The organism is Nocardia sp. NPDC005746 (assembly GCF_040630785.1).
Classification (GTDB): domain Bacteria; phylum Actinomycetota; class Actinomycetes; order Mycobacteriales; family Mycobacteriaceae; genus Nocardia.
The window spans coordinates 1-57,671 of the sequence record NZ_JBEXYE010000028.1; the positions used below are offsets into that span (position 1 = coordinate 1).

General features: G+C 68.8%; 49 protein-coding genes (1 of these 49 running past the window's edge). 31 read left to right on the forward strand and 18 right to left on the reverse strand.

The features are described 5' to 3' along the window. From ABZ412_RS32995 to ABZ412_RS33005, 3 genes are all read right to left on the reverse strand, one after another. A partial coding sequence (locus ABZ412_RS32995) for an amino acid adenylation domain-containing protein (protein ID WP_357288272.1) occupies nt 1-8,616 on the reverse strand: 8,616 nt, incomplete at its 3' end. Between the two features lie 39 nt (nt 8,617-8,655). Beyond that, nucleotides 8,656-9,525: an SDR family NAD(P)-dependent oxidoreductase gene (locus tag ABZ412_RS33000; protein ID WP_357288275.1), complete on the reverse strand. Its 870-nt coding sequence runs from the start codon at nt 9,523-9,525 to the stop codon at nt 8,656-8,658. A 22-nt stretch (nt 9,526-9,547) separates the two neighbouring features. After that, entirely contained in the window at nt 9,548-11,170 is a 1,623-nt protein-coding gene (locus ABZ412_RS33005) for a GMC oxidoreductase (RefSeq protein ID WP_357288432.1), read from the reverse strand. A gap of 185 nt (nt 11,171-11,355) precedes the next feature. Between ABZ412_RS33005 and ABZ412_RS33010 the strand changes: the two genes are divergently transcribed. After that, on the forward strand, nt 11,356-12,564 hold the full coding sequence (locus ABZ412_RS33010; protein ID WP_357288278.1) for a cytochrome P450: 1,209 nt from the start codon (nt 11,356-11,358) through the stop codon (nt 12,562-12,564). Here the strand turns inward: ABZ412_RS33010 and ABZ412_RS33015 are convergent. After that, nucleotides 12,533-13,420, reverse strand: coding sequence for an oxygenase MpaB family protein (locus tag ABZ412_RS33015; protein WP_357288281.1), 888 nt, complete (start codon nt 13,418-13,420; stop codon nt 12,533-12,535). The genes ABZ412_RS33010 and ABZ412_RS33015 overlap by 32 nt on opposite strands. Nucleotides 13,421-13,551: 131 nt before the next feature. On the opposite strand from ABZ412_RS33015, the gene ABZ412_RS33020 reads away from it, so the two are divergent. Then, a complete protein-coding gene (locus ABZ412_RS33020) occupies nt 13,552-14,175 on the forward strand; it encodes a TetR family transcriptional regulator (protein ID WP_357288283.1) in 624 nt (207 codons plus the stop codon). A gap of 7 nt (nt 14,176-14,182) precedes the next feature. Here the strand turns inward: ABZ412_RS33020 and ABZ412_RS33025 are convergent, their stop codons facing one another. The 3 genes from ABZ412_RS33025 to ABZ412_RS33035 form a co-directional block, all read right to left on the reverse strand. Further along, nucleotides 14,183-14,818 (reverse strand): hypothetical protein, encoded by a 636-nt coding sequence (locus tag ABZ412_RS33025; RefSeq protein WP_357288286.1) that lies wholly within the window; start codon nt 14,816-14,818, stop codon nt 14,183-14,185. Nucleotides 14,819-14,953: 135 nt separating this feature from the next. Then, the gene (locus ABZ412_RS33030) at nt 14,954-16,753 is read right to left on the reverse strand and encodes an alkyl sulfatase dimerization domain-containing protein (RefSeq protein ID WP_357288288.1); all 1,800 of its coding nucleotides are present in this window, start codon (nt 16,751-16,753) and stop codon (nt 14,954-14,956) included. Between the two features lie 8 nt (nt 16,754-16,761). Beyond that, nucleotides 16,762-18,450 (reverse strand): SulP family inorganic anion transporter, encoded by a 1,689-nt coding sequence (locus ABZ412_RS33035; protein WP_357288290.1) that lies wholly within the window; start codon nt 18,448-18,450, stop codon nt 16,762-16,764. A gap of 208 nt (nt 18,451-18,658) precedes the next feature. On the opposite strand from ABZ412_RS33035, the gene ABZ412_RS33040 reads away from it, so the two are divergent. From ABZ412_RS33040 to ABZ412_RS33065, 6 genes are all read left to right on the forward strand, one after another. Further along, a complete protein-coding gene (locus ABZ412_RS33040; RefSeq protein WP_357288292.1) occupies nt 18,659-19,201 on the forward strand; it encodes a helix-turn-helix domain-containing protein in 543 nt (180 codons plus the stop codon). Between the two features lie 103 nt (nt 19,202-19,304). Beyond that, nucleotides 19,305-20,162 carry a metal-dependent hydrolase gene (locus tag ABZ412_RS33045; protein WP_357288294.1) on the forward strand — a complete coding sequence of 286 codons (858 nt, stop codon included), beginning with the start codon at nt 19,305-19,307 and terminating at the stop codon, nt 20,160-20,162. A 31-nt stretch (nt 20,163-20,193) separates the two neighbouring features. After that, nucleotides 20,194-21,075, forward strand: a complete 882-nt coding sequence (locus ABZ412_RS33050) for a metal-dependent hydrolase (RefSeq protein WP_357288296.1) — start codon at nt 20,194-20,196, stop codon at nt 21,073-21,075. A gap of 16 nt (nt 21,076-21,091) precedes the next feature. Beyond that, nucleotides 21,092-22,663: an NAD(P)/FAD-dependent oxidoreductase gene (locus tag ABZ412_RS33055; RefSeq protein ID WP_357288298.1), complete on the forward strand. Its 1,572-nt coding sequence runs from the start codon at nt 21,092-21,094 to the stop codon at nt 22,661-22,663. Further along, nucleotides 22,660-23,550, forward strand: a complete 891-nt coding sequence (locus tag ABZ412_RS33060) for an SDR family NAD(P)-dependent oxidoreductase (RefSeq protein WP_357288300.1) — start codon at nt 22,660-22,662, stop codon at nt 23,548-23,550. The genes ABZ412_RS33055 and ABZ412_RS33060 overlap by 4 nt, the downstream gene beginning before the upstream one ends. Continuing rightward, on the forward strand, nt 23,547-24,587 hold the full coding sequence (locus ABZ412_RS33065; RefSeq protein ID WP_357288301.1) for a ferredoxin--NADP reductase: 1,041 nt from the start codon (nt 23,547-23,549) through the stop codon (nt 24,585-24,587). The genes ABZ412_RS33060 and ABZ412_RS33065 overlap by 4 nt, the downstream gene beginning before the upstream one ends. A 59-nt stretch (nt 24,588-24,646) precedes the next feature. On the opposite strand, the gene ABZ412_RS33070 is transcribed toward ABZ412_RS33065, so the two are convergent. Genes ABZ412_RS33070 through ABZ412_RS33080 form a run of 3 tightly spaced genes read right to left on the reverse strand, consistent with a single transcriptional unit; the run spans nt 24,647 to nt 27,278 of the window. Further along, a complete protein-coding gene (locus ABZ412_RS33070) occupies nt 24,647-24,841 on the reverse strand; it encodes a hypothetical protein (protein WP_357288302.1) in 195 nt (64 codons plus the stop codon). Further along, a complete protein-coding gene (locus ABZ412_RS33075) occupies nt 24,841-26,043 on the reverse strand; it encodes an amidohydrolase (protein ID WP_357288305.1) in 1,203 nt (400 codons plus the stop codon). The genes ABZ412_RS33070 and ABZ412_RS33075 overlap by 1 nt, the downstream gene beginning before the upstream one ends. Continuing rightward, on the reverse strand, nt 26,040-27,278 hold the full coding sequence (locus tag ABZ412_RS33080; protein WP_357288308.1) for an MFS transporter: 1,239 nt from the start codon (nt 27,276-27,278) through the stop codon (nt 26,040-26,042). Before ABZ412_RS33080 ends, ABZ412_RS33075 begins: the two co-directional genes overlap by 4 nt. Before the next feature lie 172 nt (nt 27,279-27,450). Here ABZ412_RS33080 and ABZ412_RS33085 point away from each other — a divergent pair, with 172 nt between their 5' ends. The 6 genes from ABZ412_RS33085 to ABZ412_RS33110 all read left to right on the forward strand — a co-directional run bounded on the left by ABZ412_RS33085 (nt 27,451) and on the right by ABZ412_RS33110 (nt 33,816). Beyond that, a complete protein-coding gene (locus tag ABZ412_RS33085) occupies nt 27,451-28,671 on the forward strand; it encodes a serine hydrolase domain-containing protein (protein ID WP_357288311.1) in 1,221 nt (406 codons plus the stop codon). Nucleotides 28,672-28,905: 234 nt separating this feature from the next. After that, on the forward strand, nt 28,906-30,618 hold the full coding sequence (locus tag ABZ412_RS33090; protein ID WP_357288314.1) for a thiamine pyrophosphate-binding protein: 1,713 nt from the start codon (nt 28,906-28,908) through the stop codon (nt 30,616-30,618). Continuing rightward, on the forward strand, nt 30,615-31,274 hold the full coding sequence (locus tag ABZ412_RS33095; protein WP_357288316.1) for an SRPBCC family protein: 660 nt from the start codon (nt 30,615-30,617) through the stop codon (nt 31,272-31,274). The genes ABZ412_RS33090 and ABZ412_RS33095 overlap by 4 nt, the downstream gene beginning before the upstream one ends. A gap of 2 nt (nt 31,275-31,276) precedes the next feature. Continuing rightward, on the forward strand, nt 31,277-32,293 hold the full coding sequence (locus ABZ412_RS33100) for a 3-oxoacyl-[acyl-carrier-protein] synthase III C-terminal domain-containing protein (protein WP_357288319.1): 1,017 nt from the start codon (nt 31,277-31,279) through the stop codon (nt 32,291-32,293). A 12-nt stretch (nt 32,294-32,305) separates the two neighbouring features. Beyond that, on the forward strand, nt 32,306-33,310 hold the full coding sequence (locus ABZ412_RS33105) for an aminotransferase class I/II-fold pyridoxal phosphate-dependent enzyme (RefSeq protein ID WP_357288322.1): 1,005 nt from the start codon (nt 32,306-32,308) through the stop codon (nt 33,308-33,310). Next, nucleotides 33,310-33,816: a MarR family transcriptional regulator gene (locus tag ABZ412_RS33110; RefSeq protein ID WP_357288325.1), complete on the forward strand. Its 507-nt coding sequence runs from the start codon at nt 33,310-33,312 to the stop codon at nt 33,814-33,816. The genes ABZ412_RS33105 and ABZ412_RS33110 overlap by 1 nt, the downstream gene beginning before the upstream one ends. A 13-nt stretch (nt 33,817-33,829) precedes the next feature. On the opposite strand, the gene ABZ412_RS33115 is transcribed toward ABZ412_RS33110, so the two are convergent. Beyond that, nucleotides 33,830-34,540 carry a Mut7-C RNAse domain-containing protein gene (locus tag ABZ412_RS33115; RefSeq protein WP_357288328.1) on the reverse strand — a complete coding sequence of 237 codons (711 nt, stop codon included), beginning with the start codon at nt 34,538-34,540 and terminating at the stop codon, nt 33,830-33,832. Nucleotides 34,541-34,872: 332 nt separating this feature from the next. Here ABZ412_RS33115 and ABZ412_RS33120 point away from each other — a divergent pair, with 332 nt between their 5' ends. The 9 genes from ABZ412_RS33120 (at nt 34,873) to ABZ412_RS33160 (ending at nt 44,499) form a co-directional block, all read left to right on the forward strand. Next, complete coding sequence (locus ABZ412_RS33120) at nt 34,873-35,271, forward strand: hypothetical protein (RefSeq protein WP_357288331.1); 399 nt, start codon at nt 34,873-34,875, stop codon at nt 35,269-35,271. Nucleotides 35,272-35,465: 194 nt separating this feature from the next. Further along, nucleotides 35,466-36,656 carry a condensation domain-containing protein gene (locus tag ABZ412_RS33125; protein ID WP_357288334.1) on the forward strand — a complete coding sequence of 397 codons (1,191 nt, stop codon included), beginning with the start codon at nt 35,466-35,468 and terminating at the stop codon, nt 36,654-36,656. A 200-nt stretch (nt 36,657-36,856) separates the two neighbouring features. After that, on the forward strand, nt 36,857-37,033 hold the full coding sequence (locus tag ABZ412_RS33130) for a hypothetical protein (protein WP_357288337.1): 177 nt from the start codon (nt 36,857-36,859) through the stop codon (nt 37,031-37,033). A gap of 136 nt (nt 37,034-37,169) precedes the next feature. Further along, complete coding sequence (locus ABZ412_RS33135; RefSeq protein WP_357288340.1) at nt 37,170-38,639, forward strand: nucleotide disphospho-sugar-binding domain-containing protein; 1,470 nt, start codon at nt 37,170-37,172, stop codon at nt 38,637-38,639. Further along, complete coding sequence (locus tag ABZ412_RS33140; protein WP_357288342.1) at nt 38,636-39,607, forward strand: ATP-binding cassette domain-containing protein; 972 nt, start codon at nt 38,636-38,638, stop codon at nt 39,605-39,607. Before ABZ412_RS33135 ends, ABZ412_RS33140 begins: the two co-directional genes overlap by 4 nt. Further along, nucleotides 39,604-40,437: an ABC transporter permease gene (locus ABZ412_RS33145; RefSeq protein WP_357288345.1), complete on the forward strand. Its 834-nt coding sequence runs from the start codon at nt 39,604-39,606 to the stop codon at nt 40,435-40,437. The genes ABZ412_RS33140 and ABZ412_RS33145 overlap by 4 nt, the downstream gene beginning before the upstream one ends. 13 nt (nt 40,438-40,450) lie before the next feature. Then, entirely contained in the window at nt 40,451-41,803 is a 1,353-nt protein-coding gene (locus ABZ412_RS33150) for a hypothetical protein (RefSeq protein ID WP_357288348.1), read from the forward strand. Between the two features lie 93 nt (nt 41,804-41,896). Beyond that, nucleotides 41,897-42,904 carry a diiron oxygenase gene (locus ABZ412_RS33155; protein ID WP_357288351.1) on the forward strand — a complete coding sequence of 336 codons (1,008 nt, stop codon included), beginning with the start codon at nt 41,897-41,899 and terminating at the stop codon, nt 42,902-42,904. A gap of 92 nt (nt 42,905-42,996) precedes the next feature. Further along, nucleotides 42,997-44,499 carry an NAD(P)/FAD-dependent oxidoreductase gene (locus ABZ412_RS33160; protein ID WP_357288354.1) on the forward strand — a complete coding sequence of 501 codons (1,503 nt, stop codon included), beginning with the start codon at nt 42,997-42,999 and terminating at the stop codon, nt 44,497-44,499. 75 nt (nt 44,500-44,574) lie between these two features. Here the strand turns inward: ABZ412_RS33160 and ABZ412_RS33165 are convergent, their stop codons facing one another. Then, nucleotides 44,575-45,282, reverse strand: coding sequence for a hypothetical protein (locus ABZ412_RS33165; protein WP_357288357.1), 708 nt, complete (start codon nt 45,280-45,282; stop codon nt 44,575-44,577). A gap of 61 nt (nt 45,283-45,343) precedes the next feature. Continuing rightward, on the reverse strand, nt 45,344-46,903 hold the full coding sequence (locus tag ABZ412_RS33170) for a carboxylesterase family protein (RefSeq protein WP_357288360.1): 1,560 nt from the start codon (nt 46,901-46,903) through the stop codon (nt 45,344-45,346). Nucleotides 46,904-46,970: 67 nt separating this feature from the next. Here ABZ412_RS33170 and ABZ412_RS33175 point away from each other — a divergent pair, with 67 nt between their 5' ends. The 4 genes from ABZ412_RS33175 to ABZ412_RS33190 are packed head-to-tail and all read left to right on the forward strand — an operon-like array spanning nt 46,971 to nt 50,538. Then, a complete protein-coding gene (locus ABZ412_RS33175; RefSeq protein ID WP_357288363.1) occupies nt 46,971-48,269 on the forward strand; it encodes an ROK family transcriptional regulator in 1,299 nt (432 codons plus the stop codon). A 30-nt stretch (nt 48,270-48,299) separates the two neighbouring features. Further along, nucleotides 48,300-49,649: a M20/M25/M40 family metallo-hydrolase gene (locus ABZ412_RS33180; protein ID WP_357288366.1), complete on the forward strand. Its 1,350-nt coding sequence runs from the start codon at nt 48,300-48,302 to the stop codon at nt 49,647-49,649. Beyond that, complete coding sequence (locus tag ABZ412_RS33185; RefSeq protein WP_357288369.1) at nt 49,646-50,356, forward strand: hypothetical protein; 711 nt, start codon at nt 49,646-49,648, stop codon at nt 50,354-50,356. Before ABZ412_RS33180 ends, ABZ412_RS33185 begins: the two co-directional genes overlap by 4 nt. After that, the gene (locus tag ABZ412_RS33190; RefSeq protein ID WP_357288371.1) at nt 50,308-50,538 is read left to right on the forward strand and encodes a hypothetical protein; all 231 of its coding nucleotides are present in this window, start codon (nt 50,308-50,310) and stop codon (nt 50,536-50,538) included. Before ABZ412_RS33185 ends, ABZ412_RS33190 begins: the two co-directional genes overlap by 49 nt. On the opposite strand, the gene ABZ412_RS33195 is transcribed toward ABZ412_RS33190, so the two are convergent. After that, complete coding sequence (locus ABZ412_RS33195) at nt 50,535-51,116, reverse strand: helix-turn-helix domain-containing protein (protein ID WP_357288374.1); 582 nt, start codon at nt 51,114-51,116, stop codon at nt 50,535-50,537. The two genes, ABZ412_RS33190 and ABZ412_RS33195, sit on opposite strands and share 4 nt — an antisense overlap. Before the next feature lie 67 nt (nt 51,117-51,183). Here ABZ412_RS33195 and ABZ412_RS33200 point away from each other — a divergent pair, with 67 nt between their 5' ends. Then, complete coding sequence (locus tag ABZ412_RS33200; protein WP_357288435.1) at nt 51,184-52,497, forward strand: family 1 glycosylhydrolase; 1,314 nt, start codon at nt 51,184-51,186, stop codon at nt 52,495-52,497. Between the two features lie 92 nt (nt 52,498-52,589). On the opposite strand, the gene ABZ412_RS33205 is transcribed toward ABZ412_RS33200, so the two are convergent. Then, nucleotides 52,590-53,582, reverse strand: a complete 993-nt coding sequence (locus ABZ412_RS33205) for an LLM class F420-dependent oxidoreductase (protein WP_357288377.1) — start codon at nt 53,580-53,582, stop codon at nt 52,590-52,592. 104 nt (nt 53,583-53,686) lie between these two features. Beyond that, the gene (locus tag ABZ412_RS33210) at nt 53,687-54,151 is read right to left on the reverse strand and encodes a MarR family transcriptional regulator (RefSeq protein WP_357288380.1); all 465 of its coding nucleotides are present in this window, start codon (nt 54,149-54,151) and stop codon (nt 53,687-53,689) included. A gap of 82 nt (nt 54,152-54,233) precedes the next feature. Between ABZ412_RS33210 and ABZ412_RS33215 the strand changes: the two genes are divergently transcribed. Further along, nucleotides 54,234-54,557 carry a rhodanese-like domain-containing protein gene (locus ABZ412_RS33215; protein ID WP_357288383.1) on the forward strand — a complete coding sequence of 108 codons (324 nt, stop codon included), beginning with the start codon at nt 54,234-54,236 and terminating at the stop codon, nt 54,555-54,557. A 15-nt stretch (nt 54,558-54,572) separates the two neighbouring features. Here the strand turns inward: ABZ412_RS33215 and ABZ412_RS33220 are convergent, their stop codons facing one another. Continuing rightward, complete coding sequence (locus ABZ412_RS33220; RefSeq protein WP_357288386.1) at nt 54,573-55,157, reverse strand: helix-turn-helix domain-containing protein; 585 nt, start codon at nt 55,155-55,157, stop codon at nt 54,573-54,575. 85 nt (nt 55,158-55,242) lie between these two features. On the opposite strand from ABZ412_RS33220, the gene ABZ412_RS33225 reads away from it, so the two are divergent. Both ABZ412_RS33225 and ABZ412_RS33230 read left to right on the forward strand, forming a co-directional pair. Continuing rightward, entirely contained in the window at nt 55,243-56,088 is an 846-nt protein-coding gene (locus ABZ412_RS33225; RefSeq protein ID WP_357288389.1) for a CoA transferase, read from the forward strand. Between the two features lie 5 nt (nt 56,089-56,093). Further along, a complete protein-coding gene (locus ABZ412_RS33230; protein WP_357288392.1) occupies nt 56,094-57,254 on the forward strand; it encodes an acyl-CoA dehydrogenase family protein in 1,161 nt (386 codons plus the stop codon). Nucleotides 57,255-57,304: 50 nt separating this feature from the next. Here ABZ412_RS33230 and ABZ412_RS33235 read toward each other — a convergent pair whose 3' ends face one another. Continuing rightward, a protein-coding gene (locus ABZ412_RS33235) for an MFS transporter (RefSeq protein ID WP_357288395.1) crosses the window boundary here: on the reverse strand, nt 57,305-57,671 show its 3' end. 860 nt of this gene lie beyond the right edge of the window; only the last 367 of its 1,227 coding nucleotides appear in the window; its start codon lies beyond the right edge, outside the window; its stop codon occupies nt 57,305-57,307.

Consider the following 57,671-nt stretch of genomic DNA (forward strand, 5'->3'; position numbering starts at 1 on the left):
CAGCCCCTGTTGGAGTGGGGCCAGCGGCCAGACGTCGCTCAACGCCGGATACCGGTGCTCGAGGCCCTCGATGTCGGATTGCCCGAGCTCGGCCGTCAGATCCGACGGCGTCCAGCCACCGCTCCCGGCGCGGCGGACATGCGTCGCCAACGCGGTCAGCGCCGAACGCCACTCCTCCGCGATCTCGCGCACCACTTCGCCGGTGAGCACTCCCGAGGGGTACGACCAGATCGCCTGTAGCCGCGATTCTTTCGCGTCGACCAGGACGGTGACTTCGATGTCGAGTGCCGCGGTAACCGGCATATCCGGGGGCCGGGTACCGGCGAGCTCCGCCTCGGCTGCCCCGGCCGCGACGCGGCCGCGGTAGCTGAACGCGATCTGCGGCGGCGCGATCGCTAGAACCGGTCCGGCGTCCTCGCCGAGATACCGCAGCAGGCCGTAGCCGATCCCCTGGTCGGGGACGGCGAGTAGCTGTTCCTTGACGGACTTGACCGCTGCCCCCGACGCGGGCCCACCCGTGCGGGCTTCGTCGAGATCGATGCCCGACAGATCCAGGCGCATCGGATAGCTCGTGGCGAACCAGCCGACCGTTCGCGCCGGATCCGACCCCGGCACAACGTTTTTCGCGCGCCCGTCTCCTTCGAGACGGATGGTGACGTCCGTGGCGGCCGCTGCCTCGTGCTCGCGCCGCCACTTCGTGATCGTGACCGCCAGAGCGGTCAGCAGCCCGTCGTTCACGCTGCCGTGGAAGGCCGCGGGCACGGTGGTCAGCAGGGCCTCGGTCACGTCGGGGTCCACGTCGATCCGGACGGTGCGGGTAGTCGCGACCACATCGATCGCGGGGTCGAGGGGCCGTGTTCCGATCGGGGGATCGTCCCCGGCGGTCATCGCTCGCCACAGTTCGAGCTCGGTGGTGCGTTCCGGTCGCCGGGCCGCCTCGGCCAGCCCGTGTGCCCAGTCGCGCATGGACGTTCCGGTCGGGACGGGTGGCTCGCCGGAGTCGAGCGGTGCCCATGCGGCGGCGAGATCCGCCGCCAGCACCTGCCAGGAGACGGGATCGATCGCCGAACGATGAACCACCAGCAGCACGGTGCCCGATTCGGCGGTGCTCGCCGGGTCGAACCAGACTACCTGCGTGACGATCCCGGCCTCCGGATCGAGCCGGTCCGCTGCGGCCTCCAGCTCGGCCGCCGCCAGCGCACGGAATTCGACGCGTCCCCCCGCTTCCATCGGCACCCGCGTGAGGAGGTCGTCGGCGCGAATCGTTCCGACGGGCAACACCTTCCACGTCCACTGCCCGTCGCCGCTCGGGTTCAGTTGGGTACGCAGCGTGTCGTGCCGATCGAGGACCTTCTGCACGGCGGCGGCCAGCCGCTGCCGGTCGATCCCCGCCGGTAGCGGCAGCGTCCTCGCCTGGGTGAGGCGGGCGCACGCGGACCCCGTCCGTTCGAGCAACTCCCGCATGATCGGTGTCAGCGGTAGCGGGCCCGCGTCGGGTAGTTCCGACGAAAGCTGTGTCGCGGTGTCACTCTCACCGGTCGCGACCAGGGCGAGCCCGGCGACGGTCTTGCGCTCGAACACATCGCGTGGGGAGAACACCACGCCCGCCGTTCTGGCCCGCGTCACCAGCTGGATCGACATGATGCTGTCGCCGCCGAGGGCGAAGAAGGAATCGTCCGCGCCGACCCCGTCGGAGCCCAGGATGTCCGCGAAGCAGCGGGCGATGATCTGCTCGGTCGGCGTCTCGGGCGCTCGGAAGGGCTTGTCCGGAGCGAACACCGGCTTCGGCAACGCCTGCCGATCCAGCTTCCCCATCGGCGTCAACGGCACCCGATCCAGCACCATGATCGACGCCGGAACCATGTAGGACGGCAACCGGTCGCCCAGATATTCGGTCAGTACCGATGGATCGATCGAACACCCCGGCACGGCAACGACATACGACACCAGCGACTGCGCCCCCGACTCGGCACGGCTGCCGACCGTCACCGCGTAACTCACCGTGACGTGCGCTGCCAGCGCCGCGTCGATCTCGCCCAGTTCGATGCGCAGACCACGGATCTTCACCTGGAAATCGGACCGACCCACATGCTCGAGCGTCCCCGCGGACGTCCACCGGGCCATGTCCCCGGTCCGGTACATCCGCTCGCCCGGCGCCCAGGGACACGCGATGAAACGCTCCGCCGTCGCGCCCGCTCGACCGTGATACCCGCGCGCCAGACCGCCACCCGCGACATACAATTCGCCTGCCACGCCGACCGGAACGGGCTCCAGCCGCTGGTCCAGAATCCACCCCGACACGCCACGAATCGGGCCACCGATCGTCACCGCGTCACCCGCCGTCAGCGGTGCGCTCAGTGTCGCGGCGATGGTCGTTTCGGTGGGCCCGTAGGTGTTGAGCAGGGTGTGGCCGACACCCCAGTGCTCGACCACGTCGGCGCCGTAGTCCTCGCCGCCCACCATGAGGTGGGTGAGATCCGGTAGCGGCCAGCGGGTGTGGTCGATGGTCGACAGCGTGGACGGTGTCACGAGGACATGGCTGACGTGTTCGCGGGCGATCAGGTCGGCGAGTTCGTCACCGCCGTACACATCGCCGGGCGCGATGACCATGGTGGCGCCGGAACCCAGCGACAGCAGCAGTTCCATGACCGACACGTCGAAGCTCGGCGAGGCCATGTGCAGAGTCCGAGAATCGGATTCGATGCCCATGGCATCGCGGTGCTCGATGGCGCAGTCGGACAGACCTCGATGCGTGACCGCGACGCCCTTGGGCAGTCCGGTCGATCCCGAGGTGTAGATGAGGTAGGCGAGATCGTCGACCCGCAGTGGCCGGGTCCGTTCGCTGTCGGTGATGGGCCGGTCGTCGGCCACGTCGTCGGTGTGGGCGAGGTCGTCCGGTGTCAGCCAATCGATCCCGTCGGGCAGCCGGGCGTGTACGGACGGCACGGTCACACCGATGAGCGCCCCCGACTCGGTCATCAGGTGCGTGATCCGTTCCCTCGGATGACCCGGATCGATCGGCAGGAACGCCGCTCCCGATTTCGCGATCGCCAATTCGGTCAGCACCGAGTCCAGGGACCGCGGCATCGCGATCGCGACGATGTCCTCGGGTCCGATGCCTCGCCGAATGAGCGTGCGCGCCAAACGATTCGAACGCTCATCCAACTCGCGATAGCTCATTCGCCGCCCCGCGAACACGATCGCCGTGGCGTCGGGATCTTGTGCGGCCGCGGCCAGCAGGTCCGGCAGCGTCATCGGGGCCGCGGCGAGGGCGCCGCGGTGGCTCAGCAGGTCGGCGCGCTCGGCGGGCTCGAGGACCTCGATCGACCCGACCGGAACCGTCGGATCGGCGACCACCGACTCCAGGATCCGGATCCACCGATGGACCAGGGAATCGACCGTCGCGGCATCGAACAGGTCCGTGGCGTAGGTGACTGCCACCGTCATGCCGCCGCTCGCCTGGTGCGGCGATAGGATGAACTGCAGGTCGAAGCGGGACGCGGTGGCCGGCAGGTCGACCACCGACAGTTCGAGACCGGGGAGTTCCAGCGTCACCGGTTCCAGGTTCTGGAATGCCAGCAGCACCTGGAACAACGGATGGCGAGCCTGGGACCGCTGGGTGACCAGCTGGTCCACCACCTGCTCGAACGGGATATCGGCGTGGTCGAACGCATCCAGATCCACCCGCCGGACCCGGCCGAGCAGATCGGCGAACGACCGCCCCGGATCGACCTCGGTCCGCAATACCAAGGTATTGACGAACATGCCGACCATATCGTCGAGCGCCGCCACGCCGCGCCCCGCGATCGGGGTGCCGACCGGTACATCGGTGCCGCCGCTCATCCGTGCCAGCAACACCGCCAACGTACCGTGCACCACCATGAACAACGTGGAATCGTGCTGCCGAGCGCAATCCTCCAACCCCCGGACCAGGTCGGCGCTCAACGAATAGCCCTCGGTAGCACCACGATTCGACATGACCACCGGCCGCGGCCGGTCGAACGGCAGCGGCAGTTCCTCGATCACTCCGTCCAGGGTCGCGGTCCAGTAGCGAAGTTGCCGGGCGCTCAGCGACTCCGGTTCGTCCGGCGAACCGAGCACGTCTCGTTGCCACAGTGCGTAGTCCGCGTACTGGACGGGCAGCGGTGTCCACGACGGTGTTTCACCGCGCAGCCGGGCGGCGAAGGCCGTCGCCACATCGCGCGCCAGCGGCGCCATCGAGAAGCCGTCCGCGGCGATGTGATGCACCACGACGGCCAGCAGGTATTCCGGTTCCTCGGCGTCGGCCACCCGGAACAGCCGGGCGCGCACCGGCGCCCGGGTGCTCACATCGAAGCCCTCGGTGACGAATTCGGTGACCGCCGGGATCAATTCGCCGAACGGCACCGTCGTCAGCGCGGGATCCGAGTCCAGGTGATCGACGGATTCGACCACTTGGATCAGCACGCCGTCATGGTCCGGGTACCGGGTGCGCAGCGACTCGTGTCGGGTCAGCACGTCGATCATGGCCTGTCGCAGGGCGTCGATGTTCAGTTCGCCACGTAGCCGCAGGGCGATCGGCATGTTGTAGGCCCCGGAGCCGGTGTCGTACTGGTTGAAGAACCACATGCGTTGTTGCGCCGGGGCCAACGGCACCAGGTCGGGGCGCGGACCGGCGATCAGCGGTGGGCGGGGCCGCCGACCCGGCGCGGTCTCCTGCTCGATGCGGGTGGCCAGTTCGGCGGTCGTGGCCGCCTCGAACAGCAGCCGCACCGGAATCTCGGCGTCCAGCGCGGCGCCCAGGCGCGCCGCGACTCGGGTCGCGACCAGACTGTCCGCGCCGAGCGCGAAGAAGGAGTCGTCGACGCCGATGGTGTCGATGTGGAGCACATCGGCGAAGGTCTCGGCGATGAGACGCTCGATCGGTGTTCGCGGTGCCCGGTAGGGCTTGTTGTCGGCGAACACCGGTTCGGGCAACGCTTTTCGATCGAGCTTGCCCGCCGGCGTCAACGGGATCCGGTCCAGCACGACGATCGCGGCCGGAACCATATAGGGCGGCAGGTGATCGGCGAGATGATCCGCCACGAGAGCGGTATCGATCGTATGGCCGGGCGCGGCGACGACATACGAGACGAGCTGCTGAGCTCCCGAATCGGCGTGATGGCCGATCGTGGCGGCATAACCGACGCTCGGGTGACCCGCGAGCACGGCGTCGATCTCGCCGAGCTCGATACGCAGACCACGGATCTTGACCTGGAAATCCGATCGCCCCAGGTGCTGGACCGCACCGTCGGCCGACCAGCGGACCACATCCCCGGTCCGATACATGCGCTCGCCCGGCAACCACGGACACGCCACGAACCGCTCCGCCGTCAACCCTGCCCGGTGGTGATATCCACGAGCCAGGAGACCACCGGCGACATACAACTCACCCGCCACACCGACTGGCACGGGCTGCAATCGCTGGTCGAGTATCCAGGCGGAGACGCCGCGGATCGGCCGGCCGATCGTGACGAGCTCACCCGCCGCCAACGCGGTCAGCGTGACCGCGATCGTGGTCTCGGTGGGCCCGTATTCGTTGAACAGCAGACGGGTTCCGCTCCACCGTTCGACCAACTCGGTGCCGTAGTTCTCGCCACCGACGACCAGATGCCCCAGATCCGGTAACCGCCAACGGGTGTGGTCGATGGTCGAGAGCATCGAAGGCGTCATACACGCGTGGCTGACGTGTTGGCGATCCAGGAGTTCGGCGAGCTCGTCGCCACCGAAGCTGTCGCCGGGTGCGACGACCAGCGTCGCGCCCGCACACAGCGCCAACAGCAGTTCCAGTACCGAGACATCGAAACTCGGTGAGGCCAGATGCAGTGTGCGGGAGGATGGTTCGATGCTCAGGGCATCCCGGTGTTCGACGGCGCAGGTGTGCAGTCCGCGATGGGTGACGGCGACGCCCTTGGGCAGCCCGGTCGATCCGGAGGTGTAGATGACGTACGCGATATCGTCGGCCCGCAGCGGGCGCACCCGATCACCGTCGGTGATCGGCCGATCGTCGCCATCGTCGAGGTACTCCGTTGTCAGCCAGTCGATGTCATCGGGTGACCGGGCGCGGGCGACTGCCATGGTCAGGCCGACCGCCGCCCTCGAGTCGGTCAGTATGTGGGCGACGCGTTCGACCGGATGGCCCGGATCGATCGGCAGGAAGGCGGCCCCCGTCTTGGCTACCGCCCACACCGCCAGCACCGATTCGGTGGAACGCGGCATGGCGATCGCGACGATGCCCTCCGGACCGATGCCCCGCTCGATCAGCTTCCGCGCCCACCGATTCGAGCGTTCGTCGATCTCCCGGTAGCTCGCTTCCCGCCCCCCGGCGACGATCGCCGTCGCCTCCGGATCCACCGCGACCGCGGCGGCCAGCAGTTCGGGCAGGGTGATCGGCGCGGCCGCGGGTGCGCCGCGGCGGGTCAGTAGATCGGCGCGTTCGGCGGATTCGAGCACGTCGATCGCCCCGACCGGAATCGTCGGTTCGGCGACCACCGACTCCAGAATCCGGATCCACCGACGGACAAGGGAATCGATCGTCATGGCATCGAACACGTCCGTGGCGAAGGTGACCGCACCGGCCGTGTCGCCGTCACCGTCGGGCGTAGACAGGTTGAATTGCAGGTCGAAGCCGGACATTTCGCTGACCTGGCCAACTGCCAGCAATACTTGGCACGCGGGATGTCGCGACAGCTGCTCCGCCACTTGTTCGAACGGAATATCGGCATGGTCGAAAGCGCTCGAATCCACCTGCCGCACCCGCCCGAGCAATTCGGCGAACGATTCCTGTGAATCGATTTCGGTCCGCAACACCACGGTATCGCCGATCGCATCGTCGACCGGTGTGCCGACCGAAATATCGGTGCCGCCGCTCATTCGCGCCAGCAGCACCGCCAACGCACCGTGCACCACCGTGAAGAACGAAGAATCATGCTGCCGTGCACAATTCTGCAATCCTCGAACCAATTCCGTGCCCAAGGAAAAGTCCGCGATCGCATGCTGATTCGACATCACCGCCGGACGCGGACGGTCGAATGGCAATGGAAGCTCTTCGGGAAGATCGGCGAGCGTCTCACGCCAGAACGCCAGATTCTCACGGCGGCGGCGGATCCCGGCGCCCTCGGCGGCGCTGCGGGGGTGGACCTGTCCGAGCTCGGCGTCCGATGCGGCGGCGAACTCGTCGAGGAACTCCGCGAATCCGGTGCCGTGCGCCGACAGTTCGCGGTCGGTGTAGAGGTTGGGATTGGCCAGGAACTGGAGGATCGTGCGCGGCGGATCCCCCGTCCGATACACATCGAGCAGCAGATCGTCGACCGGGCCGGAGCTGAGGATATGGAACTGTCCGGTCACCGAACCGAAGTGGAGCTTGTGGTCGAAGAGCATGACGTTCACGACCGGGCCCGCGAACCGCCGCTGGGCGCCCGGGATCCCCAGGGCGGCGCGAATGTCGGTGAGGCCGCACCGCTGGTGCCGCAACACACCCACCAGATCGGACTGCACCCGCAGCGCCAGCGTCGCGACGGTGTCGGCCGGCTCGAGGGCGATCGGCAGCGGCGCCACATTGACGAAAACCCCTGCGGATCGCCGCAGCACGGCGGTCGTTCGACCCGATACCGGAATGTTGACCAGGACCTCGTCACGGCCGGTCTTCCGGGCCAGGTAACAGCCGAACGCGGCGATCACCAGCGCGGCCGAGCTCGTTCCCACCGCATTCGCCGCACGGTCGATCCGCTCCATCGTCGCCGCCGGTAGGTCGGTGATCGAGACGGCGCTGTCCGCGCACGCGGGCGCCTGTCCGGCGGCCAGACTGCACTCCTCGCCGACGCCCGCGAGCCGGGTCATCCAATAGGCCTGGTCGTCGGCGAATCGCTTCGACTCCCGGTAGCTGCGATCGGCCTCGTACAAGGCGCGGATATCCGCGGGCTGATTGGGTTCGGCCGGTTCGCCCCGCACCGCCGCCGCGTACAGCGCGGCGATCCGGTTCACGTTCATCATCGCGCCGTAGCCGTCGAGCGCGACGTGATGACACCGGCTGTACAGCAGATAGCGCCGCTCTCCCACCTGCACGATCGCCGTCGCGACCAACTTGTCCCGGGTCATGTCCAAGGGCGCCGTGTATTCCCGGCGCATCCACTCCAAGCCCGCCGCGATCGGATCCGGTGCGTCCCGGACATCGATCAGCGTTGTCTCATAGCCGAGTGCCGGGTCGTACACCTGATACGGCGCACCGTCGGTCTCGACCAGTCTCAGATACCCCGATTGGAACTCGTGACCCGCTCGAATCGCTGCCATGCGCAGCGTTTCGATGTCGAGGTCGCCGTCGAACTCGATATATTGCGCCTCGGATATCGGCACATCGGGACTCAGTTTCTGGGCCAGCCACAATCCCTGCTGACCGGCGGACAGCGGTATCGGCTGCGGTCGCGGTGCAGTCATGGTTTCCCTCGAGCTTCGACCGCGCATTATTCGCGCATTACTTACTGCAAAACCCCGACCGCCGACAGTATATGCCCAGCGGTCATAGCTGTATACGAACCAGCGCCGCGGTTGGTTCTGGCTGGAAGGGCGTCGATTTGGTCGAGGGCAACGATTCGGCGACATTTGGTCTTCGATCGGACCACCGAATCAATTTCCGTTCATTCAGCGTTGGAGTCGATGCTCCATGAAGCGCTGGACCCGATCGCGGTGGACCGCGGACCAGGCCTGGACCCGCACCGCCCACCAGGGCGCCACCTCACCGGGTTTGACGGTGACGGCGTGCGCGATGAGGTCGGAGGCTTCCTCGACGGTCAGGGCGGGTATGCGACGGAAGTCGGTGGGGGCGCTCATCCTGGTGTGGACCAGTGGCATGTAGACCGAGGTGGTGCTGACGCCGTCGGCGGCGATCTCCGCGGCGACGCTGCGCAGCCAGACGTCGAAGGCCGCTTTCGAGGCGCCGTAGGCCGACCAGCGCGGACTCGGTGGCATGAGCACGCCCCAGGTGGAGACATTCACGATGTGCCCCCGCCCGCGTGCGCGCATGGTGGGCAGCAGGGTCAGCAGCAGTCGCACCGGGCCGAGGTAGTTGATGTCGATGGTGCGGGTGAAATCGTGGAAGCGGTCGTAGGACTCGGCGATCGGGCGGCGAATCGACTTGCCCGCGTTGCTGATTACGACATCGATGTGCCCGTGCTCGGCCAGCAGCGTCGCGCCGAGCCGGCCCACGGCATCCATGTCGGTCAGGTCGGTCGGGTACACGTGGGCGACTCCGCCCGCGGCCGTGATCTCGGTGGCCAGCCGTTCCAATTCGGGCCGCGAACGCGCTACCAGCAGCACCTTCGCCCCCGCCGCGGCCAGCTTGCGCGCACTGGCCTTGCCGATGCCGTGCGAGGCCCCGGTCACCAGCACCACCTTGCCGGCGACAGCCGTCCGCAATGACTCCTCGGCGGGCCGGAATGTCGGGTACAGCAGCCGGATCGCCAACCGCTCGGCGCGCGAACGCCGATGGTGTGGGACCGGAGTCTCGTCCACCAGTCGACTGTATCGCTCGGGGCTATCCCCCGGCACCGATGATCCTTTCGATATTGCGCTCCGCCAGCGCGGCGATCGTCAGTGAGGGATTGACCGTTCCGGTGCTGCCGGGCACCGCCGCGCCATCCATCACATAGAGGTTCCGGTATCCGCGCACCCGGCCGTATTCGTCCGTCGCGCGTCCGATTACCGCGCCGCCCAACGGGTGTGCGGTGAACGAGGCGTTCGCTTCCAGGTCGGGCCGAGCGATCGGCCCGCAGTGACAGGTCATGGAATCGTTGACCTCGCGGGCCCGGGCGAGATACCCGGCGGCGCCGTCGACCGGCCAGAGCAGGTCCACGCGCCCGTCGTCCGCGTAGACGAACCGGCCACGGGTGTCGTCGAGCACCAAGCCCAGCGATCCGAGCAGGCCGATATCGAGGGGCGTGGTGCCGGGGATGAACCAGCTCTCCAAGGACACGGGCGCGCCCCTCTCGTCCAGGATACGGCTCGCGGAGGGCGTGCCCTGGGTGCCCACTGCGAGCGTGGTGAGCGGCCGGGACAGGGCGACATCGCCGTTGCTGCCCCAGCCTTCGCCGACATGCTCGTTCAGGTTCGGCAGCGCGCCGGTCGCCCGGGCTCGCACCAGGAGTTCGGAGGTGCCGACCGAGCCGGCGGCCAGGAACAGCATGTCGCAGGTCAGCGTTCGGGTGCGGAGCGCTTCGCCGGTCGGGGCGAGGGTGGTCACCGTGACGGCGTAGCGGCTCGGCTCCGCGGCGATGGCGTCCACGCGCTGGCCCGGGTAGATCCGGGCGCGGCCGGTGTCCTCGGCCCAGCGCAGGTAGTTCTGGTTCAGATCGAACTTCGCGCCGTTGGAATTGCCGAGGTCGGAACAGCCCACCGTCGCCGACGGCAGCGATCGCCCCGCCAGCTCGTCGCGGATGATGTCCCACCGCCAGGTGCCGTCGAGGGGCTGCGGTGAGTATCCGGCCGCGCGGGCCTGTTCGTCCCAGGCGCGGGAGTGCGCGAACGCGGGGGAGCGGAAGATGTCGTCCGGTATCGGGCTGGGCCGCAACATCTCTCGAACCCTGGGGTAGTAGATGTCGTGCATCTCGCGGTAGCCGACCACGCCGCGGAACACGTGTTCGAAGAATCGCTGTTCCGGCTCGATCATCACCCCGGTGAACACGACCGAGCCGCCGCCGACACACGCGGCGCGCCATACGTCGATGCCCGGGTAGCTGCACATGTCGAGGACGCCGCCGAAGGAATCGACGGCCACCGGGATCCGGGTCGCCCCGGTGAAGCTGGTGCGATGCCAGAAGCCGCGGCCGTCGGGAATCGTGTCGACGGCGAAGATGTCGCGCCACGGATCGTTAGGCCAGCGTGATCCGCGCTCGAGCACCGCGACATCGATCCCGGCCTGCGCCAAGCGCAGTGCGGTGACCGCCGCCCCGAACCCTGATCCGACGACGATCGCGGGTACGTGATCGGGCGGATCGGGCAGCGGCGCGAAGATCTCCGGCACCAGCGCGCGGTAGATCGGCGTATTCGGGCTCTGACCAGCAATATCCGCGCGTGCGACGGACGTGGCCGAACCGGTGCTCGCAAGGCCCAGCAACGCCGCGGCCGAGCCGACGCCCGCGAGGAAACGGCGCCTGTCCATGGCGCGCCGGTCGCCCGATCCGACCGTCATCCCAGCACCTGTGGCAATCTCATAGCGAATCATTATCATAAAGAGCAGGTCGGGGGGTGAGGTGACAGATGTTGACTCGCACATGGACTCGGTGGTTGCTCACACACGGCTTTCTGCGGACCTACCTCCGGTGGTCGGCGCGCCGGGGTGAACCCTTGGGAAACCTGGCCTTCGGGTCGGACCGCCTGCTCGGCTCGTCGCCGTATCTCGAGGAGATCCGGCGGCGGGGTCCGATTCCCCGGATGTCGGGTGTGTACATCACCACCGATTACGCGGTGTGCCGAACCATCCTTCGCGACCGCAGCTTCGGCGTGGTCTCGCCGAATCATCCAGGTCTGCCGAAGCCGATCCGCTGGATGCTGGCCAAAACGGATCTGGGACTTCCGAACCTGGGGGAACCGCCCTCGATGCTGGTGACCGATCCGCCGGATCACACCCGATATCGACGCACCGTCGGGCAGGCTTTCGGCCCGAAGGCGATCGCGACCCTGGAGCAGCGCATCGCCGAGGTGGCCGATGACCTGATCGATCGCCTGGAATCGAAGCCTCGACCCGATCTGATCAGCGATTTCTCCGCGCAGATGCCCGTCACCATCATCGCCGAGATGCTCGGGCTGCCCGCCGACATGCATTCGACCCTGCTGAAGTGGGGCGACTCCGGCGCGCCGCTGCTCGAGCGAGGTCTGGACTGGAGCACCTACCGCGACGCCATCGAAGACCTGGTGGAGGTCAAAGAATACTTCGACCGGCACCTCGACGGGCTCGGCGACGAACCGGGCAATGACGTGCTCAGCATGCTGGTGACAGCGGGCGACATGACCCGCCGCGAGCAGGTGGCCAACGCCGCCCTGCTGCTGGACGCCGGATTCCTGACCACCATCAACATGCTCGGCAATGGAATCGCCCTGCTGGCAGGCAATCCGGACCAGCTGGAACAGCTGGCCGCGCAGCCGTGGCTGTGGCGCAACGCCGTCGAGGAGATCCTGCGCTATGACGGTCCCGTGCGGATGACCGGCCGGGTCGCGAACTGCGACGTCGACCTCGATCATCAGCGGATCCCATCGGGCTCCCTGGTCCTGCTGTCCTTGGCCGGCGCCAACCACGACCCCGCGGTCTTCCCCGATCCCCATCGATTCGATGTGACCAGAGACAATGCCGCGGAACATCTTTCGTTCGGCAGCGGAATCCACGGCTGCCTGGGATCCCGGCTGGCCCGGCTGGAAGGCTCCATCGCGCTGCCCGCCCTCTTCGATCGCTACCCGAATCTGTGCCTGGACGGACCGCCGATCCCGCACCCTCTGCGCAACCTGCACGCCTACCGTTCCATGCCCGTCAAGCTGGGCGCGCGAGCGACCCCTGGCTGAGGCCCTGCTCGGCGGCCCGGATCTTGCGGTAGACGCGCCGGTCGTAGCGCAGCGGCCGGGGGAGCAGCGGCCAGGCCCTCCGGACCGTGCCTGCGAAGACCCGGAAGCCGAACTCGTCGAGCCGATTCCAGTCGATGCCCAGGATCTCCCGGCCGCGTTCGGGCATCATCGCGGCGAGCAGCCAGACGTTGAATTCCATGAATGGCCGCCGGATCACCGTCCACGCCCAGGTCGGCACCCCCGGTACGGGGGGAATCGGGATGCCGGCCGCCCGAAGCGCGAAGTCGGTGGTCTCGTTGGCCTCCAGCTCGTCGGCGAGCATGTGCTCCCAATACGCCTGGAACTCTTCGTAAGTCCCGAACACCGGCTGCGCCGAGAGCCCGTAGCGCTCCCACCAGGTGACGCCCTCGGCCCAGAGCTGCTGCTTCTGATCGCCGGTCAGCGGGGTGCCGAAGTATTCGTTCATGGCCATGACGGCCTCGACGAACGTGACGTGTGTCCACCAGAAGATGTCGGGATTCAGTGCGTGATACCGCTGTCCGTGGTGGTCCACGCCCTTGATGTCGCGGTGGTAGTCGCGTACTCGTACGGACGCGGCGGACTCGGGCGGGTCGTAGATGGAGTCCTCGATCCGAGGCACCGAGCGCAGCAGCCGATCCCACGGGTCGTCGAAGAAGTTCGAATGCTGTTGCAGCGCCGCGGAAACGGCGGGGTGCATGTTCTGCAAGGTGCCGGAGCGCCCGAAGAACAGTTTGAGGCGATGGTCGCCGAAGTACTCCCACAGCAGTGAGCCGGGGCCCAGGGGCGCGCCCCGCGGAACGGTTGTCGGCTGTTCGATCTCTGCTGCGCTGCTCATGGCACGGCCTCCACGTCATTGGGAACTCCTGCCAAAGAGTGCAACACATTGTCTCTCTTTGTCGCAAGACTATGCGACAGATTGTGCCGCACTGTCGCAACCGATTAGACTCCGGTCAGGAGGTGCGCCCGGTGGAATCCCCCTTGTCGTTGCAGGCTCTGCTCACGGCCGTCGAACCCGACGACGCCGTGGACACCCGCATCAAAGAGGCCGCCCTGGAACAGTTCTCGCTGGTCGGCATCCGCCGGACCAGCGCCGACGACATCGCCAAGCGGGCCGGGGTCAACCGGGCCACCCTCTACCGGCGGATGGGCGGACGCGAGGAGATCACTCGGGCCGCGCTCGCCCACGAGGTGCGCCGGACCCTGGCCGAGATCGAGCGTGGGATCGGGGATATCGCCGATCCGCTGGAACGCCACACCCGTGGCTTCGTCGTCACCGTGACCACGCTGCGCGACCATCCGCTGCTGCGGCGGCTGCTCGCCGTCGATCGTGACGAGGTGCTCGGCTGGCTCACCCTCGAGGCCGGTGAGATTCTCGGTATAGCAACCGTGTTCGTGACCGAGCAGGTCGGCGCGGCCCGGGCGCAGCTCGGACTGTCGGGGGACGACCAGACGGAGTTCTACGCCACCACCATCGTGCGGCTGATCCATTCGCTGGTGCTGACCCCGGACGCCCCGCCGCTGCTGGACTCGGAGGAGCGGCTGCGCGACTATGCCGTCCGCTACCTCCAGCCCTTGTTGACCGCGCCCTGACTTCGATTCACTCGGCGGCGAGATGCCTTCGCCGCGAGACGATATGGATGCCGACCACCAGGGCCCACACGGGCAGGACCCAGGCGATGCGGATCTCCGTGGTCACCGCGATCAGCATGAAAAGCGCTGCGGCCATGGACAGCAGGCTCAGCCAGCGCGGGAACGCACCGGTGACGCGGCCGAGATTGGCCAGGGAGAGCATGAATACCGCGGAGATGCGCGGTGCGATGACGGTGATCAGGGTGATGCCCAGGCCGTGGCTGGCCGGGTAGGCGTCCGCGGCGATCGCCGGGCTCGCCTGCTGGGCGAGGGTGGCCGGCACCGCGAAGGCGGCCACCGAAGTGAGCAGCAGTGCGATGAGGAGCACTCCGCTGCCGAGGAAGACCGTGGCGAACAGCTGATCTTCGCCGGTGCCGAGGCGGCGGCGGAGGGTGCCGATGAACCACAGCAGCGCGATCGACGCCACCACCATGATCAGCACGACGGCGGTGAGCCGGGTGCGATGGCCGGACTGGGAGAGCCACTGCTCCACGGTCGCGTGATCGGCGCTCCAGCCGGGCATGCCGCGCAGCAGCTCCACCCCGACCAGCGTCAGGATCGCGAAAACGATTCCGGTGAAGCCCATGGCTTCGATCGAGGCCATGCGGCCGGTTCCCCGTGCGGTTGGCGCCGTCACCTTCATGTCCTCGCTTCTTGTCGGTTCGGGTGGATCCGGTGTGGGAGAAAACCCGTCCGGATCGCGTCGGAGCTGGTCGATGCGATCCGAACGGCCGCAGTATCAGGGGGTGACGATCGCGAAATCGGGATCGGATTTGTCGAGCAGTCCGGTGAGCCGCTTCCACACCGTCGTGTCGCCCTTGGCCTGTACGTTGTCGAACGAGCCGGTGCCGATCAGTTGCAGCAGGCCGAGCTTGGTGAGGGTCATGTCCAGATCCGAGGTGTGGTCCCGGGTCGTGGGGTAATGGATCAGCGCCCCGTGGCTCAGTTCCATGCGGTAGTTCTCACCGCTGTCGGTGAAATGCCAGCTGATGCTGAACTTTTCGGACCAGGCCCGCTCGCCCACGACATTCAGCGAGAGAGTGTCGAAGAGCTGGGTGATGCTCATCGCCTTCGCCATCTCGGGGCTGGGCGCGAGCAGGGTGTGGGGGATGGGGTTGCGCAGTTCGAACGCGCCGGTGAGGAAACAGTTGCGCCAGGTGGCATTTTCGGACCCGTAGGCCAGGCGTTCCAGGATCGAGGCGAGCGCCTTCTTCGCCTCGGCGTGGGACGGGTCGGCGAAGACCGCGTGACTGCCCAGTTCCGCCGCGAACCGCAGGTCGCCAGAACTCGCGAACTCCTTCACTTTGGCCACGGTCGCGTCCACACCGCCGAGCAGCCGCACGTACCGAGTGGCCTGTTCCTGTGGCGGATGCATCCACAGGTGTGCCGGGTTTGCGTCGTACCAGCCGAGGTAGCGCTGGTAGATGGCCTTCACGTCGTGGCTGATCGAGCCGTAGTAGCCCCGGTTGTTCCACTGCGCCGCCAGATCCGGCGCGAGCGGGAAGTCCTCGGCGATCTCGCTGCCGGTCTCGCCCTGGTTCATCCGGCGCACGGTCTGGTCGTGCAGGTAGGCATAGGTGTCGCGCTGCTGGGTCAGGAACTCGACGAGGTTCTCCCGGCCCCAGGTCGGCCAGTGATGCGAGGCGAAGACGACGTCGGCGCGCTCGGCGAACAATTCGATGGCCTCGGCGATGTAGCGCGACCACATGCGCGAGTCCCGAACCTGAGCGCCGCGCAGGGTCAGTATGTTGTGCAGGGTGTGGCAGGCGTTCTCGGCCATGCACAGCGCGTTGCGGTCCGGGAGCAGGAAGTTCATCTCGGCGGGGGCCTCGGTGCCCGGTGTCATCTGGAAGATGAACCGCACGCCGTCGATCTCCTCCTCCTGCCCGGTCGCGGTGATGTCGAGGGTCGGTGGCAGCAAACCGAATTCACCCGCCGACGCGATCGGGCCCAGGCCCATGCCGACCACGCCTTCGGGGTTACGTGGCAGGTTCGCGCCGGAGTAGTACATGCCGCGGCGCAACATGGCGGTGCCGGCGTACACGTTCTCGGAGATGGCGTGTTCCATGAAATGCTCGGGCGCGATGATCGGCACCGTGGTGTCCGGGTCGACCACGCCGAGCACGCCGCCGAAGTGGTCCGCGTGCGGGTGGGTGTAGATCACCGCCCGCACCTCGCGGTCGCCGCGATTCGCGCGGTAGAGCCCCAGCGCGGCGGCCGCGGTCTCCGTGCTGACCAGCGGGTCGACGACGATCACGCCGTTGTCGGACTCGATCAGGGTCATGTTCGAGATGTCCAGGCCGCGAACCTGATACACGCCCTCGCACACCTCGTACAGGCCGTGGATGGCCGTGAGCTGGGACTGCCGCCAGAGGCTGGGCGGGACGGTGTCCGCGCCCTTGCCTTTCAGGAAGTCGAAGGAGTCGGCGTCGTACGCCGTGCCGCCGTTCTTCGCCGGAATCACACCTGGTATCAGACGGGCGATGAATCCACGCTCGGCGTTCTCGAAATCGGTGCGGTCAACGGGTGCTGCTGTCATGTGTCACCTCACTGTTGGGTTTTCCGACTCTCGATCCAGTTGGTTCCGAGGTCGACGGCCTTGGCGACGGGCCCGAAGATCTCGGGTTCGGCCGCGACGATGCCGTCGACGCCGAGCTCGTCGGTGAGCCCGGTGTGCTGCAGGACCCGCGCCAGTTCGGGCTCGACGCCCGCGAGCACGAGTCGTCCGCCGGCGGTGTGCAATTCGCGGTTGTAGCGTTCGAGCAAACGCAGGATGGCGGAGGAGGGGATGTCGGGCATGGCGCGCAGGACCAGCACCAGCACCGCGTTCCGGGCCCCGGAGACATCGGGCAGAGCGGCTTCGAGCCGGGGCAGTTCGGCGAAGAAGCTGGTGCCGCGATAGTCGAGGACGGTGACCTCGCCGGACGGAAGCGCCTGCGGCACAGGCGCGGTGCACCATGCGCCGTCCGTATCGCGGGTCAGGCCGACCAGCTGGATCTGCCGCGCCGCCTGCACGCAGTACAGCAGCAGCGACAGCATCGCGCCGATCACGATGGCCTGCTGCAACGGCAGCTGGGTGGTGGCGGCGAAGGTGGCGATCATGGCCGCGGTGGACAGCATCGACGTGCGGGCCACCAGCTTGACGTCCTTGACCTTGCCCCAGATCAGTTCGCCGCCGACCACCAGGATGAGCCCGCCGATCACCGGCATCGGGATGCGCTCGGCCAGGCTGCCGCAGATGACCACCACCAGCGCCAGGAAGACGCCGGAAATGATGCCGGCCCAGCGGGTTCGGGCCCCGACGCCGGCCGCGACGCCGGTCCGGGACAGCGACCCGCCCGACGGCAGCGAGGAGAACAGGCCGCCGCCCAGATTGGCGATGCCCTGGGCGGTGAAGTCGGCATTGACGCTCGAGCGGCTGCCGTCCGGGTTCGGCATGGACGGTGCGACGCTGGCGGCCTGGGCCAGCGCGACCAGCGCCACCGACAGCGCACCGGCGGCCAAGTGCGGCATGGCGTCCCAGTTCGGTAGCGACAGCCCGGGCAACGCGCCGGGGATGCTCTCGATATCGGACACGAGTTCGACGTCGGTGCCCAGGATCGCGACCGCCACGCTGACCACCACCATGGCGACCAACAAGGCCAGGGCCTCGATCCTGGGTATCAGCCGGGCGACCGCCCAGACCAGGATGGTGCCGACGGCGACCCAGGTGGCCGAGGACTGCCAGTGCCCGATGCCGGTGAGCCAATTCCATACCTGCACAAGCTTGTTATGCCCGGGCGGCTTGTAGCCGGTGGCGTCCTTGAACACGCCGGTCATGATCTGCAGGGCGATGCCGGTGGAGAAGCCGACCATGACGGCGTTGGACACGAAGCTCATGACCACGCCCAGGCGCAGCACGCCCATGAGCACCATGACCACGCCGACCAGCAGGGTCAGCGCGGCCAGATTGCCCGCGTCGTGCGGATCGAGTCCGGCGGTGGCGATGGCGGATTGGCCGGTGAGGGCGATCGCGCTGGTCAGGGTGGTGACCATGAGGACGGTGGAGGCGGTGAGCGAGCCCAGGATGGGCGGCACCACGCCCGCGTAGAGTCCGGCCACCGGATTGAATCCGGCGATGGAGGCGTAGGCCATCCCCTCGGCGATGCTGAACAAGCCGGTCGCCATTCCGGCGGTGACGTCTTTGGCTGTTGGTTTGCCGATGCGTTGCCGAATGCTCATCGCGCTTGCGCCCACGCGTGTGTCTCCTCGCTGCCCGATCAGCCGTCGACAAGCTGGAACCCAGATCAAGTAGAACGCAGCGCACTGCGTCCCCGAACAGCCTTACATAGACCGGGCGAACTTCCGGCAAATTGAGACCGGTCTGTTGCTCAGAACTGGCCTCTGGACGAATCCGGACGTACGTCTCAGGATGAGACCTGATCTTCACCGGTGAGGAGTGGGCATGGTGGCCGAGCAGCGCGTGGATTGGCTGACGGGCGGGGTGCGGAGGTCGGCCGCCTCGGATCGGATCGTCGCGGTCGCCTCGGAACTGTTCCAGACCCGGGGCTTCGACCGGGTGGGCATGGACGACGTGGCGGCGGCGGTCGGCTGCTCGCGGGCAACTCTCTATCGGCATTTCCCGGGCAAGGCGGCGCTGTTCGACGCGGTCATGGCCAAGTCGGCGGTGGGGGTCGCCGAGCGAGTGGCCGCGACCGTGCGGCGCTACGAGGGCTCCCGGCGAATCATCGAGGCGATCCTGGCGTCGGTGGCCGCGGTGCGCTCGGATCCGGTGCTGGCCAAGGGATTCGCCGGCACCCGGGCGGGCGGCAGTGACGGCGCGTTCGCCAGCTCGCCGGAGCTCGGGCGGATCGCGACCCTGCTCACCGGCGTCGCGCCGGATGACGAAGCGGTGCAATGGATTGTGCGCATCGTGCTCTCGCTGCTGACCTGGCCGCTGGCTGACGCCGCGAGCGAGCGGCGGATGGTGGAGCGCTTCATCCGCTGAAACCGGCCGGGACGCGCCCTTGTCTACTGTCTGGGACAGTCCTACACTTGGTCTATCGAACACGCGGTACCGGGTACCTCGTGTCGCACCAAGGATGGTCCAGATGGCGAATACCCTTCCGGCGCAGACCTATCCCCGGGCCCGCCGTATCAAGTTCCGATTCGATCGCGCTTCCAGCGACAAGTACTTCGTCGAGAACGACATGGTCTACAGCCATTTCGTGGCCGGTATGTCCGGCGGCTTCCCGGCGGGGGAGGAGTCCTTCATCCGCTCGGTCCGCCGGGTGGCCGACCGGGTCACCGATCCGGTGCTGAAGAAGCGGGTGACCGGCTTCGTCGGACAGGAGGCCATGCACGGCCTCGAGCATCGCAAACTCAACGAAAAGCTGGTCGAGCTGGGCTATCCCATCGCCTGGCTGGACTCGCCGCGGGCCGTCGAGCGTATGCGGTGGATCGAGGAGCGGGTGTCGCCCGAGGTGCACCTGGCCATGACGGCGGCAGCCGAGCACTACACGGCGGTCCTGGCGCAGCGCATCCTGTCCAGCGATGAGATCCAGGCGATTCCCGGCGATCCGGAAGTCTGGAATCTGCTGAATTGGCATGCGCTGGAAGAACTCGAGCACAAGTCGGTCGCCTTCGACGTCTTCCGTGCGATCGGCGGCAGCGAGCGCACCCGCATCGCGGTCATGCTCGCCATGTACTCGCTCACGCTGCCGCTGACCTATGTGACGCTGGCGCTGGCCGTCGGGCGCGATCCGGTCGCGCGGCAGCAGCCGATCCGCGTTGCGCGCGAGGCGTATCGGCTGTTCACCGGTCCGGTCTTCCACCGGCTCATGCCGGAGCTGGGCAAGTATCTGCGCCCCGGCTTCCATCCCGACGACATCGACACCTCCGCCCTGCTGTCCCGGTGGCAGTCGGAGCTTTTCGGCGACGACGGCCAGCTCGTCGACCACCTGAAGTAGTCACAACTCCATTGCCAGAAAGGACCGGCCAATGACGATCGGTCGGCAGGACTCCGCGTCCCTCATGCCCTACCCGAAGGTGCGGCGCATGCGTTTCCGGTTCGGCGACCCCGAGCCGATGGCGCACCAATTCGTCCGGGGCGACATCCCTTTGACACATTTGATCGCCGTGCTCTCCGGCGCCTTTCCGCCGGGGGAGGAATCGTTCATCCGCTCGGTGCGCAAATTCTCCGGGCAGGTCACCGATCCCGTGCTCAAGAAGCGGGTGGCCGGATTCATCGGGCAGGAAGCCGTGCACGGGCAGCAGCATCGGCGGTTGAACGAGCAGCTCGTCGAGAACGGCTTCCCGATCGTGCGGCTGTTCACCTTCACGCCGGGCGCGCTGCGCGAACGCGGGGTGATGGCGATCGAGAACGCGGTGCCGCCGGAGGTGCATCTGGCGTTCACGGCCGCGGCCGAGCACTACACGGCCACGCTCGCCAAACGGATTCTGAGCAGCCAGGAGATCCAGGACATTCCGGGGGATCCGGAGGTGTGGCAGCTGCTGAACTGGCACGCCTTCGAGGAACTCGAGCACAAGTCCGTGGCGTTCGACGTCTTCCGGGCCGCCGGCGGGACCGAGGTCGTGCGGATCGGGGTGATGGCGGGGATGTACGTGTTCACGATCCCGGTGGTGTCGCTCGGCGTCCTCGCCTCGATCCTCAGCGATCCGCGCAGCTGGCGGCCGTGGCAGGTGGCGCGGCAGACGGTGCGGCTGGCGCGCGGGCCCATCGTGAAGGGACTGCTGAGGGAGATGCGGCCCTATATGCGGCCGGGCTTCCATCCCGACGACATCGACACCGACGGGCTGCTCGCGCAATGGCAGCGAGAACTTTTCGGCGCGGACGGCGAACTGTCCGACCGCATCGGCTGAGCCGGAGGAGACCGACATGGCAACACAGCGCGGTGGCACGGGTGCGCCGTCCGCCGTCCGGCCCGATCACGAGGTCATCGTGGTCGGCGCCGGATTCGGGGGCATCGGCACCGGGATCGCACTGCAACGGAGGGGAATCCACGACTTCGTGATCGTGGATAAGTGGGATCGGGTCGGCGGCACCTGGCACGCCAACACCTATCCCGGTGTGGCGGTGGATATTCCGTCGTTCATCTACAGCTTCTCCTACGAGCAGCGCGGGGACTGGTCGCGGGTCTTCGCGCCCGGCACCGAACTGCGGGACTACGCCGAGGGCATGGTCGACAAGTACGGGCTGCGGGAGAAACTGCGGCTGAACACCACCATCATGGCGGCCGACTTCGACGACCGGAACAGTCTGTGGCGCTTGCGCACCGATGGCGGCGAGCAGCTCACCGCGCGGTACATCGTGCTGGCGATCGGCGGGCTGGAACGGCCCAAGATGCCCGACATCCCGGGACTCGACGACTTCGGCGGGACGCTGGTGCACACGGCGCTGTGGGATCACGATGTCTCCCTGGCCGGGCAGCGGGTAGCGGTCATCGGCACCGGAGCCACAGCGCTGCAACTGATTCCGGCGATTGTGGACCAGACCGAGCACCTGACCGTGTTCCAGCGGACGCCCATCTGGGTGTTCCCGAAGAACGACGCCGAGGTCGGGCCGCTCGGGCGGATGGTGCTGGGCAATACCGGGATCCGCACCGCCCTGCGGCTGGCGGGCAATCTCGGCACCGAGGTCGCCATGAGCGGCATGGTGGCCGGACCGGCCTGGCTGACCTCGACCGTGCGCCGGGCCGCCGAGGCGCCGATCCGCCGCTGGATGCGGTCCCAGGTCCATGATGCGGAGCTGCGGGAAAAGCTCACGCCGCGTTACGGATTGGGCTGCAAACGGCCATCCATGTCCAATGACTACCTGCGGACCTTCAACCGGTCCGACGTCAGCCTGGTCACCGACTCCATCGCGCGGATCACCGAGCATGGGGTGGTCACCGTGGACGGGACCGAGCACGAGGTCGACGTGCTCGTCTGCGCCACCGGCTTCAAGCTGTGGGAGAAGGGCTCGATCCCGCCGTTCCCTGTCCGCGGGCGTGGCGGGCAGGATCTCGAGAAGTTCTGGGACGAGCACCGATATCAGTCCTACCAGGGTGTTTCGGTGCCCGGATACCCGAACTCGTTCACGATCACCGGGCCGTACGGGTTCGTGCTGGGTTCCTACATCTGGATGATCGAGGCGACCTCGGCGCATCTGGCGCGGGTCATCGCCGAGTCCAAGGCGCGCGGCACCACGGAGGTCGAGATCCGGCAGGAGGTGCACGACGAGTACTTCCGGCAGTGTCTGCGCAGGCAGCGGAAGAACTTCTTGTTCACGCCGGTGTGCGAGGGTTCCAATACCTACTACCTCGACAATCACGGTGATTCGCCGTTCCGGCCGTCCACGCACGGCGAGATGTACTGGCAGAACCGGCATTTCGATCTCGACGTCTACCGCTACACGGTGGGTGCGCCGGTCGCGGCCGAGACGGTCGCGCTCTCGGAGGAGGTGTCGTGAAACTCAATGCCATCGATCCGAAGCTGGTGGTGGTCACCGGCGCGGGCAGCGGGATCGGGCGGGCGACGGCACTGCGGTTCGCGCGTGGGGGATCCCAGGTGATCGTCTCCGATATCGACAAGGACGCGGCGCTCTCCACGGTGGCGCTCATCCAGGCCGAGGGGCGGCGGGCGATCGCCGCCCAGCTCGATGTGACCGATCCGCACGCCTGGGCTGCTTTCGCCCGGGACGTGCACGCCGATCACGGGGTGCCGGACGTGCTGGTCAACAATGCCGGAATTCTGGTCAGCGGGGCGTTCCTGGATCTCGAACCCGACGACTGGGAACTGCAGCTGGACGTGAACCTGCTCGGGGTGGTGCACGGCTGCCGGTCGTTCGGGCGGCTCATGATCGACGAGGGCAAGCGCGGGCACATCGTGAACATCGCCTCCGCGGCCGCGTTCACGCCGACGCCGGTCATGTCGGCGTACTCGGTGTCCAAGGCCGGGGTCAAGATGCTCACCGAATGCCTACGGCTGGAGTTCGCGCCGAAAGGCGTGGGGGTGAGCGCGATCTGCCCGGGCGTGATCAATACCGATATCGCCCGGCACGCCACCACGGTGGGGGTGGATCCACGGCTGGTGGAGCGTGGGCAGCAGCTCACCGCGCAGCTCCAGGCGCTGGCCGAACGCCTGCCGTTCTCGCCGATGAGCCCCGATCTGGTGGCGCGCGCCGTGGTCCGCTCGATCCGCTACGACCTGGCGGTGGTCCCGGTCCGCACCGAGGCATGGCTGGGGTACTTCATGCTGCGGCTGGCGCCGGGCGTGAATCGCCGCATGACCCAGGCCTTGTCGATGGACCGCATCCAGGCGGCCGGTGAGCTGGTCTTCGGCAGGAGAGCGCCGTGACCGCTCGCGCCCACCAGCTGAAGGTGCGTGAAGTCGTCAGCGAGACCGCCGACGCGGTCTCGCTGATCTTCGATATCCCCGACCTCACTCCGCGTTTCGCCTATTCCCCGGGCCAGTACCTGACCCTGCGCGTCCCCAGCGACCGCACGGGCTCCGTGGCCCGCTGCTACTCCTTGTCCAGCAGCCCCCACTGCGACGACCGCCCCACCGTCACCGTCAAACGCACACTCGGCGGCTATGCCTCGAACTGGCTGTGCGACAACGTCTCTCCCGGCGACATCCTCACCGTGCTCGAACCCGCCGGCGCCTTCGTCCCCCGCGCCTGGACCCACGATCTCCTGCTCTGCGCCGCCGGTAGCGGCATCACCCCCATCATCTCCATCCTGAAATCCGCCCTCACCCTGGGCCGCGGCAATATCGTCCTGCTGTACGCCAACCGCGACCGCGCCTCCGTCATCTTCGGCTCCCGGTTGCACGACCTGACCCGCCGCCACCCTCGCCGCCTCACGGTGACCCACTGGCTCGAATCCGACCGCGGCCTCCCCACTCCCCGCGACCTCGCGACGTGGGCCCGCCCCTACCGGCGCCATGACGTATATCTCTGCGGCCCAACCGGATTCGCCTCGACGGTCCGCCAGGGCCTGGGGCAACTCCGTATCCCCGACCGGGCCATCCACCGTGAGGACTACCGTTCACTGACCGACAACCCCTTCGAACACCACACCCCAGTCGCGGCCACCCCGCAACCGGTCGACCCCACCGCCGCCACCGTCCGAGTCGACATCGACGGCGAATCCCACACCCTGCCTTGGCCCCGCACCAAGAAGCTCCTCGACGTCCTCCTCGACCACGGCATAGACGCCCCCTACGTCTGCCGCGAATCCGCCTGCGCGACCTGCGTCTGCACCGTCGAACAAGGCCGCACCCGCATGCTCCGGAACGAGTCCCTCATCGAGGAGGAACTGGCCCAGGGCCAGACCCTCGCCTGCCAAACCCTCCCCGAATCCGACGACCTGCACATCTCCTTCGACCCGTAACCCACCCGAGGACACGGGTCCGGTAGAACTCATCTCCTCGTGACCTGCCCGGGCGGCTACTACGCCGACCAGGGCAATAGGACGGTCACCGTCGCGCCGCCCTGGACGCCGCCGACCACCACACCGCCGCCGAGAACCATCACGCCGCCGAAGTGCTCGTGGTGGCAGATCTGGTGCTGACCGTGTTCCGGTAGTCGATCGCGAGCCCGGTATCCACTCGGCCCGTGCGGCACGGGATACCGGGCTCGCGTCATTACGGGCGGGTGAGTTCGGAGCGGGCCGCCGTCAGCATGGTGGTGATGGCGGCGGGGAGGGCCTGGGCGGGGTCGGGGGCGAAGTGGGGGGAGTGGTTGGAGGGGTAGTGGGGTGGGAGGGCGGATTCGGTGAGCATGTAGTGGAGGTCGTCCTGGGTGAAGCGGGCGGGGTCCATGCCGCCGATGTGCCAGAAGACGGAGGGGACCCCGGCGGCGGTGCCGAAGGCGCCGAAATCCTCGCTGCCGGTGATGGGGTTCTCCATGGGCATGACGGGCAGGCTCGCGGCGGTGAGGGCGGCCAGGACGCGTTCGGTGTCGCCGGGGGTGTTCTCGGTGACCGGGAAGTGGTCGTAGAACTCGACCTTCGGTTCCTGGGGTGCGCCCGCGGCGGCGGCCTCGGCCTCGGCCAGGCGCTGGATGCCCTCGATCATGCGGGCGCGGGAGCCGTCGGTGAAGGTGCGCAGGCTGAGCAGGACCTCGGAGCTGTCGGCGATGATATTGGGGCGGGTGCCCGCGTGCAGTGCTCCGGCGGTGAGGACCGGCGTTGCGGCGGTGGCGGTCTGGCGGGCGGTCAGCGCCTGCATGCGCACCACGAAGGTCGCCGCCATGAGCAGCGGGTCGATGGCGGTGTGCGGCTGGGAGGCGTGGCCGCCCTTGCCGAGGAAGGTGATGCGCACCGAGTCGGAGGCGGCCATCAGGGTGCCGGGGCGGCTCAGGATCAGCCCTGCGGGCAGCGGGCCGACGTGCTGGCCGAGCACGATGCGCGGCGTCGGAAACCGGTCCAGCAGACCGTCGTTGAGCATGTCCTGCGCGCCCGAGCCGTTCTCCTCGGCGGGCTGGAACAGCGCGACCACCGTGCCGGGCAGCGGATTCGCGGACAGTTCCGCGCACGCGCCCAGCAGCGCGGTGACGTGCACGTCGTGGCCGCAGGCATGCATGACCCCGGGGACGGTCGAGGCGTAGTCGAGGCCGGTCTCCTCCTGCACCGGCAGGCCGTCCATGTCCGCGCGCAGCCACACCACCGGCCCGGGCCCGCTGTGCAGCACCCCGACGACGCCGGTGCCGCCGACGTTCTCGGTCACCTCCCAGCCGGGCAGCGCGCGCAGCTCGTCGGCCACCAGTCGCGCCGTGGCCCGCTCCTCACCCGACAGCTCGGGGTGGGCGTGCAGATGCCGGTAGACCTGCTGCCAGTGCTCGATCATGGGAGACGCTCCTTCGACGGGACGGCCGCCGCGGCGCGCCGGGACACCATCGTCCGGAACGCGTCGGCGGTTTGCGGAACCACCAGCGCCGCCAGCAGTGCCAGCAGCGGCCCGATGGCCATGGTTTCGAAAGCCGTTGTGTACGAAACATGATCGGTGATGAACCCGAAGGCGAGCGGGCTCACCACGCCCGCCAGCTGCCCGCCGAAGATGATCACGCCGGTGGCCGCGCCGATGTAGACGCTGGGCAGCGCCCGCAGCGGCACCGAGAACGCGGGCATGTAGGCCAGCCCCGCGACCAGGCTCATCACCACGCCCAGCACCACGAACAGCGGGAACGACTCCGCCCGCGGCAGTGCGAAGAGCATGGCGGCGGTGAACGCCATGGCGGGCACCACGATCACCCGTGGCCGGCCGCCGAGCCGATCCGAGAGCCGCGCCCCCAGCACCACCCCGGCCGCGGCGGCCAGCGTGGTCGGCACCGCCGCGAAAGCGATGCCCGCCATGGAGATTCCGCGCTGTTCGTGCAGGAAGGTCGGCGTCCACGCGGTCACGCCCCACACCAGCACGTCGTATCCGAAGAACATGACCGCGAAGCCGAGCAGCGCGGGGGAGAACAGCACCGAGCGGCGTTCGGCCGCGGGCCCGGCGGGCGCGACCGGAATCTCGTCCTGGGTCAGTGGTTCCGGCATCCACCGCCGCCAGGCCAGGATGACCGCCACCCCGAGCACCGAGATCACCGCGAACATGACCCGCCAGCCCACCGTGGGCAGCAGGACGCCCGCGATCACCGCCGCCAGCAGCAGGCCCGCCGCGTTGGAGGAGTTGGTCCAGCCGGCGGCCGTGGTGCGCTGCTCGGCATAGCTGCGTTCGGCGAGCGCCTTGATGGCCGCCGCCGGGAACACGCCCTGCACCAGACCGAACAGGAATCGAATCGCGAGCAGCACGCTGAACGACCAGGCGAGCGCGGTCAACCCGGTGAAGATCGACCAGGCGGTCAATCCGATGATCCCTACCCGCAGCGCCCCGTACCGATCCGCGAGCAGACCCCCGGGCACCTGGATGATCGCGTACGCGACGAAGAACACCGACACCAACAACCCCTGCTGCGTGTGGTCCAGCCCCAGGTCCTCGCCGATCGACGGCAGCGCGAAATTGATCACGGTCCGATCGATGTAGTCGACAACCCAGGCCGCGAACAGCAGCATGACGGTTATCCGTGTGGTGCGTGGCATCAGGCCCCTTCACAACGGGAGTGGCTGCATGCCACAGTGGCCCCCAAATCCGAGAATAGGGGCGATTTGCCCGATATTGCCATACGAACCGGGCCCCTCGATCGGCCCGGCGGCGGCTGACCCGCCGGTACCGCTACCGGCCCGAAAGCCGGTCCCCGTAGGCTCGCCGACGATGAGCGAGACGATGACGCACGGGTACGTGGCCGAGGGCTACGGCCGGGTCGCCGACGCCTTCCGCCGCAATTTCCGGCACGGCGAGATCGGCGCGGCGGTCGCGGTCTTCGACGGCGACACCCCCGTGGTGGACCTGTGGGGCGGCCCGCGCGACCCGGTGCGCGGACTCCCGTGGGAGCGCGACACCATCGCGCCCGTCTTCTCGTGCACGAAGGGCGTCGCGGCGCTGATCCTGGCCATGCTCGTCTCGCGCGGGCAGCTGGATTACGACGAGCCCGTGGTGCGGTACTGGCCGGAATTCGCGGCCCACGGCAAGGATGAGGTGACGGTCCGCCAGCTCATCGACCATCAAGTGGGCCTGCACATCCTGCGAGATATCCGGATGACCCTCGACGACCTGCACGATCTGGACAGCGTGGCCGCGGTGCTGGCGGCTCAGCGCCCCGGGTGGGCGCCGGGCACGCGGCAGGGCTATCACCCGGTCAGCATCGGGCTGTATCTCAATGAACTGGTTCGTCGCGCGGACCCGGCCGGGCGCAGCATCCGGACCTTCCTCGCCGAGGAGATCTCCGGTCCGCTGGGCGTCGATTTCACCCTCGGCCTGGACACGGACCTGGGCGGTGACCGGATCGCCCACCTGACCCGCACCATCGGCCTGGACCTGCGGCACGAGCGGAACCTGCCGTGGAATCAGGCGATTCCGGCGCTGATGCGCCGCGGTCAGCTCTTCCGCGCCCTGTCGGTGCCGGACCTGGGCATGCCCGAGGATTTCGTGCGCCCCGAGATCATGTCGGTCGAGTTGCCCGGCAGCAATGGGGTCGGCTCGGCGCGCGGCCTGGCCCGCATCTACGCGGCGGGCCTCACCGGCGAGTTGCCGATCGCGCCGGAGGTGCGGGCCCGCATCGCCGATCCGGGCCCGGTGCCCGCCCCGGACGCCGTGCTGCGCACTCCGACCCGATTCCACCTGGGCTTCCGGAAGTCGTGTCCCGCCTTCCCCTTCGGCTCATCCGACCACCGCGCCTATGGCACGCCCGGAATGGGTGGTTCGCTCGGTTTCGCCGATCCGGCGACCGGGCTCTCCTTCGCCTACGTCCCCAATCGGCTGGGTCTCACCCTCAATGGCGACCGGCGTTGCCTACGTCTGGCCCGCGCGGTGTTCGACTCCTCGACACGCCGAACGCGCACGCGCACTGAACCGCGGCGGTCCGCCGCTCGTTGATCCCGATGTATCGGCCTCCGGGCCGGTAGCCGTCCAGATGCGGTCCGGATTTCCCCCTGTGCCCGGACCGGGGCCCCGCCGGGATGTCCCCGGTGGGGTCTTCGCATGGCCAAAGTGCCTGTACGACAGCATCTTTCGGGCATGTCTGTGACCTGAGACACATTGATCGAGATCCCTCCGGCCAGATACCTTGTGTGCGATGCATCGTGGACAAGGCAATATGAACGGGGGACTGTGACCCAGAGCGAACGCGCGGCCCGAACCGTCGCCGACCTCGTCGTCGAACGGCTCGCGATCCACGCCGACCATGTCTTCGGGGTCGGCGGGGCCAATATCGAGGACGTCTACGACGCCCTGCACCGGCATTCGGAGCTCACCGGCATCATCGCCAAACACGAGTTCGGCGCGGCCACCATGGCCGACGGGTACGCCCGCGCCACCAACCGGCTCGGTGTGGTGGTCGCGACCTCCGGCGGAGGCGCGATGAATCTGCTTGCGGCCCTGGCGGAATCATTCGACTCGCGGGTTCCGGTCCTCGCTCTGGTGGGTCAGCCGCCACTGGGCCTGGAGGGCCGGGGTGCCTTTCAGGACACCTGCGGGGTTCCCGGCCGCATCGATGCCGAGCAGCTCTTCGCCCAGGTCGCCCGCCGCTGCGTGAAAGTCCGTCGACCGCAGGACATCTCGGTGGAGCTCGACCGGGCGATCGCGGCGGCGCTGGCCGGTGGTCCGGCTGTCCTGCTGCTGCCCAAGGATATCCAGGCCGCTCCGCTCATCGAAGGTGACCGGGCGACGGTCGAAGCGCAGGCTCGGGGACGCGACACCGCGGAGCAGTCCGGTGATCCGGAGCTGCTGCCCGATGACGTCCTGGATCTGCTGGCGGGGCTGCCGCAGGGGAGTCCGGTCGTAGTCATCGCCGGACCGGAGGTCGCCGCGGCCGACGCGCGCGCCGAATTGGCGACCGTCGTGCGGGCGCTCGATGCGACGGTGCTGGTCACCCCGGACGCGAAGGACGCGTACTCGAACGCGGATCCCCGCTTCGCCGGTGTGGTCGGCGTGATGGGTCATCCGAACGCCGCCCGCCTGGTGTCCGAGGCGGAACTCTGCCTGCTCGTGGGAGCCCCACTCCCGCTCACCGCCCGCGCCGGACTGGACACCGCGCTCGCCGCCTGTCCACGGGTCGTGTACCTGGGTATCGAGCAGCCTTTCGTCCCGGTGCACGCCGAGGCGCGCGGTCCGCTGGCCGCCGCGCTGCGCGGTGTCGCGAACTCGACCCACGGGACCGAGGGCGCGCACCTCGAGCCGGGATCCGTCGGCGCACACCCTGATCGCCTGCCTGTGCCCGAGTTGTCCGTGCCGCCCGCGCCCGGACCCGGCGTCCGGTACCGCCCCGCCGTGGCGGCCATCGAAGCGGCACTGGACCCCGGCACCGACGTGGTCGCCGACGCCGGGAATACCGGCGCGGCCGTCGTGCACCACCTCGGAATCCCCGAGGGCGGCCGGTTTCTGATCGCCCTGGGCATGGGCGGCATGGGCTATGCGTTCGGCGCCGGCATCGGCTGCGCGCTGGGCCGCGGCCGCCGCACCGTGGTGATCGCCGGGGACGGCGCGTATTTCATGCACGGCCACGAGGTGCACACGGCGGTCGAGTACCAGGCGCCGGTCACCTTCATCGTGTTCAACAACAATGCCCACGCCATGTGCGTGACGCGCGAGCAGGTCTTCTACTCCGGCGAATACAGCTTCAACAGATTCCGCGTGTCGGAGATCGGCGCGGGGGTCGCCGCCCTGTTCCCGGAGCTCCCGGTCTGGACCGCGCGCACCCTCCCCGAGTTCGAGCAAGCCCTGGACAAGTCGCGGGCAATACCGGGGCCCGCGTTCATCGAACTGCAGTGTGACCCGGACGAGTTCCCACCCTTCGCACCGTTCCTGAAGGAGTCTTTCGCATGACCGAGACCGTCGCCGACGAGCCGATCGAAGTCCCGGAGCTGGACGTGCCCGGCGTGTACCGCATCGAGAGCATGGCCCTCAAGGAGGGCATGCCGCTGGTCCTGGACATGACCCGCGCCGTGTACCCGCACGACGAGATCTACGGCCAGTACTGCACCGTCACCGAGTACGTGGCCGCGCCGCCGGACGAGGTGTACGCCTACCTGGCCGACACCCGCAGCCTGTGCGAATGGACCTACAGCATGCGCGGTTTCGAGCGCACCGCCGATCCCGAGGTGTGGGTGTCCGACGACCGGATCGGCTCGCACACCCGCATCTTCACCCGCACCGTCGCCAACCCCGAGGCCCGCACCGTCGACTACCACTGCGCCTGGGACCAGGCCGACCACCTGTGGATGGTCTACCTGATGCGGGTGGTGGACGCGCAGGTGGTGCTGAACAAGCCGGGTTCGGTCGTCACCTGGACCAATTGCCACCACCCCTTCTACGAGGACAACGCCTACCCCGAGACCGCGCCCGAGGGCCGCCCGGTGTGGGTCGGCGACTTCTGGCACCTCTTCGCCGCCGGGCACCTGCTGGAACTGCGCAATCTCAAAGCGATCTGCGAACACCGGCACGCCGCCGGGCAGCCGATCAAGCCGGAATGGATGGACTGATCATGAGCGCCGACACCGTGAGCCTGCTCGACGTCGCCGGGTACCTGCCCGAGACCATCGTCTCCGCCGACTATTTCGCGCAGTACGCCGACCCGGACGAGGTCACCTCGAACCTCATGTTCAAGGCCCCCAAGTTCCGCCGCCACGTCGCGCCGGGCGAGACCCCGGCCGATATGGCCGAGCGCGCGGTCGCCCCGATCCTGGACCGGCACGGCCGGGACGTGTTGCGGGGCATCGACATTCTGATCGTGCACACCCAGCTGCCCGATATCGGCATCGTCGGCAGCGGCGGGGATGTGGCGGCCCGGCTCGGCATCGCGCCGGAGTGGCTGATCGACCTGCACAATGGCGGCTGCGCGTCGTTCGTGTACGGCATGAAGCTGGCCCGCCAGATCCTGCTGTCCTCCGACGCCCGCTCGGCGCTGGTGGTCACCATCCAGAACGTGGCCGGTCAGGTCTTCACCCAGGAGCAGGTGCGCGGCAAGGCGCAGGCCGCGATTCCGGGTGACGGGGCGGGCGCGGGACTGCTGGTGAAGTCCGGTGATTCGCCGATCCTCGATATCGAGACCCGTCATCTGCCCGAATTCTCCGGGCAGATGACCGTGATCGCCGACCCGCCGCGCCGCTACTGGGAGGCCGGCAGCGGTGAGATGCACGTCGGCTTCACCGAATCCAAGATCGCGAAGGTGCTGCAGCGCGGCAACCGGCTGGTTCCCGAGGTGGCGTCGGCGGTGTGCGGCCGGATCGGCGTGCCCACCCAGGACCTGGACCTATTGGTCACCAATCAACCCAATAGAGCCTTCCTGCGCAATTGGAGAGACGCCCTGCAACTGCCGCAGGAACGGCATCCCGACACCTTCGACGACTGCGGAAACCTGTTCGGCGCGGGCATTCCCGTCACCTTCGACCGCGCGGTCGACGAGGGCCGGGTGCCGGCCGGATCGCTGGTCATGTTCGCGGGCTTCGCGCACGCGGGCGATTTCGCGGGGGCCGCCGCCCTCCGCTGGGGCGGACGCTGAAGGGGCGGCGCCGTGAGCCCCCTGGTGACGGCCGGACATCGGCTGCAGCTCAACGAGATTCCCTACGGTCCGCCGCCCTCGGTGCAGGAGGCGCTCAGCGCGGCGCTGGCCTCGGCCAACCGGTATCCGGAATTCCTGCCCCGCCGCCTGCCCCGGCTGATCGCCGAACGGCTCGGCTGCCCGCCCGATCGGATCGTGGTGGGCGCGGGCGCGACCGGCGTGATCATGCACATCGTCCAGGAATTCGGAGCGGGTGGCGCCGAGGTGGTGATGGCGTCGCCCACCTTCGACGGATTCCCCATTCTGACCAGCATGGCGGGCGGGCGGCCGATCACGGTGCCGCTCAACGATTCCGGGTGCCAGGATCTCCCGGCACTGGCCGCCGCGGTCACCGAGAGAACCCGGCTGCTGGTGGTCTGCAGCCCGCACAACCCCACCGGAACCCTGGTTCCGGCAAGGGAATTCGAGAATCTCCTGAAGGAAGTTCCGGACACCGTCACCGTGGTCCTCGACGAGGCGTACGTGGACTTCGTGTCGGACACCGATCGCGTCGATGTGTTCGCCCTGCTGGATCGACATCCGAACCTGCTCGTCCTGCGCACCTTCTCCAAGGCGTACGGTCTGGCCGCGCTGCGGGTCGGCTACGCGCTCGGGGCCACGCGGCTGATCACGCGAATAGCCCGCTGGCAGTTGCCTTTCGGTATGACCGCGCTGGCCGAGGTGGCGGTGCGGGCCTGCTACGAGGCCGAATCCGAGATCGAGGCACGGGTCGCGACCCTGGCCGCGCACCGCGACCGGCTCACCAGCGGACTGCGCGCGCTCGGTCTCTCGGTGCCCGACAGCTACGCCAATTTCTCCTACCTGACCCTGCCCGGTCCCGAGGCCGATCGGGTCGCGACCGCGCTGGCGGGCGCGGACATCCACGTCAAGTCCTATCCCACCGGTATCCGCATCACGGTCGGCGATCGGGCGGCCACGGACGCGGTGCTCGCCACGGTCCGCAGTACAGTGCAGTAATGCAAGAACATCCGCCTTCCGCACCCGCTGGGGCCGGAGCGGACGAGGAGATCGATTACGCGCTGCTCTCGCTCAATGCCCAGCTGTGCTTCGCGCTGTACTCCACGTCGCGATCCATGACCGCCGCCTACCGGCCGTTCCTGGACGATATGAATCTGACCTACCCGCAATACCTGGTGCTGCTGGCGCTGTGGGAGCGTCCCGGCATCGCCATGAAGGACCTGGGCGAACAGGTACACCTCGACTACGGCACCCTCTCCCCGCTGGTTCAGCGACTGCAGGCGCGCGGACTGGTGGAGAGCGTGCGCAGCGCCACCGACGGCCGGGCCGTGGTCCTGCACGCCACCGAGGCCAGCCGCGAACTCCAGCAGGGCGCGCAGCAGATGATCCGCACCGTGCTGGATCTGGTGGGAGTTCCGGTGGAGGACATCGAAGTCCTGCGCGACCAGGTCAAGACCCTGGGCGCGCGCCTGGACGCCGCCGCGGCCGCCGCCCGCGCCCGCTGACCACCGGAGTCGCTCAGGCGAATTTTGCCAAGGCGTCGGCCACGATGGCGTCCAGACGTGCGTGGTGCGCGCCCTTCCAATAGGTCTGGCCGCAGTCGACGCACTCGGCGAAGGTGTCGTAGCTCTGGCCGGTGTTGTCCGGCAGGCGGTCGCGGACCGTGGCCGGGTCGGCGGGGCGGAGCGCGCCGTTGCAGGAGGTGCACCGGGTCCAGGGGGCCAGCCGCGGGGCGAAGCGGGACAGGATGTCGTCCAGCTGCTCGGCGGGGTGATGGCTGTACACGTAGGCGCCGGAATAGATTTCGCGGCGGCGCAGCAGCCCGCGGTCGCGGGAGAGCAGGACCCGTTGCTCGGCGGCGGAACGGGAGGCCAGGGCGGCGTCGCCGATATCCGGATTCTCGTAGGCCGCATCGATTCCCAGCAGACGCAGGCGGCGCGCCAGGGTGCCCAGATGGATGTCGAGCAGGAAGCGCAGCGGCTCGGCGCACGCTTGCGGGCGGGCCACGGCCGACACGGTGATCTTCTCGCCGCCGCGCGGAATGTGGCCGGTGGCAACGGATTCGCCGTCCACCAGGACCGTGCCCACCTCGGTGAGCGGCACACCCAGCGACTCCACCACGTGCCCGAGTGTCGAGGTGCCGTCCACCCGGACCGGCGTGCGGTCCCGCTGACCGACGAACACGCGCAGCTCCGGCGCGAACTCGACGGTGATTTCCCCTGCGTTCACCAGCCCAGGATCCCAGAAATCGGGTACCCGCGAGCAACTCGTTTTCCGGTCGGGCCGCGACAGCGGTCTGCGGCCGAATGTGAAGTAGAGGCGAATTTCGCCGGTGCAGTGGCCTGAAGCACAGAGGAGGGTGTGAGAAAAGTCCGTTAACCAATTGTTTGCGCTCAAGCTGGTTGCGGAGTTGGTCGGTTGATGATTTTCTTGGGTTCGCAGGTCATCTACCCATCGGGTGAAAATCCTCGGCAGCGTCGCCAATCACAATTCGGACCTGCCCCCACCAAGTCGCCGCTCTCGGCGCGCTTGTCCTGATGAAGGTGAAAGGAAATCGGGCCATGTCTGCATTCCGATCGGCTCGTGCGGCCGCAGTCCTGCTGGCGGGGATCGCGGTGCCCCTGCTCGTGCCCGTCCTGGCCACCGCCGCACCGGCGGGTGGCGAGACCCCCGCCGGCGCCGGACCGGCCCCCGAGCAATCGATATTGCCGCAGCTCGGAACCGGTAGCTCCGCCGTGGGCACCGGGTCGTCTACTGCCGCCGGACTGGCCGGGGCGCTCGGCACCGGCAGTGCCGCCGCCGGCAGCCTGGCCGGGGTGGTGCCCGGACCCGGCTCGGTGCCCGGTCTGCTCGGCACCGGCAGCGGCGCGGCCAGTGGGTCCGCCCAGGCGGGCGGCACCGCGGCCCAGGCCTTGGGCTCGGGCAGCGCCGCCGCGGGCGCCGGATCCGCCGGCAAATAGTGCTCGACAGCACACTGGGCGGGGGCTTCCGATGTGCCGGATCACCGTCGAGCGGCATATCACCATTCAATAGCTTCCAATTCGCCGGATAGCTCATAAACGGGTTCGATCGCGCTGGTTCGCGCACCGTGGATTCTTCACGGAAATCGAACGGCCGCACCGGTACCGGCGAAGTCTCGATGAGGGAGACGGTCATGGATTACACCCACCTATCCGAATTCGCGGTACGCCCAGGCGCACTGACCCTGTGGCGGGCCGAACTGGCCTCCGGGGCGGCGTGGACCGCCGACGCCCGGCCCCTGGCCAGCGTGCACGTCCGACACTGCCGGGCGACGGACGCCGCCGACCCGCGACCGGGCCGGGATCGCTGGATCGGAACCATCTTCGAAATGGACGCACTGTTCCACCCCGCGCACTGGCGCGAGACCGCGCGCCGCTGGCACGCCCGCCACGAGGGCCTGCGCACCACCCTGACCCGCCACGACGGCCCCGAACCCGAGCGGCTGGTCTGCGCGGCCGCCGACGTCGCCGTCACCGCCGAGCCGATCCCCGGCATCACGGGCTCCGGAGCGATCAACGAATACCTCACCACCACACTGGAATCGAGACTCTCACCCCTGCGGTGGCCGCACTGCCTGCTCGCCACCGTGGAGCACGCCGACACCGGCGACTTCACCGTCCTGGTGGCCGCCGACCACTCCGTCCTGGACGCCTACTCGCAGGCCATCGTCATCCTCGAACTCCGCGCCCTGTACGCCGAGGTCACCCGAGGCGAGCCGCCCCGCGAATCGCCGACCTTCGGCAGTGCCGCGGACTTCGCCCAATGGGAACGCGACACCGCCGCCGCCCTCACCCCCGACTGCGACGCGGTTCGCTACTGGCAGCGCTTCCTCGACGGCTCCGGCGGCATGCTGCCCCGCTTCGAACCCGCGATCACTGCCACGGGGCGGGCGACTGTGATCGCGGGCGGTGCGACCGGCTCGGTCGCGGGCGGCGGGACGGGCGCGGTCGTCGGCGGGGGCGAGCTCGCGGCGCTCCCGCAAACATCCGTGTCGCGAAAGCTGTTGTCGCTCAGCGAACTAGAGCAGGTGGAGCGCGCGGTGACCGAGCGCGGACACCGCCTCTCGGTGGCGGTCTTCACCGCGCTCGCCATCGCCTACCGCCGGGCCTTCGGCCACCGCTCCCTGCGCGCCATCATGCCCATCGCCACTCGCCCCGACCTGCGCTGGCTCGAATCCATGGGCTGGTTCGTCAACGTCGTCCCCCTCGACCTCACCCTCGCCCCGACCTGGACCTGGACAGCGCCCTGGAGTCCACCCGCACCGTCCTGCGCCGCTCCCGCACCGCCAACGACGCCACCTGGACCCGCGTCCTGGAACTCCTGAACTGCACCGACCACCCCCGCTTCGGCATCTCCTTCCTCGACATCCGGGCCCTCCCCGACCACGAACTCGTCGAATCCCTGCGCGGCCACACCCTCCGCGCCGAGTCCTACTCTCCCGACGAGGTCTTCTTCTGGATAGTCCGAGCCACCGACGGCCTGCGCCTGTCCACCCGCTTCCCGGCCACCTTCCCGGAGGTCGAGATGGACCGCTTCCTCGCCGAATTCACCCGCGCCATGCGCGAATTCGCGGGCGCGCAGGGTGGCGGAGACCGAACCGCCGACACGCGAGCGTCTTTCGCGCTCCCGTCGGCCGCCCGCGACCGCGCCGCGGAGTCCATGCCCCCAGCCCCGCGGGCGCTGACACCGGCCCGGGTCTGACCATGGGCACGCCGTCGAAGACCCCGCGTGCTCGCCGCGATGAGGTGCGCCATCGGCCGGATCAATGCGTGCGCCGGAGTTTCGCCGTTCCCATGGCGGCGCCACCTGGTCGCGTCCTCGAGATCGGGGGTACACGATGAAGGTGCTGCTCGCCTTCGCCGGCAGCCGGGGTGATGCGCAGCCGGGCGTGCTGCTCGGCTCGGAATTGCTGCGACGAGGCCACGACGTCACCGTCGCGGTGTCCCCGAACCTGGTCGAATTCGCTGAACGCCATGGCGTTCCGGCCCTGGGGTTCGGCCTCGACAGCGACGAACTGCTGCGCGCCCAACGCGATGATCGGCGCTTCCGGCACCCGAATCCCGTACGGCGGGCGCACGCGGTGCTGGACCTGCAACGCCGCGGATTCGCCGAGGCGGCGGGCGATCTGCGCGCCCTGGCCGGCGACTCCGACGCGCTGGTCACCGGCATGGCATGCGAGGAGGCCGCAGCGGAAGTCGCACGGCACCACAGGATTCCGATCACGGCGCTGCACTTCTTCCCGATCGAACCGAATCGTGCGGTACCGGTGATCCCGGCGGCATGGGGCCGACACCTTCCGGGCCCGCTGAACCGGCTGGGCTGGCAGGCGTTGACCGTGGCGCGGTCGTGGGCCCTCGAGCCCGAGCGCGCGGCTTTCCGTCGCGCCGCCGCCCGTGACTCGGACTCGCGCACATCCTCCGCGCACGCCGGCGGCTTCGAGGCCCGCGCCCGGCCGGAGGACAGGGCGCCCGGATCGGGGTGGGCCGGGTCGATATCGCCCCTGGTCGATCGTGGGGGCGGGCGGACCCCGGCGTACACGGCGATTCAGGCCTACGACCCCGCGCTGTTCCCCGGACTCGCGGACGAACTGCGCGACGTGCCGTTCACCGGGTTCCCGGTACCTGCCGACGACGGTGCCGGGCGGCGTGCTGCGGAGCGGCCCGGGCCGGGAACGAGTGCGGTCGAGGAACCAGGTTCCGGCCTCGGTGCGGAGTTGCTCGAGTGGCTGATCGCGGGTCCCGCTCCGGTGTACGCGGGTTTCGGGTCGATGCCGGTGGCCGAACCGGTCGCGGTCGAGTCGCTGGTCCGAGAGGTGGGTCGGCGGCTCGGGCGGCGGATATTGCTGGTGGGCCCGATGTTCCGAGGCCGGATCGGTGATGAGCTGGCGGTGGTGGATCAGGTCGACCACCGAGCGGTGCTGCCGTTGTGCGATGCCGCTGTCCACCACGGCGGGGCTGGGACCACCGCTGCCGTCCTGCGCGCGGGGGTGCCGTCGGTGATCTGTTCGGTGCAGGCGGATCAGTCGTACTGGGGCAGGCAGGTGGAGGCCCTCGGGCTGGGGGCGACTGCGCCGTTCTCCGGAATCACCGCGAATCGGCTGGAGCGGTCACTGATTCGCGCGACCCGGCCGGAGGTGCGCCTGCGGGCGGCCGCCTACGGGGCGCGATTCCGCGATGACGGGGTCGCGCGCGCCGCGGATGCCGTCGAAGCACTGCTGCCGACGGCGCCGCGATCGGCGGGTGCGGACGGGCTCTCGACCCCAACCGCTGGGCATTCGGCTTCGACCATGATCGGAGGTGTGCGATGAGTGAGATCGCCATCGAAACACGGGGACTCGGAAAGAGTTTCGGATCCATGACCGCCGTCGACGCCGTGGATCTGGACGTCGCGGCCGGGACGGTGTTCGCGCTGCTGGGACCCAATGGTGCGGGGAAGACGACCACCGTGCGGATGCTGGCCACCCTGGCGCGTCCATCCCGTGGCACGGCAACGGTTTTCGGGTACGACGTGGTCGGTCAGGCCATGGCGGTGCGCTCGATGATCGGGCTCACCGGCCAGTACGCGGCCGTGGACGAGAACCTGACCGCGTGGGAGAACCTGCGCCTGTTCGGCCGGCTGCTCGGCCTCGGCCGTAGCGCGGCGCAGGATCGGGCGGCGGAACTGCTGGACGAGTTCGAGCTGACGGCCGCGGCCAACCGGCGGGTCGGGTCGTTCTCCGGCGGCATGCGGCGGCGACTGGATCTGGCGGCGACGCTGATCACGGTGCCGCCCTTGATCTTCCTGGACGAGCCCACCACCGGTCTGGACCCGCACACCCGCGAGCGCATGTGGTCGGTGGTGCGCGGTCTGGTCGGGCGGGGCGCGACCATCCTGCTCACCACGCAGTACCTCGAGGAGGCGGACGCCCTCGCGGACCGGATCGCCGTCATCGACCACGGCACCGTGGTCGCCGAGGGCACCGCGGGGGAGTTGAAGTCCTCCATCGGCGAGGAGATGCTGTGCCTGGATCTGGCCGATCCCGCCCAGCGCCCGCTCGCCGACGCCGTCGTCGAAAGACTCACCGGCACTGTGCCACTGCACGGCGACAATCCCGCCGCCGTGACGGTGCCGCTCACCGATATCGGCGCCGCCGCCGACATCGTCGCCGCCTGCCGCGACACCGGGATCCGCCTGCGCGGCTTCGGGGTCGAACGCCCCGACCTGAATTCGGTGTTCCTGGCGCTCACCCGGCGCCCGGCCCGTACCACGCCTCCGGCCGAAAGGCGGACCGCATGACCATCCTGTCCGACACCCCGGTGCTCGTGCACCCCACCGCCCGCATCGCCCGGCGGCCGCGGCTCACCCGGGTCGGCCTGCGCGCGGGTCTGGCGCAGTCGCTGTTCATGGCCCAGCGCGGCCTGCTGACCTTCCGGCACAGCCCGCAGCTGCTCTACGACGCCGTGCTGCTGCCGATCGTGGGCCCGCTGCTGTTCGGCAGCGTCTTCGGCAAGGCCATCGCGGGCAGCCTGGACGCGTACCTGCCCACGCTGATTCCCGGTGTGCTGGTGCAGATCGTGCTCACCTCCTCGGTCGCCATGGGCGTCCAGCTCTCCGAGGACATCCGCTCGGGCGTCTTCGACCGCTTCGTCTCCATGCCGATCGCGCGCTTCGCGCCGGTGGCCGGCGGCCTGCTGGCGGGCGCGACCCGCTACGTGATCGCCGCGCTCATGGTGCTGCTGGTGGGGTTCGGCATGGGCTACCGGCCGGACCACCCGCTGGGCCTGGTGGCGGGCGCGGCCCTGGTGGTGTTCGCGACCACCGCCATGAGCTGGCTGTTCGCCTTCATCGGCGTGACCGTGGCCAAACCCGCCGCCGTGCAGGGCATGTCGATGCTGGTGCTCACCTTCGCCAGCTTCGCCTCCAACGCCCTGGTCCCGGAGGAGGCCATGCCCATCTGGCTGCGTCACGTCTCCGACTTCAACCCCGTCTCGCATCTGGTGGCGGCGGTGCGCACCCTGGCCGAGTCCGGTGCGGCCGGCTCCGACTTCGCCTGGTCGGTGGGTTCCGCGCTCGTCGTCGCGATCGTGTTCGCGCCCTTGACAGTTCGCACCCTGCGTGCCCGGTGATCCGGAGACCGTCATGCCCGCCGTCCTGAACCGGCTCACCGCCGACGACGACCTGTTCCTGAAACTGCACGACCTGTACGGCAACGCCCTGGTCAACCAGCTGGCCTGGCGCTTCGACGAACCGCTGGATCCCGCTGTGCTGGAACGCCTGCACGCGCACCTCGCCCACGGCTTCCTGGCGCGGCGGGTGATGACCACGTCCGTCCCCTTCGCTCGGCCGTGGTGGGTATCGGCCACGACGGCGGAACCGCTGGCTGTGCAACAGCAGCCGGTATCCGAAACAGCCGTCCTGGATTGGCTTCTCGAACAGAGCCGGGTGGAGTTCGACCCGCTCACCGGCCGGGTGTGGCGACTGTCGGCCGCGCCGACCACCTCCGGCGGCACCCTGCTGTCCCTGGTCACCTCGCATGTGGGCGCGGACGGAGGCGCGGTGCTCTACGCGCTGGGTGACGCGCTACGCCGCCTGGACGCCGGGGACACACCGGATATCGCAACCAGTTCGGGTCGTCTCGTGGGTTCGATTCCCACCGACGGTCTGTTCCGCGCGCACCTCGCCGACGCCGTCGGCCGGCTGCGCGCCGCCGCCCGCGGGATCCGGGCCGCGATCAAGGCCCGCGATGTCCGCGAGCCCGACCGCAACCCGCGCCCCGCCGAACCGCGGCTGCCGCTCCCGGATCGCCACTCCGCCGCCGACCTCGTCGTGGAAGTCGATGCGGCCGAATGGAATGCCGTCGCCGCCGCGCACGACGGCACCGACAACGGCCTCATGGTCGGCGTCGCCGTCGGACTGCTCGGCCGCAGCGGCCGGATCGAGGACGGCGCCGAGGTCCGCGTCGATATTCCGCGGTCCCTGCGCGGCCTCGACGATCCCCGCGGCAACGCCACCACCGGCCTGCCCATCGCCGTGCCCTACCGCAAGGGTGAGCGCACCGACCTGCGTCAGGTGCGGACCGCCGTCAAACAGGCGGCCCGCGCCTATTCCGATCCGGCCACCACCCCCGCGCTGCAACACCTTCAGCCGGTCCAGATGATGCTGCCGAAGTTCGTTCTGGGCTTCTTCTCCCGCACGGCCAAGGCCCCGGAATGCCTGTGCACGAATCTCGGTGAGACCGGTCAGGGGGTGGCGACCATCGCGGGCGTGCGCGCCCGCTCGGTGCTCATGCGCCCGGTGGTCTGCACCGCCGACACCGATCTGTTCCGTCGCGTGGAGGTCGGCCTGAACCTGTCCTGGTCGAGTGACGGCGACACGGTCACCCTGGCGATCACCGGTGCGGATCCGGATCGGTTCCCGACCCGGGAAGCCCTTCGCGACCTGGTCGGAGCCGAATTCGAGGCCTGGGGACTGCATCCTCTCTTCTGGAGTTGAACCCTACTGGTCGGTACCTGTTGACGTGGCGCCAATGTACGCGTAACCATGGATTACAGATACTTAGGTCCATTTCCGAAAGAGGCTCTGACAATGACGTCAGCACACGCGACGGACGACCCCGCGGTCGCGCTTGCCCGGCAGTACGCCGACAAGCTCATGCTGCTCTCGCAGGGGTCCGTCGACAAGAATTTCGATCCCTACACCGATATCGATTGGGACCACCCCGATTTCGAGGTCAAGGCCGACGACAAGCGCTGGATCCTGCCCGTCTCCGGCGACATGTTCGCCCGGCACCCCTGGTATCAGGCCCAGTCCGAGGCGCGCAAGATCGCCATCGGACTGTGGCGGCAGGCCAATATCGCCAAGGTCGGCCTGCAGTTCGAGACCCTGCTCATCGGCGGCATGGTGCAGCACACCTTCAAACTGCCCAATGGCTCGCCGGAGTTCCGGTACTGCACCCACGAGGTCATCGAGGAGTGCAACCACACCCTGATGTTCCAGGAGATGGTGAACCGCATCGGGATCGACGTGCCCGGCATGAGCACGATCCTCAAGCAGCTCACCTACCTGGTGCCGCCGCTGGCCTCGGTCTTCCCGAACCTGTTCTTCATGGCGGTGCTCTCGGGCGAGGAGCCGATCGACCACATCCAGAAGGCGATCCTGCGCGCCGGCGAGGACATCCACCCGATCATGCGCGGCGTCATGGCGATTCACATCGCCGAGGAGGCCCGCCACATCTCCTTCGCGCACGAGTTCCTGGAACACCATGTGCCGCAGGCGAACCCGTTCGACAAGTTCGTGCTGTCGCTGGCCTTCCCGATCGTCATGTGGATCGGCGGGCGGGCGATCCTGGTTCCGCCCCGCGCCTTCTTCGAGGAGTTCGGCATCCCGCGCGAGGTCCGCGAGGAGGTGTTCTTCGGCTCCCCCGACTCCAAGGAGGCGTTCGCGGGCTTCTTCGGTGACGTGCGGTCGCTGGCCAAGAAGATCGGGCTGATGAACCCGGTGTCCAAGCGGGTCTGGAACGCCCTCGGCATCGGCGGCCCGAGCACCCGTTATCGGTCGGAGCCGGATCGGCCGGGCCAGGTCCGCGCCGCCTAGCCCGACCGGTGGTAGACGTTACCGTAAATAACATGTAATACTCGGTACGCCCGGACGCCGGTGTCCGGGCGCGACCAGAAGCGAGTTCCCCCATGACGCGGCATGTCGACGTACTGATCATCGGCGCGGGCCTGTCCGGTATCGGCATGGCCTGCCACCTGACCAGGGAGAAGACCGGGCGCAGCTACCTGATCCTGGAGCGCCGGACCGCCATCGGCGGCACCTGGGACCTGTTCAAGTACCCCGGTATCCGATCCGACTCGGACATGTACACCTTCGGCTACGGCTTCAGGCCCTGGCACGGCACCAAGGTGCTCGCCGACGGACCGCGCATCCGCCAGTACATCGAGGACACCGCCGCCGAATACGGCGTCACCGACCACATCCGCTTCGGCCGCAAGGTCACCAAGGCGTCCTGGTCCAGCGACGAGAGTATCTGGACCGTCGAGGTGCTCGACGAGGCCACCGGCGAGACCGAGACCTACACCAGCGACTTCTTCATCGGCTGCACCGGCTACTACGACTACGACAACGGCTACCGGCCCACGTTCCCCGGCGAGGAGAACTTCGGCGGCCGGATCGTGCACCCGCAGCACTGGCCCGAGGATCTCGACTACCAGGGCAAGAAAGTGGTCGTCATCGGCAGTGGCGCCACCGCCATCACCCTGATCCCGGCCATGAGCGAGGACGCCGCGCACGTCACCATGCTGCAGCGTTCGCCCACCTACATCGCCGCGCTGCCCGCCGACGACCCGGTCGCGGTCGGCTTCAAGCTGGCCAAGGTCCCCGCGGCCATCGCCTACAAGGCGGGCCGGGCGCGCAATATCGGACTGCAGCGGGCCAGCTACCAGCTCTCGCGCACCAACCCGAAGCTGTCGGCCAAGCTGATGCTGGCCGCGGTGCGCGCGCAGGTCGGTCCCCATATCGACATGAAGCACTTCACCCCCAGCTACAACCCGTGGGACCAGCGCCTGTGCGTGGTGCCCAACGGCGACCTGTTCAAGGTGCTGAAGCGGGGCGAGGCATCGATCGCCACCGGCACCATCGAGACCTTCACCGAGAAGGGCATCCGCCTGTCCTCGGGCGAGGAGCTCGAGGCCGACATCGTGGTCAGCGCGACGGGTCTCACCGTGCAGATGCTCGGCGGCGCGGCGCTCGAGGTGGACGGGCAGACCCTCGCCACCCGGGATCTGGTGGCCTACAAGGGCGCGCTGCTCGGCACCGTCCCGAACATGATGGTGATCCTCGGCTACACCAACGCCTCCTGGACCCTCAAGGCCGACCTGGCCGCGGAGTACTTCTGCCGCCTGCTGAACCACATGCGGGACAACGGTTTCAGTGAAGTGGTCGCGGTGCCCGAGGAGGGCGACCGGTCCGAGGCGTCGCTCATGGGCGGCGCGCTGACCTCCGGCTACATCCAGCGCGGTGACGGCGTCATGCCGCGTCAGGGCACCCGGGGGCCGTGGCTGGTGATCAACAACTACTTCCGCGACCGCGCCATGCTGCGCAAGGCTCCGCTGGAGGACGGTGTGCTGCGGTTCCGTCGCGGCAGCCGCAAGGCGGCTCCGGTCGCGGCCGAAACCCGTTCGGCCTGATCGGATTCCGGATCTCGAACCCGGCCGTGCAGGGTGCGGCCGGGTTCGTCATTCTCCGGGACGGGGTAGGTGGCCCTAGACCGGCTGGAAACCGCTGCCCACGCCCTTGCCGGCGTCGACCGCGGCGCGCACGGTGTCGAACGCGACGGCGATGACGGGGGAGTGCAGCGGATTATTGGCGTCGGTGCAGCTGAACCGGAGATTGCGGGTGTCGCTGATCAGCGGCGCGGAGATCATGCCGACCAGCCTGTCCCCGATGGTGACCGGCGCGCCCGAATCGCCGTAGCTGGAGCAGGCCTGCTCCAGCAGCCCCACCGGGCTCGACGTCCACACCACGCCACAGGCGTGCCCGCTGGTCCGGCCGTTCTGGCACACCACGCTCCAGGCGGGCGGCGTCGGCGCGAACCCGGCGATGGTGGTGCCGTCGAACGAGCGCAGCGGGGTGACCGCGGCCGGATCGAATTCGATGACCGCGTAGTCGAGTTGCGCGTCCGCGGCGCGGACCACCCCGACCACCCCGGCGTCGGGGAACTGCTCGCCGTGCACCGGCGTACCGGCCTCGGCGCAGTGTCCGGCGGTGAAGCCGACCAGTCGCCCGGCGGCGTCGTAGCCGATGGTGGTCAGGCTGCACTTGGCGGTGTGCCCGCCCTGGCCCAGCACCAGGCCCGAGCCGCCGCCCAGCGCGGCCTGGGTGTCACCCGGTGCGGCCTGAGCGGCCGGGACGGTCGACAGCCCGCAGGCCACGGCCACCGCGGCCGGTGCGATCCAGCGCTTCACCTGCATTGACCGACCCACCTATCCACGATTCGACTCGACGCGTATTGCTCCACGGTAGCCCGCGGGTTCAGCGCAGCCAGACCGGGCGCTGTGCGGCGAAGGGATCGGACTGGACGTGCGGCGCGTCCGACCAGATCATGGTTTCGCGCCGGTCGAGAGTGTAGCGGGGCCAGTCGGCGCCCGGGTCGGCGTCGCTGATGAACGCGACCCACGCCCGGTGCATGGCGTCGGCCAACGCCTGCGGCGGATGCTCGCCGGTCACCGCGGTCACACCCTGAGCCTTCAGCAGGTCGAAGGCGAACGGGACGTCGAGGCAGTGGAAAGACATGCCCTGGAACTCGGAGGCGTTCGAGGTCCAGGTGAATTCGTAGAGCCAGGTGGGCTGCCCGTGGCCCGCCCGCATCTCGGCCACCCGGTAGGACGGCATCCGGATCACGGCATCGCTCTGGGCCTGTCCCGCAAGCTGATCCGCCGACAGCCCCGGGTAGGCGAGGTGCCAGTCGGCGGCGCGGGAGGCGTCGAAACCGAGCGCGCCCAGGGCGGCGGGCAGCGTGGTGTCGGTGACCGGCGGCCGTTCCCCGGTCAGCGGCGCGGCATTGAATTCGTGGGCGGTGAAGCCCAGCATGAGCGGAACATCTTGGTCCGCACCGGACTTCAGCACCTCGGCGCTGGTGGCCGGGATGAGCGTGCCGTCCGCCCACGGGGCGAGGCCGAGCAGGGTGGCGGCCGTGCTGTCGGGTCCGGGCATGCGCAGCTTGTCCTCGAGGTCCTGCAACCCGGACCTGCTCAGGTCCCGCAGCGCGGCGGCGGTGGCGGGCAGGCCGGTGCGCTTGGTGAACAGGGCCGACATGGCCAGCGCGGTGGCGCGATCATTGGGCTGGGTGACCGCGCCGGACTCCGAAATGCCCGCGCGGAAAAGACCTTTCGCGGACGGGGTGTTCAGGAGCGCCCACACCGCGCCGCCGCCCGCCGACTGGCCCGCGATCGTCACCTTCGCCGGATCCCCGCCGAACGCGGCGATATTGGCGCGCACCCAGGCCAGCGCGGCGATCCAATCCAGCACGCCGCGATTGTCGGGGGCATCGTCGAGATGCAGGAAGCCTTCGATGCCCAGGCGGTACCCGACCGACACCAGCACCACGCCGTCGCGATTGAACGCCGCGCCGTCGTACCAGGGGCTGGCCGGGCTGCCCGCCACGAACCCGCCGCCGTGAATCCACACCAGCACAGGCAGTTTCGCGTCCGGATCCGGCTTCGGGGTGAACACGTTCACCGTGAGGATGTCGTCCCCGGGAATCGACGGCTCCGGAATCGCGGTCACCTCGGACAACTGCTTGACCTGAGCGGTCGGTCCGTACGTGGTGCAGTCCCGGGTCTCGGCCCACGCGGCGGCGGGTACCGGCGCGGCGAACCGCAGCGCGCCCACCGGTGGCTGTGCGAACGGGATACCGAGGAACGCGGCGCCGGTCTCCCGCCGCACCCCGCGTACCGCTCCCGCCGCGGTGGTCACGACCACCGTCTCCTTCGGCTTCTCGGACTCCGACGTCCCGCGTGCGCACGCCGCCGTGAAGGCCAGCGCCCCCGCTCCGAGCAGCAGAGTTCGTCGTCCGATCCGTTCCACGCCCATGCCAACCTCTGATCCCGAATTAACGTCAACACTTGAAATAATTACCTGACACCATAATCTCGATCCCGTGGATCCCACACCGCCCACCCGACGTCCCGCCACCCCCGGCGGCCCGACCGTGTCGCCCCCGGCCGACTCGGCCGCCATTCGGCGTCGCAACCTGGGGCTGGTGTTGCGGCACCTCGCCGACCACGGCCCGTGCCCGCGCACCGAGGTGGCCGCCGCCACCGGACTGGCCCACGGTTCGGTCACCGCCCTCGTCGCCGATCTCGCCGACCGCGGCCTCATCGCCGAGGACGACGCCCAGCGTTCCGGCGTCCGCGGCCGCCCCGGCCGCCCGCTGCGACTGGAACCCGGTCGCGCCGCCGTGGCCGCCATCCAGGTCACCTCCGAACAGCTCCGCGTCGCCGTCTCCGACCTCGCGGGAGTCATCACCTGGCGCGACACCGTCGCGCACGACCTCGCCCCCGGCACGCCCGCCGCCATGGCCGCCGCCATCGCGTCCCGCATCGCCCGCGCCGCCGCCACGCTCCCCGAATCGGGCCCCGCGCCCGTCCTCGCCCGCGCGGTGATCGCCATGGCCGGCCCGGTCCTGGACGACCCCGACCAAACCGTGGTGGTGGCACCGGATTTCGGCTGGCTCGACTCGGTCCCCCTCCGCGACCTGATCGCCGCCCACCTCCCGCCCCCGGCCGTGGCGATCGACGTGATCAACGACGCCAACGCGGCCGCCCTCGCCGAATTCCACGCTCTCCCTCGCGATTCCCGCGGCCTGGTCCTCATCGAGGCCGGCACCGGCATCGGCGGTGGCGTCGTCCTGGACGGCCGCATCCACACCGGCAGCCACGGCGTCGCCGGCGAGCCCGGCCACCTCCCGGTAGCCATGACCGGCCCCGACTGCGTCTGCGGCGCCCGCGGCTGCCTGGTCACCTTCGCGGGACCCGAGGCTGTCCTCGATTCCGCCGGCCTCACCTCTCTACTCCACAACGAGGGCCTGCAAGCCGCCCGATCCGAACTCCTCTCCCTGCTGAGACAGTCCGAACCCCAAGCACTCTCGGCAATGGACGCCGCCGCCACCGCCCTCGGCACGGCCATCCTCTCGATCTCCGCCCTCCTCGATACCGACGAAGTCGTCCTCGGCGGCCTGCTGGCGGAGTGGTTCCCGTGGATCGCGCCGACCATCGAGAATCGCCTCCATGGCCGCCGGGTCCTGGCCCCCACACTCGGGCTTCGGATCGCACCCGCGGTCCTCGGCGACGATGCCATCCTCATCGGCGCCCTCGGCTTCGCCCGCCGCGCGGTCCTGGCCGACCCCGCCGTGGTCCCGCCGCTGCCGATTCTGCGTGTCGCTGAAGATTCGCGGTGAGCTGACGCCGGGTGGTGGTTCGATGGCGGGATGGACCTGCGCCGGGATCTGAGCGGTACTGTCGACGGACTCATGCCGGAGTTGAAAGCGCTTCTCGGACAATTGGTGGAGATACCGTCCATCGCGTTTCCGGACTATCCGAAGGAGAATGTCCAGCGGGCGCACGATCTGGTCGCGAAGGAGTTGCGGAAGTCCGGGGTTGACGAGATTCGGGTGCTGGATCTGCCCGATACCTCGCCGGTCGTCTACGGACGGATCCCGGCTCCGGAGGCCGCGCCGACCGTCCTGCTGTACGGGCATTACGATGTGCAGCCTTCCGGGGATGAAAGTCTTTGGCATACACCGCCGTTCACGCCCACCGAGAAGGATGGCGCGATCTACGGGCGGGGCGCGGCGGACTGTAAGGCCAATGTGGTGGCGCATATCGGGGCGTTGCGGGCGTTCGGGGGCAAGCCGCCGGTCGGGGTGACGGTGGTGATCGAGGGGCAGGAGGAATACGGGTCGGTCTTCGACGACTATCCGGCCGAGCATCCGGAGCTGTTCGAAGCCGACGCGTTGTTGATCTGCGATGCGGGCAATATTCGCGCGGGGCAGCCGACGCTGGTGACCGCGTTGCGCGGGGTCGCGGACGTGTTCGTGGAGGTGCGCACCCGGGCCGCGCCGGTGCACTCGGGGCAGTTCGGCGGTGCGGCGCCGGATGCGCTGTTGTCGTTGATCGCCGCGTTGGCCACGCTGCACGATGCGGACGGGAATGTCGCGGTGCCGGGGCTGCGTCGCGACCACTGGACGGGCGCGAACTACACCGACGCCGAATTCGCGCGGGTGACGGGGATGCGACCGGGTATGCCGTTGCTCGGGACCGGTCCGATCGGTGAGCGGATCTGGTACGGCCCGGCGATCACCGTGATCGGGTTGGACGCCCCGCCGACGAAAACCGCTGCGTCCGCGGTGGTTCCATACGCCAAGGCATACCTGAACGTGCGCGTGCACCCCGAGCAGGACCCCGCCGAGGGGCAGCGTGCCGTCATCGAGCATCTGAGGAAGGCCAAGCCGTTCGGGGTCGAACTGGAGGTGACCGGTGGCGATATCGGCACCGGATTCGCCGCCCGCACCGACGGTCCCGCGTACGCGGCCATGGGTGAGGCCATGACCAAGGCGTGGGGTGTCGACGCCATCGATTCGGCCATGGGCGGTTCCATTCCGCTGACCAATGCCATGGCCGCCGCCAACCCGGGCTCCGAGGTGCTCATGCTCGGCGTCGAGGATTCCGAATGCAATATGCACGGCTTCAACGAGCGGGTGTTGCTGAGCGAGTTGCGGAATGTGGCGCTGGCCGAGGCCGAGTTCTTCCAGCTCTTCGCCGACAAGGCGCGCCGATGAGCGATACCGCGACCATCGAGGACGCTCCGAAGCCCGTGCGGCACAAGAAGAAGCGCGGCTTCCCGTCCACGTACACGATCCTGGCCGGGGTCACCCTCGCGGTGTGGCTGGCGGCCTTCGTGATTCCGCCGGGCGCCTACGACGTGGACGCGCAGGGCCGCCCGATCGCGGGCTCCTATCATCGCATCGCGGACGCCAAGGACTTCTCGGTCCGCATCCGGGACTTGTTCCTGGCTCCGGTCAACGGCCTCTACGGCATTCAGGACGCGAAGACCTCGCAGGTCGCCCCGGACCTGAGCGGTTCGCTCTACGGCGCGGCGGCGGTGTTCCTGTTCGTGCTGGCGGTGGGCGCGTTCATCACCGTCGCCTTCGCCACCGGCGCGCTGGACAGCGGGATCGGACGCCTGGCGTTCAAGCTCCGCGCCCGGTCGATCCTGCTGATCGTCGGCATCATGGTGGTGTTCGCGATCGCCGGCACCGTCGAGGGATTCGCCGAGGAGACCCTGGGTTTCCACGCCCTGCTGGTCCCGTTGACCCTGGCCCTGGGCTATGACCGCATGACCGCGGTCGGCGCGATCATCTCGGGCGCGGGCATCGGTGTGCTGTGTTCGACGGTGAACCCGTTCGCCACCGGCACGCCACGCTGGCCATGCCGATCATGGCCCCGCTGGCCGATTTCGCGCATGTCCCGCGGTCGCTGGTGGTGACGGCGTGGCAGTCGGCGTCGGGCTGGGCGAATCTGGTGACGCCCACGACCGCGGTGGTCACCGGTGGTATCGCGCTGGCCAAGGTGCGCTACGACCGGTACGTGAAATTCATCGTCCCGCTGATGGCCATTCTGTTCGTGCTGATCGGGGTGTTCCTGGCGATCGCGGCGTGGCTCGGCTAGCCGGTCCGGGGCTCGACGCCGGTGAACTGGGCCCAGCACTGCCGCAGGTAGAACTCCATATCGATGGCCGGGTCGATGAGCCACCGCGATTGCAGTCCGTCGGACAGGGCCATGAACGCGGTCGCCATCACCTGGGGGTCGACGGCGGGCGGGACCTCGCCGTCGCGTTGCAAACAGCGGATCAGCTCGGCGAAGGCGGCGGTGCCCAGTTCGTAGTGCAGCCGCATGTATTCGTGCGCGGGATGGTTGGGGTCCGCGGCCGCGGCCTGCATGTGGGTGAAGAGTTCGATGAGCCCGGGGACCTGGGTGTTGTGTCGGATGAGCCGGATCAGCGCCTCGGGCGTGGCCTCGCCCAGATTGGCGGCGTCGATCTGATCCCGCTTGAGCAGTACCGCGACGAACAGTTCCTCCTTGGAACCGAAGTAGTGCAGCAGTCCGCTCTGGCTCAGCCCGACGGCCTCGGCCAGTTCGGCCACCGAGGTCGCGAGGAAGCCGCGTTCCGCGATGGTCTTCAGGGCGGCCTCGAGGATCTGCTCCCGCCGTTCGATGCCCTTTCCGTAGGGTCCGCGTTTCGCCACCGGTCGAGTCTAAGCGGATTGTGAGAGTTCCTTGTCCGTCAAAACCGTGAGTAGTACGGTTTTCGCCATGCGCTTACGCCGCCGCACCCTCGCTCTGGCCGTCGTGGCCGCCACCGGTCTCACCCTCACCAGCGCCCCCGCCTTCGCGCGGCCGCAGCCGCCCACGCTCCTAGCGCCGCTCGGACCTGACTTCCTCTGGGGCGTCGCGGCGTCGGGCTTCCAGTCCGAAGGTCATGCGCCGGACAGCAATTGGTCGCGCTACGCCGCCTCCGGGAAGACCGAGGATACCTACCGCGACTCGATCGACTTCTACGACCGGTTCGAATCCGATATCCAGCTCGCCAGGCAATTGGGCGTGAAGGTGTACCGCATCGGCATCGAATGGGCGCGCGTCCAACCCCAGCCCGGGGTGTGGGACGAGGACGGACTTCGCTTCTACGACAAGGTGATCGGCGCGATCGAGGCCGCCGGCATGCGGCCCATGCTGACCATCGACCACTGGGTGTATCCGGGCTGGGAGGCCGACCGCGGCGGCTGGAATCGCCCCGGCATGGTGGATGACTGGCTGGCGAACGCGCGGACGGTGGTGGATCGCTACGCCTCCGGCAACCCGCTGTGGGTGACCTTCAACGAACCCGCCATGTACATGATCAACGAGGTCCGGCTGGGCATCCTGCCCGCGACCTCGGTGCCGATCATGCAGGATCGAATCGCGCAGGCGCACAACGCCATCTACGACTACATCCACCAGGTGCAGCCGGGCGCCATGGTCACCAGCAATGTCGCGTACCTCCCGACCGCCGAGGACCTGGTGAACGGCCCGCTGCTCGGCAGGATCGCGGCCAAGCTCGACTACATCGGGATCGACTACTACTACGGGGTGTCCCCGGACGCCATGAACTCGGGTTCGCTCTCGGAGATGTGGAAGAACCCGCTGCAGGCCGACGGCATCTACTACGCGCTGGACCACTATTCGCGCGCGTACCCCGGCAAGCCGCTCTACATCGTGGAGAACGGGATGCCCACGGAGGACGGCCAGCCCCGCGCCGACGGGTACACCCGCGCCGACGACCTGCGCGACACCGTCTACTGGGTCCAGCGCGCCAAGGCCGACGGCATGAACGTCATCGGCTACAACTACTGGAGCCTCACCGACAACTACGAATGGGGCTCCTACACACCGCGATTCGGCCTGTACACCGTCGATGTGAAGACCGACCCGGCGCTCACCCGGCGTCCGACCGACGCGGTTCCGGCCTACACCGAGATCACCGGCGCGGGCGGCGTCCCCGCCGGTTACCGCCCGACCCGCGACCCCAAGACGTGCTCGCTGGTCGACGCCCCGTCCAGCTGCACCGATCCGGTGACGCTGCCGCACTGACCACCCGGCGGTTCGCCGGATCGGCCGCGGGACACCCGCGCCCGCGCATCGGGTGTCGTCCCGGCGCGGCCGATCCGGCGAGCGACTCCCGCTCAGCGCAGCGCCGGAATGACCTCACGCTCGAACAGCTCCAGACCCGAAGTGTCATAGGCGGTTTCGGGGAAGTAGTGGATCGAATAGCCCAGTCCCAGATCCTTGACCCGCGAGAGCCGTTCGACGATCTGCTCCGGCGTGCCGACGGCGGGGGAGTTGCGGAACAGATCCTTGACGTGCTGGGCCGCGCCCTCCGCGCCGACGAACGGGGTCAGGCGGGACTCCAGCTGCGTCAGCCGGTCCTCGACCTCGGCCTCCGTCGCGCCGACCAGCGTATTGAAGTTGGAGCTGCGGGTGATGGCGTCGAAATCGGTTCCGACCGCGGCACAGTGGCCGCGCAGCAGCTCCGACTTCTGCGCGAAGGTCTCCGGGTCGCCCGCGAAGTTGGTGTACCGCGCGTACTTCGCCGCGATTCGCAATGTCACCTTCTCGCCGCCGCCGGCGACCCAGATCGGAATCCCGCCCTCCTGCACGGGAAGCGGCCGCACGATCGCGCCGTCCACCTGGTAGTGCTTGCCGTCGAGGGTCGCCTTACCCGTCGTCCAGGCCTGCCTGAAGATCTGCACGCCTTCGTCGAGCCGACCCAATCGCTCACCGGCGGAAGGGAATCCGTACCCGTAGGCGCGCCATTCGTGCTCGTACCAGCCGCCGCCGATGCCCATCTCCACGCGACCGCCGGAGATGAGGTCCACGGTGGCGGCGACCTTGGCCAGGTAGGCCGGGTTCCGGTAGCTGATGGCGGTGCACATCTGCCCCAGCCGGATTCGCGAGGTGCTGGCGGCCAGTGCCGACATCAGCGTCCACGCCTCGTGGGTGGCCTCCTCGGTGGGCACGGGGACGGTGTGGAAGTGGTCGTAGACCCACAGCGATTCCCAGGCGTCCCCGGAATCCGCGCGCGTGGCCAGGTCCCGCATCACTCCCCAGTGCGCGGCCGGGTCGATGCCGACCAGGTCGAGCCGCCAGCCCTGCGGGATGAAGATGCCGAAGCGCACGAGATGTCTCCTCTGTTCGAATCCGGTCCGATCGAATCGATTCCGGCATCCACTGTTCCCGTCGCCCCGTCCGGCGGCAACCGTTCTGCCCAGCCCGCGCCGAACTACGGAGCGCCGCCCTCCGGTCCGGCGATATCGGCCGGGTCCAGCACTTTCCGCAGCGCGGACGCGACGGTCTCGAGTTCGCTGGCGTCCAGCTTCTCCCCGAAGCGCCGTTCGATGCCCGCGAGATAGTGCGGCGCCGACTCCCGGAATCTCCGCCGGCCTTCGTCGGTGATGGCCACGAACGCCGACCGTCCGTCGTCGGGATTGGCTTCGCGCCGGACCAGCCCCTGCATCTCCATCTCGGTCACCAGCCTGCTGACCCGGGTGCGGCTGAGCACCACCCGCTCACCCAGGTCGCTCATCCGGAGCCGGTGCGGCGCATCGAGTTCCAGCAGGACGTCGTACCAGCTCAGCGGCAGCCCGGTGCTGCGGCGCAGTTCGGCGTCGAGCTCGGGCACGAGCAGGGCGTGGACTTGGAGCAGGGCGGCCCAGGCGCGGACAGCTGGGCGGGATCGGGAGGACACCGCCCCATCTTAACCGGTTGCGTGCGCGCGCACCTAAGTAGTAGCGTGCACACGCACACAAATTTCCGTGAAAGGAACTCTCATGACCGCACTCATCACCCGCGAGGAACTCGCCCAGGAGATCGCCGCCGGAACCGTCACCGTGCTCGACGCGCTCGGCGGCACGTACTACGCCAAGGCGCATCTGCCCGGCGCGCTCGCGCTGATCGAGGCCGATGTGGAAACCGAAGCGCCGCGCCTGCTTCCGGATCGCGACGCCGCCATCGTCACCTACTGCTCGAACGCGGCCTGCCCCAATAGTCAGAACGTCGCCACCAAGCTGGAACGGCTCGGCTACACCAATATCCGCAAGTACCGCGACGGCATCCAGGACTGGGCCGAAGCGGGCCTGCCCGTCGAAAGCTGATCCGCCCTCGGGGATTCAGTCCTTGACGGTGATCGACAGCCGGGGCCGGGTGGGGTTGTCGGGGGAGACCCGCTCCCAGACGGCGTCCAGCATCGGGGCCAGCAGCAGCTCGCCGAACTGGCGCAGCAGCACGGCGACGATCTGGTCCGACTCCGGCTTGTCGGTCGAGGCCAGGCCCGCGGCGCGGAGTCCGACGACCTCGCTGCGGGTCAGTTCGACCACCGCGTCCAGCAGGTGGATGCGGGTCTCGGAGGGCTCGAGCAGCGACCGGCGGATGTAGTTCACCACGGCGGGGTTGGCGTGCAGCATGTTCCGCACCGCTTCGTCACGCGCGGAGGCGACCTCGGCGTGGGTGCCGGTCGGCGGGATCGAGGCGACGGCCTGTGCGAAGTATTCGACGACCAGCTTGTCGACCGCGTCGCGCAGGCCGTCCTTGGTCTTGAAGTGGTGCTGAACCAGTCCGAGGGTCACGCCGGCCTCGGCCGCGACCGCGCGCAGTGACACCCGGGAGTCGCCGTACTGGGCGAACAGGTCCATGGCGGCATTGCGGATGCGGGCCTTGGCGGTCAGATCCTCGTTGGTGGCTCGTGGGTTCAGCATCGCCCCTCAACTTAGCGGTTCCGGACTGTGTACCCGGCAATTGATGTGATTGACCGGTTCGCGATACAACTGTATCGTTCGCGATATGGAGGAACCAACGCTGCGGCCCCTGGCCGGAGTCGAAGTCGTGTCCCTGGCGGTCAACCTGCCCGGTCCGCTCGCCGCCGCGCGGCTGGCCGAGCTGGGCGCGCAGGTGATCAAGGTCGAGCCGCCGACCGGTGACCCGCTGGCCGCCGCCGCGCCGCAGTGGTACGAGCACCTGGTCGCGAGCCAGCAGGTCGTCACCCTCGACGTGAAGCAGGACGCGGACCGCGCCAAGCTCGACGAGCTGCTGGCCACCGCCGACCTGCTCATCACCTCCATGCGCCCCTCCGCCCTGGCCCGCCTCGGCCTGGCGCAGCCGCAGCAGCGCTTCCCGGAGCTCTCGCTCATCGAGATCATCGGCCACGCCGACGAGCCCGAGGTACCGGGCCACGACCTGAATTACCAAGCGGTGCACGGCACCCTGACCCCGCCGCACATGCCGAAGGTCCCGATCGCCGACATGCTCGGCGCGGAGCGCGCGGTCTCCACCGCCCTGGCCGCCCTGGTACGCCGGGCGACAACCGGTGCGGGACAGCCGTATCGGGTCGCGCTGGAAGAAGCCGCGGCCCGCGCGGGCGACGCCGTGCGCTACCGCCTCATGGGCGACGGCGCGGTACTGGGCGGCGCGTTCCCCGGCTACGGCATCTACGAATGTGCCGACGGCCATGTCGCGCTGGGCGCGGTGGAGCCGCACTTCTTCCTGGGCGCGCTGGCAGCCTTCGGCGCCGACGGCACCCACGAGGCCTTCCGGAAGGCGTTCGCCGACCAGACCATCGCCGAGCTCGAAATCATCGCGGCTCGGGAGGACCTGCCGCTCAACGGCATCCGACGCAACAACGGAGAGTGACACCGATGTCCGAACTGTTCCCCGACTACCGGCCTACCTGGGAGACCGATCAGCACCGCGAGCTGCGCAAGCACGCCGCGGAGTTCTTCCGCAAGGAGGCTGTGCCGAATCGCGAGCGCTGGACCGCGCAGCACATGGTCGACCGCGAGTTCTGGAACAAGGCCGGCGCCGCGGGCCTGCTCGGCCTGGACCTGCCGGAGGAATTCGGCGGCGCGGGCGGCGATTACGGCATGCAGGCCATCGTTCAGGAGGAACTGGTCTACGCCCACGACAACGGCTTCGGCTTCTCCGTGCACTCGCCGATCGTGTCGCACTACATCTACAACTACGGCAATGACGAGCAGCGCGCGAAGTGGCTGCCGGGCATCATCAGCGGCGACCTGGTGCTGGCCATCGCCATGACCGAGCCGGGCACCGGATCGGACCTGCAGTCGGTGCGCACCACCGCGATCCGCGAGGGCGACCACTACGTCATCAATGGCTCGAAGACGTTCATCTCCAACGCGACCCACTGCGATCTGCTGGTGATCGTGGCCAAGACCGACCCGTCCAAGGGTGCGGCCGGTGTCTCGCTCATCGTGGCCGAGACCAAGGACCTGCCGGGCTTCGAGCGCGGCCGGGTGCTGGAGAAGATGGGCCAGCACGCGCAGGACACCCGCGAGCTGTTCTTCTCCGACATGCGCGTTCCGGTGGGGAATCTGCTGGGCGCGCAGGAGGGTCTGGGCTTCTACCAGCTCATGGAGCAGCTGGCCCGGGAGCGGCTGATCATCGCCAGCCTGTGTTCGGCGCTGGCCGAGGCCGCGGTGCTGGAAGCGCTGCGCTACTCCAAGGAGCGCGAGGCGTTCGGCCGCCCGATCGGCAAGTTCCAGCACAACGCCTTCACCCTGGCCGAGGTCAAGACCGAGGCGCTGGCTATCAAGACGCTGGTGGACTACGCGATCCAGCAGTACATCGACGGCAGGAACGACCCGTCGACCGCGTCCATGGCCAAGCTGTTCGCCGCGGAGACCTGCGACAAGGTGGTCGACCGCTGTCTGCAGCTGTTCGGCGGCTACGGCTACATGATGGAGTACCCGATCGCGAACATGTACACGGGTTCGCGCGTGAACCGCATCTACGGCGGCACCAGCGAGATCATGAAGGAGATCATCTCCCGCTCGCTGTGAGGCGGGGCCCGGCGGCGGGCGGTTGGGGGCCGCCGCCGGGATATCCGAGCTCAGGCCGGGCGGGACCGGCTCACGATGGCCAGGCACGCCGCGCAGGCGGCGGCGAGGACGCCGAACATGGCGGGGTAGCCGACGCCGATGCCGTTGTGGCAGACCGCCATCAGGGCCGGGACGCCGAAGCCGAGGTAGCTGACCGCGTAGAACACCGCGGTCAGTCCGGCCAGGTCGTCGGGACGGGCCATGCGCTCGATCTCCAGCAGGCCCGCGACCAGCCCGCTGCCGAATCCCATGCCCAGGGCGACGGCGGTCAGCACGGTCAGCCACAGGGTGAGGGTGGCGGAAGCGGCTGCGGCGAGCAGCATTCCGAGGATGACCAGGCTCAGGGCCAGTACCGGCAGTCGCAGCGAACCGGGGCGA

Bases quoted from the DNA above. Each gene is read 5' to 3' on its own strand.
- ABZ412_RS33005 (WP_357288432.1), bottom strand. From the start codon at position 11,170: ATGGACAGGCGCCGTTTCCTCGCGGGCGTCGGCTCGGCCGCGGCGTTG.
- ABZ412_RS33015 (WP_357288281.1), bottom strand. From the start codon at position 13,420: ATGAGCAGCGCAGCAGAGATCGAACAGCCGACAACCGTTCCGCGGGGC.
- ABZ412_RS33025 (WP_357288286.1), bottom strand. From the start codon at position 14,818: ATGGCCTCGATCGAAGCCATGGGCTTCACCGGAATCGTTTTCGCGATC.
- ABZ412_RS33030 (WP_357288288.1), bottom strand. From the start codon at position 16,753: ATGACAGCAGCACCCGTTGACCGCACCGATTTCGAGAACGCCGAGCGT.
- ABZ412_RS33040 (WP_357288292.1), top strand. From the start codon at position 18,659: ATGGTGGCCGAGCAGCGCGTGGATTGGCTGACGGGCGGGGTGCGGAGG.
- ABZ412_RS33045 (WP_357288294.1), top strand. From the start codon at position 19,305: ATGGCGAATACCCTTCCGGCGCAGACCTATCCCCGGGCCCGCCGTATC.
- ABZ412_RS33050 (WP_357288296.1), top strand. From the start codon at position 20,194: ATGACGATCGGTCGGCAGGACTCCGCGTCCCTCATGCCCTACCCGAAG.
- ABZ412_RS33055 (WP_357288298.1), top strand. From the start codon at position 21,092: ATGGCAACACAGCGCGGTGGCACGGGTGCGCCGTCCGCCGTCCGGCCC.
- ABZ412_RS33070 (WP_357288302.1), bottom strand. From the start codon at position 24,841: ATGACGCGAGCCCGGTATCCCGTGCCGCACGGGCCGAGTGGATACCGG.
- ABZ412_RS33075 (WP_357288305.1), bottom strand. From the start codon at position 26,043: ATGATCGAGCACTGGCAGCAGGTCTACCGGCATCTGCACGCCCACCCC.
- ABZ412_RS33080 (WP_357288308.1), bottom strand. From the start codon at position 27,278: ATGCCACGCACCACACGGATAACCGTCATGCTGCTGTTCGCGGCCTGG.
- ABZ412_RS33085 (WP_357288311.1), top strand. From the start codon at position 27,451: ATGAGCGAGACGATGACGCACGGGTACGTGGCCGAGGGCTACGGCCGG.
- ABZ412_RS33095 (WP_357288316.1), top strand. From the start codon at position 30,615: ATGACCGAGACCGTCGCCGACGAGCCGATCGAAGTCCCGGAGCTGGAC.
- ABZ412_RS33100 (WP_357288319.1), top strand. From the start codon at position 31,277: ATGAGCGCCGACACCGTGAGCCTGCTCGACGTCGCCGGGTACCTGCCC.
- ABZ412_RS33110 (WP_357288325.1), top strand. From the start codon at position 33,310: ATGCAAGAACATCCGCCTTCCGCACCCGCTGGGGCCGGAGCGGACGAG.
- ABZ412_RS33120 (WP_357288331.1), top strand. From the start codon at position 34,873: ATGTCTGCATTCCGATCGGCTCGTGCGGCCGCAGTCCTGCTGGCGGGG.
- ABZ412_RS33125 (WP_357288334.1), top strand. From the start codon at position 35,466: ATGGATTACACCCACCTATCCGAATTCGCGGTACGCCCAGGCGCACTG.
- ABZ412_RS33130 (WP_357288337.1), top strand. From the start codon at position 36,857: ATGGACCGCTTCCTCGCCGAATTCACCCGCGCCATGCGCGAATTCGCG.
- ABZ412_RS33135 (WP_357288340.1), top strand. From the start codon at position 37,170: ATGAAGGTGCTGCTCGCCTTCGCCGGCAGCCGGGGTGATGCGCAGCCG.
- ABZ412_RS33140 (WP_357288342.1), top strand. From the start codon at position 38,636: ATGAGTGAGATCGCCATCGAAACACGGGGACTCGGAAAGAGTTTCGGA.
- ABZ412_RS33145 (WP_357288345.1), top strand. From the start codon at position 39,604: ATGACCATCCTGTCCGACACCCCGGTGCTCGTGCACCCCACCGCCCGC.
- ABZ412_RS33150 (WP_357288348.1), top strand. From the start codon at position 40,451: ATGCCCGCCGTCCTGAACCGGCTCACCGCCGACGACGACCTGTTCCTG.
- ABZ412_RS33155 (WP_357288351.1), top strand. From the start codon at position 41,897: ATGACGTCAGCACACGCGACGGACGACCCCGCGGTCGCGCTTGCCCGG.
- ABZ412_RS33160 (WP_357288354.1), top strand. From the start codon at position 42,997: ATGACGCGGCATGTCGACGTACTGATCATCGGCGCGGGCCTGTCCGGT.
- ABZ412_RS33165 (WP_357288357.1), bottom strand. From the start codon at position 45,282: ATGCAGGTGAAGCGCTGGATCGCACCGGCCGCGGTGGCCGTGGCCTGC.
- ABZ412_RS33170 (WP_357288360.1), bottom strand. From the start codon at position 46,903: ATGGGCGTGGAACGGATCGGACGACGAACTCTGCTGCTCGGAGCGGGG.
- ABZ412_RS33180 (WP_357288366.1), top strand. From the start codon at position 48,300: ATGGACCTGCGCCGGGATCTGAGCGGTACTGTCGACGGACTCATGCCG.
- ABZ412_RS33185 (WP_357288369.1), top strand. From the start codon at position 49,646: ATGAGCGATACCGCGACCATCGAGGACGCTCCGAAGCCCGTGCGGCAC.
- ABZ412_RS33190 (WP_357288371.1), top strand. From the start codon at position 50,308: ATGGCCCCGCTGGCCGATTTCGCGCATGTCCCGCGGTCGCTGGTGGTG.
- ABZ412_RS33200 (WP_357288435.1), top strand. From the start codon at position 51,184: ATGCGCTTACGCCGCCGCACCCTCGCTCTGGCCGTCGTGGCCGCCACC.
- ABZ412_RS33215 (WP_357288383.1), top strand. From the start codon at position 54,234: ATGACCGCACTCATCACCCGCGAGGAACTCGCCCAGGAGATCGCCGCC.
- ABZ412_RS33220 (WP_357288386.1), bottom strand. From the start codon at position 55,157: ATGCTGAACCCACGAGCCACCAACGAGGATCTGACCGCCAAGGCCCGC.
- ABZ412_RS33225 (WP_357288389.1), top strand. From the start codon at position 55,243: ATGGAGGAACCAACGCTGCGGCCCCTGGCCGGAGTCGAAGTCGTGTCC.
- ABZ412_RS33230 (WP_357288392.1), top strand. From the start codon at position 56,094: ATGTCCGAACTGTTCCCCGACTACCGGCCTACCTGGGAGACCGATCAG.